This window comes from Pseudomonas sp. AL03, from assembly GCF_029960815.1.
Taxonomy (GTDB): Bacteria; Pseudomonadota; Gammaproteobacteria; order Pseudomonadales; family Pseudomonadaceae; genus Aquipseudomonas.
Map to the genome: position 1 here is coordinate 56274 of NZ_JASBRE010000018.1, position 57671 is coordinate 113944.

41 protein-coding genes and 2 pseudogenes (2 of these 43 cut by a window edge) are annotated in these 57671 nt (G+C 58.3%); 22 read left to right on the plus strand and 21 right to left on the minus strand.

Going from position 1 to position 57671, the window contains the following annotated elements; translation table 11 throughout:
* Positions 1-116, minus strand: the beginning of a protein-coding gene (locus tag QK293_RS18110) for a hypothetical protein (protein WP_282379433.1). 136 nt of this gene lie to the left of the window's left edge; the window shows 116 of its 252 coding nt (coding positions 1-116); the start codon lies at positions 114-116; the stop codon falls past the left edge of the window.
* Between the two features lie 165 nt (positions 117-281).
* Here QK293_RS18110 and QK293_RS18115 point away from each other — a divergent pair, with 165 nt between their 5' ends.
* Positions 282-599, plus strand: coding sequence for a DUF883 family protein (locus QK293_RS18115; protein WP_123364977.1), 318 nt, complete (start codon positions 282-284; stop codon positions 597-599).
* Between the two features lie 79 nt (positions 600-678).
* On the opposite strand, the gene QK293_RS18120 is transcribed toward QK293_RS18115, so the two are convergent.
* Positions 679-1719, minus strand: a complete 1041-nt coding sequence (locus QK293_RS18120) for an Ldh family oxidoreductase (protein WP_282379442.1) — start codon at positions 1717-1719, stop codon at positions 679-681.
* 231 nt (positions 1720-1950) lie between these two features.
* Between QK293_RS18120 and QK293_RS18125 the strand changes: the two genes are divergently transcribed.
* Both QK293_RS18125 and QK293_RS18130 read left to right on the plus strand, forming a co-directional pair.
* On the plus strand, positions 1951-6780 hold the full coding sequence (locus QK293_RS18125; RefSeq protein ID WP_282379444.1) for a DUF6543 domain-containing protein: 4830 nt from the start codon (positions 1951-1953) through the stop codon (positions 6778-6780).
* Between the two features lie 97 nt (positions 6781-6877).
* Positions 6878-7879: a FecR domain-containing protein gene (locus QK293_RS18130; RefSeq protein ID WP_282379446.1), complete on the plus strand. Its 1002-nt coding sequence runs from the start codon at positions 6878-6880 to the stop codon at positions 7877-7879.
* Between the two features lie 55 nt (positions 7880-7934).
* Here QK293_RS18130 and QK293_RS18135 read toward each other — a convergent pair whose 3' ends face one another.
* A complete protein-coding gene (locus tag QK293_RS18135; protein ID WP_282379448.1) occupies positions 7935-10280 on the minus strand; it encodes an acylase in 2346 nt (781 codons plus the stop codon).
* Between the two features lie 245 nt (positions 10281-10525).
* Between QK293_RS18135 and QK293_RS18140 the strand changes: the two genes are divergently transcribed.
* Positions 10526-10897, plus strand: coding sequence for a fe2+ zn2+ uptake regulation protein (locus QK293_RS18140; protein WP_282379451.1), 372 nt, complete (start codon positions 10526-10528; stop codon positions 10895-10897).
* Between the two features lie 19 nt (positions 10898-10916).
* Here the strand turns inward: QK293_RS18140 and QK293_RS18145 are convergent, their stop codons facing one another.
* A complete protein-coding gene (locus tag QK293_RS18145) occupies positions 10917-11105 on the minus strand; it encodes a hypothetical protein (RefSeq protein WP_033055104.1) in 189 nt (62 codons plus the stop codon).
* Positions 11106-11648: 543 nt separating this feature from the next.
* Here QK293_RS18145 and QK293_RS18150 point away from each other — a divergent pair.
* The 5 genes from QK293_RS18150 to QK293_RS18170 all read left to right on the plus strand — a co-directional run bounded on the left by QK293_RS18150 (position 11649) and on the right by QK293_RS18170 (position 18753).
* Positions 11649-12890 carry an MFS transporter gene (locus QK293_RS18150; RefSeq protein ID WP_282379458.1) on the plus strand — a complete coding sequence of 414 codons (1242 nt, stop codon included), beginning with the start codon at positions 11649-11651 and terminating at the stop codon, positions 12888-12890.
* A gap of 21 nt (positions 12891-12911) precedes the next feature.
* Positions 12912-14042: an acyl-protein synthase gene (locus QK293_RS18155; RefSeq protein ID WP_282379460.1), complete on the plus strand. Its 1131-nt coding sequence runs from the start codon at positions 12912-12914 to the stop codon at positions 14040-14042.
* Position 14043: 1 nt separating this feature from the next.
* Complete coding sequence (locus tag QK293_RS18160) at positions 14044-16446, plus strand: aldehyde dehydrogenase family protein (RefSeq protein WP_282379462.1); 2403 nt, start codon at positions 14044-14046, stop codon at positions 16444-16446.
* Between the two features lie 64 nt (positions 16447-16510).
* A complete protein-coding gene (locus QK293_RS18165; RefSeq protein WP_282379464.1) occupies positions 16511-17800 on the plus strand; it encodes an AMP-binding protein in 1290 nt (429 codons plus the stop codon).
* Positions 17800-18753 (plus strand): GNAT family N-acetyltransferase, encoded by a 954-nt coding sequence (locus QK293_RS18170; protein ID WP_282379466.1) that lies wholly within the window; start codon positions 17800-17802, stop codon positions 18751-18753. The genes QK293_RS18165 and QK293_RS18170 overlap by 1 nt, the downstream gene beginning before the upstream one ends.
* Here the strand turns inward: QK293_RS18170 and QK293_RS18175 are convergent.
* Entirely contained in the window at positions 18742-18918 is a 177-nt protein-coding gene (locus tag QK293_RS18175) for a hypothetical protein (RefSeq protein ID WP_282379573.1), read from the minus strand. The genes QK293_RS18170 and QK293_RS18175 overlap by 12 nt on opposite strands.
* Positions 18919-19149: 231 nt before the next feature.
* On the opposite strand from QK293_RS18175, the gene QK293_RS18180 reads away from it, so the two are divergent.
* From QK293_RS18180 to QK293_RS18200, 5 genes are all read left to right on the plus strand, one after another.
* The gene (locus QK293_RS18180; RefSeq protein WP_282379468.1) at positions 19150-21141 is read left to right on the plus strand and encodes a methyl-accepting chemotaxis protein; all 1992 of its coding nucleotides are present in this window, start codon (positions 19150-19152) and stop codon (positions 21139-21141) included.
* A 173-nt stretch (positions 21142-21314) separates the two neighbouring features.
* Complete coding sequence (locus QK293_RS18185; protein ID WP_282379470.1) at positions 21315-21761, plus strand: DUF411 domain-containing protein; 447 nt, start codon at positions 21315-21317, stop codon at positions 21759-21761.
* Entirely contained in the window at positions 21761-22195 is a 435-nt protein-coding gene (locus QK293_RS18190) for a YqaA family protein (protein ID WP_282379474.1), read from the plus strand. Before QK293_RS18185 ends, QK293_RS18190 begins: the two co-directional genes overlap by 1 nt.
* A gap of 85 nt (positions 22196-22280) precedes the next feature.
* On the plus strand, positions 22281-23306 hold the full coding sequence (locus QK293_RS18195; protein WP_282379476.1) for an alpha/beta hydrolase: 1026 nt from the start codon (positions 22281-22283) through the stop codon (positions 23304-23306).
* Between the two features lie 15 nt (positions 23307-23321).
* Positions 23322-24275 carry a D-2-hydroxyacid dehydrogenase family protein gene (locus QK293_RS18200; RefSeq protein WP_282379478.1) on the plus strand — a complete coding sequence of 318 codons (954 nt, stop codon included), beginning with the start codon at positions 23322-23324 and terminating at the stop codon, positions 24273-24275.
* Positions 24276-24340: 65 nt separating this feature from the next.
* Here the strand turns inward: QK293_RS18200 and glgB are convergent, their stop codons facing one another.
* The 3 genes from glgB to QK293_RS18215 all read right to left on the minus strand — a co-directional run bounded on the left by glgB (position 24341) and on the right by QK293_RS18215 (position 31976).
* A complete protein-coding gene (gene glgB, locus QK293_RS18205; RefSeq protein WP_282379480.1) occupies positions 24341-26572 on the minus strand; it encodes a 1,4-alpha-glucan branching protein GlgB in 2232 nt (743 codons plus the stop codon).
* A 2-nt stretch (positions 26573-26574) separates the two neighbouring features.
* The gene (gene treS, locus QK293_RS18210) at positions 26575-29916 is read right to left on the minus strand and encodes a maltose alpha-D-glucosyltransferase (protein WP_282379482.1); all 3342 of its coding nucleotides are present in this window, start codon (positions 29914-29916) and stop codon (positions 26575-26577) included.
* A 65-nt stretch (positions 29917-29981) separates the two neighbouring features.
* Complete coding sequence (locus QK293_RS18215; RefSeq protein ID WP_282379484.1) at positions 29982-31976, minus strand: alpha-1,4-glucan--maltose-1-phosphate maltosyltransferase; 1995 nt, start codon at positions 31974-31976, stop codon at positions 29982-29984.
* A 229-nt stretch (positions 31977-32205) separates the two neighbouring features.
* Between QK293_RS18215 and QK293_RS18220 the strand changes: the two genes are divergently transcribed.
* The gene (locus tag QK293_RS18220) at positions 32206-32376 is read left to right on the plus strand and encodes a hypothetical protein (protein WP_282379486.1); all 171 of its coding nucleotides are present in this window, start codon (positions 32206-32208) and stop codon (positions 32374-32376) included.
* 4 nt (positions 32377-32380) lie between these two features.
* On the opposite strand, the gene QK293_RS18225 is transcribed toward QK293_RS18220, so the two are convergent.
* Positions 32381-32881, minus strand: a complete 501-nt coding sequence (locus QK293_RS18225) for an MgtC/SapB family protein (RefSeq protein WP_282379488.1) — start codon at positions 32879-32881, stop codon at positions 32381-32383.
* Positions 32882-33018: 137 nt separating this feature from the next.
* Between QK293_RS18225 and QK293_RS18230 the strand changes: the two genes are divergently transcribed.
* From QK293_RS18230 to QK293_RS18245, 4 genes are all read left to right on the plus strand, one after another.
* A complete protein-coding gene (locus QK293_RS18230; RefSeq protein ID WP_282379490.1) occupies positions 33019-33252 on the plus strand; it encodes a DUF3203 family protein in 234 nt (77 codons plus the stop codon).
* Positions 33253-33444: 192 nt separating this feature from the next.
* Positions 33445-34875 (plus strand): cytochrome c oxidase accessory protein CcoG, encoded by a 1431-nt coding sequence (gene ccoG, locus QK293_RS18235; protein ID WP_282379492.1) that lies wholly within the window; start codon positions 33445-33447, stop codon positions 34873-34875.
* 64 nt (positions 34876-34939) lie between these two features.
* On the plus strand, positions 34940-36349 hold the full coding sequence (gene mapR, locus QK293_RS18240) for a GntR family transcriptional regulator MpaR (protein WP_282379494.1): 1410 nt from the start codon (positions 34940-34942) through the stop codon (positions 36347-36349).
* Positions 36350-36577: 228 nt separating this feature from the next.
* Positions 36578-37021 carry a hypothetical protein gene (locus QK293_RS18245; RefSeq protein WP_282379496.1) on the plus strand — a complete coding sequence of 148 codons (444 nt, stop codon included), beginning with the start codon at positions 36578-36580 and terminating at the stop codon, positions 37019-37021.
* A 102-nt stretch (positions 37022-37123) separates the two neighbouring features.
* Here the strand turns inward: QK293_RS18245 and QK293_RS18250 are convergent, their stop codons facing one another.
* From QK293_RS18250 to tpx, 7 genes are all read right to left on the minus strand, one after another.
* On the minus strand, positions 37124-37870 hold the full coding sequence (locus tag QK293_RS18250) for an SDR family oxidoreductase (protein WP_282379498.1): 747 nt from the start codon (positions 37868-37870) through the stop codon (positions 37124-37126).
* Positions 37871-37963: 93 nt separating this feature from the next.
* Positions 37964-40045 (minus strand): EAL domain-containing protein, encoded by a 2082-nt coding sequence (locus tag QK293_RS18255; protein ID WP_282379499.1) that lies wholly within the window; start codon positions 40043-40045, stop codon positions 37964-37966.
* A gap of 247 nt (positions 40046-40292) precedes the next feature.
* Entirely contained in the window at positions 40293-41774 is a 1482-nt protein-coding gene (locus QK293_RS18260) for an efflux transporter outer membrane subunit (RefSeq protein ID WP_282379500.1), read from the minus strand.
* Positions 41771-44878, minus strand: a complete 3108-nt coding sequence (locus QK293_RS18265) for an efflux RND transporter permease subunit (protein WP_282379501.1) — start codon at positions 44876-44878, stop codon at positions 41771-41773. Before QK293_RS18265 ends, QK293_RS18260 begins: the two co-directional genes overlap by 4 nt.
* On the minus strand, positions 44875-47979 hold the full coding sequence (locus tag QK293_RS18270) for an MdtB/MuxB family multidrug efflux RND transporter permease subunit (RefSeq protein ID WP_282379503.1): 3105 nt from the start codon (positions 47977-47979) through the stop codon (positions 44875-44877). Before QK293_RS18270 ends, QK293_RS18265 begins: the two co-directional genes overlap by 4 nt.
* Positions 47976-49292 (minus strand): MdtA/MuxA family multidrug efflux RND transporter periplasmic adaptor subunit, encoded by a 1317-nt coding sequence (locus tag QK293_RS18275; RefSeq protein WP_282379505.1) that lies wholly within the window; start codon positions 49290-49292, stop codon positions 47976-47978. The genes QK293_RS18270 and QK293_RS18275 overlap by 4 nt, the downstream gene beginning before the upstream one ends.
* Positions 49293-49471: 179 nt before the next feature.
* Positions 49472-49972 carry a thiol peroxidase gene (gene tpx, locus QK293_RS18280; protein WP_282379507.1) on the minus strand — a complete coding sequence of 167 codons (501 nt, stop codon included), beginning with the start codon at positions 49970-49972 and terminating at the stop codon, positions 49472-49474.
* Between the two features lie 265 nt (positions 49973-50237).
* Here tpx and QK293_RS18285 point away from each other — a divergent pair, with 265 nt between their 5' ends.
* Complete coding sequence (locus QK293_RS18285; RefSeq protein ID WP_282379509.1) at positions 50238-50663, plus strand: YciI family protein; 426 nt, start codon at positions 50238-50240, stop codon at positions 50661-50663.
* Positions 50664-50735: 72 nt separating this feature from the next.
* Here the strand turns inward: QK293_RS18285 and QK293_RS18290 are convergent, their stop codons facing one another.
* The 3 genes from QK293_RS18290 to QK293_RS18300 form a co-directional block, all read right to left on the minus strand.
* Positions 50736-52259: an S-type pyocin domain-containing protein gene (locus QK293_RS18290; protein WP_282379511.1), complete on the minus strand. Its 1524-nt coding sequence runs from the start codon at positions 52257-52259 to the stop codon at positions 50736-50738.
* Between the two features lie 97 nt (positions 52260-52356).
* Entirely contained in the window at positions 52357-52632 is a 276-nt protein-coding gene (locus QK293_RS18295; protein ID WP_282379514.1) for a bacteriocin immunity protein, read from the minus strand.
* Positions 52629-55196 (minus strand): S-type pyocin domain-containing protein, encoded by a 2568-nt coding sequence (locus QK293_RS18300; RefSeq protein WP_282379517.1) that lies wholly within the window; start codon positions 55194-55196, stop codon positions 52629-52631. Before QK293_RS18300 ends, QK293_RS18295 begins: the two co-directional genes overlap by 4 nt.
* Before the next feature lie 336 nt (positions 55197-55532).
* Here QK293_RS18300 and QK293_RS18305 point away from each other — a divergent pair, with 336 nt between their 5' ends.
* Positions 55533-55751, plus strand: coding sequence for a hypothetical protein (locus tag QK293_RS18305; protein ID WP_282379519.1), 219 nt, complete (start codon positions 55533-55535; stop codon positions 55749-55751).
* 107 nt (positions 55752-55858) lie between these two features.
* Here QK293_RS18305 and QK293_RS18310 read toward each other — a convergent pair.
* A pseudogene (locus tag QK293_RS18310) lies at positions 55859-56389 on the minus strand (DUF3313 domain-containing protein); the annotation flags it as partial.
* A 470-nt stretch (positions 56390-56859) separates the two neighbouring features.
* Between QK293_RS18310 and QK293_RS18315 the strand changes: the two are divergent.
* Positions 56860-57360 (plus strand): hypothetical protein, encoded by a 501-nt coding sequence (locus QK293_RS18315; protein WP_282379521.1) that lies wholly within the window; start codon positions 56860-56862, stop codon positions 57358-57360.
* Between the two features lie 50 nt (positions 57361-57410).
* On the opposite strand, the pseudogene QK293_RS18320 reads toward QK293_RS18315, so the two are convergent.
* Positions 57411-57671 (minus strand): annotated as a pseudogene (locus QK293_RS18320) (DUF934 domain-containing protein) (its annotated part continues 47 nt past the right edge of the window); the annotation flags it as partial.

Sequence of the window (57671 nt, forward strand, 5' to 3'; positions counted from 1 at the left end):
GCGGCCTCGCCCTTGGACTTGCCCAGGTTGCTTTGCCAGAGATCGAACAGACGGGATTTCTCATCTTCAAGCGCCGCGCGCTCGGCAAGGGGTTTGTCGGCCAGATTGAAGCTCATGGGAGTTACCTGCTGCGTAAATTAGGCGACATCTTACACTGTAGGAGGAAATGTCCGACTCAGGATTTTTCTTCAGGGTGGGGTCAACGCGAAAATTCACTGCAACTTTTTCGCTGACGACAGACTCCATTGTTCACTGTCCATTTACCTGCAAGGAGTACCCCAATGGCCCGGAAAACAGCCGCACAAGTCGCCGAAGACCAGATCAAGGATCAGGCCTTCAGTGAACTTCAGGCTCTGATCGAAGAGTCGGAGAAACTGTTGAAAAGCAGTGCCTCACTCGTCGGTGAAGAAGCGGACACACTTCGTGGGCAAATCGCCCAGAAACTTCAGCAGGCTCGGGACTCCGTCACCAGCGTTCGTGACCGGACCAAACCTGCAGTCGAAGCCACTGAAACCTACATTGGTGGTCATCCGTGGCAAACCGTGGCCATCTCTGCCGGTTTTGGCCTGGTAGTCGGTTTGTTGCTGGGCCGGCGTTAAGCGGTACCGCTTTAATGGGCACTCAGCAAAAAGGCGAGCCTTTCGCTCGCCTTTTTCATGCCCGGGGTTTAGGCAGACCTCAGAGCCCGGCCAATTCCCGCAAATTCGCCAATGTCTGAGCATCGAGCTTAATGCCTTCGGCGCTGGCCTTGGCCCGCTGTTGGTGACGTCGATCACCCGGCAGACGCTTGAGCCCCACACCGTGCATCTGCCGGACCAGCTCCTGGCTGCGCTCGGCAAAACTCTGCCCCGCCGCCTTGCTCGGGTCGATCACGATCAGCAGTTGGCCAGTCCACGGCGTCTTGGCCCCCGGATGGTTCGACCAATCGAACTCGAAGGAAAAATTCCCCCCGGTCAACGCCGCCGCCAACAGCTCGACCATCATCGACAGCGCCGAACCTTTATGTCCGCCAAACGGCAACAACGCGCCGCCCTCCAGAATCGCTTTCGGGTCCTCGGTCGGCTGGCCGAGACCGTCCACACCCATGCCTGGCGGCAAACGCTCACCTTTGCGTGCGGCGATCTGCACATCACCATGGGCAATGGCGCTGGTCGCCAGGTCGAAGACAATCGGTTCGCCATCAGCCCGAGGGGCGGCGAACGCAATCGGGTTGGTCCCGAACAACGGGCGATCGGCACCGTGCGGCACCACGCAGGTCATGCTGTTGACCATGCTCAGCGCCACCAGCCCTTCATAAGCGAAGGGCTCGACATCCGGCCACAAGGCTGCGAAATGGTGGGAATTACGAATCGCCAGCACCGCAATGCCGGCACTGCGGGCCTTTTCAACCAGCAGTGCGCGTGCTGCCGCCAAGGCCGGCTGGGCGAATCCATTGCAGGCGTCGACCCGGACAAAACCCGAAGCGACGTCCTCGACCACCGGCACGGCCTGGCCATTGACCCAGCTGCTCTTGAGCGTCGACACGTAACCGGGAATACGAAACACGCCGTGGCTATGGGCGCCATCGCGCTCGGCGCCGGCGCAGTTGAGGGCCAGTGTTTTGGCGACATCGGCGCTGGTGCCATGACGCTGGAAAATCTGCTCAAGCAAAAGAACGAGCGCGTCGAAATCGAGCGTTTGAGTGTTCGAACTGACGGTCATTTCGGGCGTTGCGGTCATCTGAAGCTCCAGTTTTATTATTGAGTACGGGCAACAGGGTGAAACGAGGTTGCACGGCAACCAAAAACAGTTGTCGATTAAGCGCTGTTTTACCAGCGTCCTGTCAAGTCTCGACAGCCTGTTCGGATCAAGCAATATGTACCGCACTCGAGCCTGCCCCTGGCCGTACTGTTTTTCCTCAATCCAAAGGCCTGCGATTACCCACCAATCGCAGCACATCGAGGAAAAATCATGATTGCTTCTCCACTGCCGTATTTTTTTGACGAAGCAGAACGTGCATCCAATGCCAAACAGCCCGGTGATCGCGAGAAAGCGCTGACCTTCACCCTTGATGACCTGAATTGGTTGCAGGGTGTTTATCTACCGACCCATGTAGCCCGTGTGGCCACTACCAAGCCCATACATATCGAACGATTGCTTCTGGGCCCGACGGACATTCCATTGGCCGGTGCTTTCGCCATGAGCCGGCCCAATAATGGAGAAGTCATGCTCTACACGCCGTGGAAAGGTCTGGTCAAATTCGCGGACAAGGTCGACCTCAAAAGCACACTCAAGGCATGGTTGGCGCAAGAGACCGGAAAACGGGAATTACTGCGTTATCTTTCCATTGAACAACGTAACGCTGTGCAGGCAGCTGCCATGCCTGAGATTTCTACAACAACCATCGAAGGTGCGGTATTCCAGGACCAGGCGCTCACACTCGAACTCAATCAGACACACAACATCCAGTCGATGATGGCCAAACTGGTCAAGATGCCGACACTGCAGTCGATGCTGGACGAAATCCTCAAGATTGCTTTGGCCAAGCGATTCCCCAGGCTGGACCAGCGCCAGACAAGGCTGGAAAGCTTCATCAGCACGGTTTCCACCTTCGACACCCGCGAGTCCCGGTACACGATGTCCTCGCAGCCACTGAGCGACGTCCTCTTGCAGTACTACCTGACCCATCAGTGGCCAACGGGTGATTCCAGGGTCTTTTCCAATCCTGCACACGGCGTGAGCAGCGACGCCGATAACCAGGCATGGGAAAGCTCAATCATAGAGATCGCGCAACGCTTTACACCTCACTTGCGAAACCTGCTGAAAACGTACTGGAACTCCCCCACACGCGCTGGCCAGTCACCCTCGGAGTTTCTTACCGAAGGTATTCGCGATACCTTTCACGTCAATCTTTTATTGAAGCGCCAGCAAGGTGTTTTAACCTCGCAGCAATACCTGCGCTTGATGAATGTGAGCCTCGCGCCTGCCTCCAACGATTCCCTGCGCATCGAAAAAGTACGTATCACCGCGCCCTTCAAGCACTACGCGGAACTGGCCTGCACCTTGATGATCGGCAGCAGCGACGCCCTCGGCTTTCTGTATACCCGGTCCAGAGGTATCGAAGCCACGAGCAACCTGCCCGCGGCCAGAACAATCGTGCTGGCGATGATCAAAAGCGAAGGGCATGAGGACACGCTGCTTAACTACATGTCGCTGGACGAGCGCCGTACGCTGCTTTCAATGGAACCGGATGAACGCATGATTATCGGAGAACCGATCGTTGGCCCGGCGTTCGAACAATTGATGGCAGACATCCTCGACAAGCAATTGCAGAACCTGACTTACGCCTTGAGCCGCTACCGCGAAAGTGAAGGTTCGCTGGACCCGCATGCATTGCTCGACAAGGCGCTTGATGTTCGGGGACTGATCGATGAGCGCCTGTTGGCCGTCGATGCCAACGGGCGCTGGAGTACACACGTGGACCAGCGCTGGAGTGCACAACCGGCCACCGTGCGCGCCGAATCGGTCAAAGAACAATGGGCACTGCTCTCCACCGCGGCGCTTGAACAAAACCTTCTAAACCACCCCGTCATTCCTGCCGCCACCCGCACGATCACCGACGCCCAACGTTTCGTCGGTTCGTCGCTGGAAGGCTTGCAATCAAGTTTCACCCACACCCTGTCCACAGCATTGCGCAGCGAGCTCAAACTGCAGACGGTTGCCCGCACGCTGGGTGTGACGGAACAGGCGATCATCAAAACGGTGCTCGATTCACCGATACGGTTGCACCGGGGCGCGTTGAACGGTTTTCTGCCGGACGTATTTTCCCTGGCGTTGAAGGCAGGCGACGCTACGGATCCGTTGAAACTGGCCAGTTGTTTTGTGCTGACTGAACGAGGAGGCCTGGACCCGGTGCATTCGGGCAGGGCCATTTTGTGGACACCCGCGTTAGGGTTTGAAGCCTTCAAAGCATTGACACCGTTGCTGACCGAACTCGGTCAACGCCTCGCAGACGTCAACCATCGCTCAACGCTTCTGGAGAACCTTGGCCGCAGCGAACGATTGCCTGGCAAGACTTACACGTTGGCGCCCCTGCAGCGGGTAGATGGGCATTTTCTTGATCATCTACAAAAACCCTCTGTGCATCTGGACCCGTCGTGCCTGACCAGCGCGCTGGCGACGAAACTCTCCACCACGCCGCTGACCCATCTCCTGAATCTCGTGGCGCTGCGTAAGCCGAGGTCGGGGCTCGACCGTGCGATGGACATTGCGCGGTCACTGACGACTCAACAAAAACTGCCGGCATGGCTGGCCAAAGCGTCCGTTAACGATCTGATGCTGCATGCCGAGCTGCTTCAGCAATACCTCAATAACGTTAAAGACGACCAGGATTACCTGACCGGCATACGATCACTGCAACGCACGGCACACCTTGAACTTGAAAAACAACTCAAGGCAGACACCTTCAACATCAACCCGGACAACGTCCAGGTCCAAATAAGTGCCCACGCGACATCTGCAGCCAACACTCAAACGCTGACCGACTTTGCGTTGACTCACCTGAAGGATCTGGATCAGGTCCATTTCAAACTGGTATCGCTTGATACCACCGTGATTCCCGAGGGGATGGACGAACGCTACATCACAGACCTGATACGAAACCTGAAACCGGGCGAACATCAGCAGAAAATACTGAGCGACGCCTTGGCAGATACCCAGGCGAATGCGGGCCGCAGGACGCGGTTTTACACACAATTGCCCTGGCAGTTGATGCATTACGCTCACGCGGAAAAACTGCAGGAACGTCTGAGCGAGACGGGGTTTGATCTGATCCGGCAAGTCATGGACATGCCAGACGCCATCGCCCGCGCTGCAGTCGCCGGTGCCCATGCGATCATCCGCCCGCTTGAGTTCTTGGGTATCAAGAGTGCACAGACGATCAAAGTGCCCGGTGTTTATCTAATCGGCTCAACGGCTGATCGCTCTGCACCACAGGTGCTTATTGCGCCTCACAGCCCTCGGCATGGGGTGAAAGAATATGAAAATGAAGCACAACTGCTAACAGAACTGAAGACCCGCGGACCGCTGCTCGACTGGCTACTCCTGAATCTGCCGCAGCCTGATCGGATACTCCTGGAAACCCGGATGGCGATCACTGATCACCGCGTCACCAGAGCCACGCCGACGAGCACCGGTCATCGCTTCACCGAGACCACACTGGCATCCAATCCGATCAAGGGGAACCTGTTCAACCATTTACTCAATGACAACGCTGCGTTGCTGACCCGATTGCTCGGTTGTCAGTCCGATGACAGAAAACAGGGCGAGTGGGCGACCATCAAACAGGTGTTGGGCGAAGATTTGCACGCGGCATTTTCGTTTTGTATAGGCAAACTCGCGTACCCCATCACGGTATGGCGCAGTTACCGCGATATCAAGCAATCCGCCGAAGACCTTCAAACACATAAATGGGGAGCCGCAATAAAAGAGTTCATCAGCGGCATTGCACAACTGGCCTCGTTGCAGCAATCGATGGAGGAGCCTTCGACGACCCGCGCGCCCGCGCCAGAAACGCCCGACACTCGACTCAAATGGCAGGACATCGACATCACTGCACCCGAGCGCACGCAATTGAAGCGTCATGAGAGCATCGACGTCGATCTGGGTTCGCTGACACACAACGCCAAGCTTGGGCTCTACTCTCATCCAACGACAAAACAACTTTACGGGCCGGTTGAAGGAAAAGTGTATCCGGTCGCAAAACCTGGCACCCGTTGGCGCATCGCCGACACCCCCGCTCGCGTCCCTTATCTGCGTCAAAACGAATCGAAACAATGGGTTCTGGACAGGGAAAAACCGGCGCCCCGCTTCAGCCTCATCAACCGGTTACAGAACGCGATAACGGTTTGGGAAAGCATGAATGTCGAAGCACATGGAATGCCTCAAGTCCGTCAAATTTTTCCGCGAAAGGCTCGTCAGATTGACGAGGCGCTGGATCTGGCAACCACCTATGCCTGGAACAGCTTCCGCAACCTGCAAATGCTCAAGACTTCTGACGGTACGGTCACGCCCGTGCACCAGCTCATCATGGATTTTATCGATGTGTCTACCGTGTCGGACGCGCATGTGCAGAAGCTCGAAAAAGTCGTGGGCGACATTTTTGCGGCCCTGTTGGACCCCACACTCAGAAAGCCGAACTCCAGGCGGTTTGTAGTCGGCAAGATCCTCAGTCACGCGGAAAATACGTTCGGCTTCACCCTTCCAAAGGACGTAAAAGGGAAAATTTACCTGACAGATAAATTTTTCTTCCCCCATTTCGACCACTACCGCGATCATCTGTCCGACGCCGCCTTCCCCATCAACGCTCATGCTCGGGCGGCAACCCTGATCCATGAGATTTCGCACATTGCCGGCAAAACCGAGGACATTTCTTATCTCGACTCCAGCAGACCGTTCGTCGACCTGATAGGAACGGCCAGTGCTTTCGCCACTGATCTCAAAACAGCCTTGAGCGAACTTCAGGACAGCGCACTGTCAATCAAGACGCCTTATACACAGCTGTTCAAAATCCAGAACCCTGATGCCGGTGAATGGGAGGACCTGGGCAGTACTACTGATGAAAATACCGATCGGATAAAGGAACATATCTTGACCTTGACCGGCGAGGACAACCTGAGCGGTGCCCGCACAACCTTCAAAAAAGATCCACTGATCAGACTGGCGGTGCAACTCGCTAACGCTGACAGCGTTACCTGGCTGATCACCCATCTGGGGCGCCAATTGCACACCAGCACCCCATGAATCAGAAAATAAACACCACTTTGATGGGTAATTGCCATGACGGTTGTTCTCGCAGACTTCCTCACAAGGTTAGAATGCAGGAAATCAGGATGAGTCAATGACCGAAAACCCTCTCTCGCAAGCCCAATATGACGCAATCACCGATGCCGCTGCGCATTGGTGCATGCGTCTGCACGCCATCGATTGCACGGCTGAAGAGCGGCTGGCGTTCGAGCAATGGCATGACGCTCATCCGCTTCACGCGTTCGAGTACGAGGCCATGCTGGAAATCTGGGATGTCGCGGGGGACCTGCCACGTCCCGAAACCGTGATACCGGTGGCTCGCGCCAAGCGTGAAACGCCTTGGCGCACCTTCGGTATCGCCGCCGCGGTTTGCGCCATGGCGCTGCCATTGGCGGCCTATAGCGGCTGGAACCTGGGCTGGTTACCCAATTCGTACCAACATTTCGAGGCGAGCGATACTGTCCGTCAGGTCACCCTGAGCGATGGCAGTCAGGTGGAACTGAACCTGGGCAGTGAGCTGACGTTCAGCAACTACAAGGACCAGCGCCGGATCACTTTGGAAAAAGGCGAAGCCTTCTTCAGCGTCCGCCACGACACTCGGCACCCCTTCATTGTCAAAGCGGCCGAAGGCAGGATTCGGGTAACCGGAACCAAATTCAATGTCTGGATGTATGAAGATCAGGTACGCGTGAACCTGATTGAAGGTTCGGTGCTGGTCAGCAGCAATGATGCCCTTGCGGGTGACGGCTTGCGTCTCGAGCCAGCGATGCAGGCAAGCTATAGACGCGGCGACTTCACTTCCCAGATCAGTCAGACCTACGACAATGACAACTCACTGGCGTGGCGCAGCGGAAAACTGGTGCTCGATGATCTGGCGCTGGCCGACGCACTGCCATTGATCAATCGCTACTTGAGCAAACCGGTGATGGTGGCCGACCACAGTACCGGCTCGATTCGCATCGGCGGCATCTACAACATCAAGGACCTCAACAACCTGGTGGCGTCCTTGCCCAAGGTATTGCCGGTCTACCTGACCCGCAACAAGGATGGCAATCCGGTCCTCAACTCCATTCCGCAACAAGCCCCAAAAAGCTGAAGGCCGCGAGCCTTGCGGGGTGCGGCCTTCATTCCTGATTCAAGCGCCATCAGCGTTACTGTGCAGCCACCTTCCCGGCTTTTTCATCCTGCTCGCGGATTGTCTGAACCTGGTACTGCGGATCGGACGCGATCTGCTGCTCGGTGAACGGCAACACACTCAACTGCTTCCTGGAAAATGCCAGGGTCTGATCTCTGGAATACTTCGAGGCCGGGTCACTGGATAGCGAGAAAGCCAGCAGCCCCTGGGCCTGCGGTCCCTTGTCATCGAAGGTTACCACCTGCAAATAGCTGGTACCGCTGACGACTTCGAGTTTACCGTCGGCTCTCGGCACACTCTGAATGGCGTTATAAATCCCCAGAGCGCCAGGTCCACCGTGAATCGGCGTCTGTTGGCCACCACCGCTGACCACCTGGATATCACCCCAGCGATTATCAGCCTTGAGCCCCCTCTTATTGATCTGCGCTACCGACGCCAGCATCGCGTCGCGAACCGCCTTTGCGACTTCCGGGTGATCGACCGCCAGGCCACGCGGGGTGTGTTGCGGGTCTTTCGGATCGAACGCCACACGCCAGGGATCAGGTGTTTCCTCTAGCGACTCCATGACATTCTGGAAATGCACAAAGCCCAGACCACTGTCCAGATTCGCACTGCGGTCCCAGGCCTTGAGACTGGCACACAGCGGCGTGAGCGTTGGCGCATCGGAACCCAGGGCCGCAGCACAAAACTGCAGCAGGTCCGGCATCACTTGAGCTGCCAGATACACCTGGTCGTCCATCACCATGTGTTGTAAATCCACCGCCGCAATAGGTCCGGTCTTGTTCAACGTATTCAGGCGATCCAGTGCAAAGCGTGTGCGCAGCCCCAATGGCTGGTCGTCCTGACTGATCAGGGGCGAAAAACCGCTGAGCGGTTGCGCCGGGTTGGCCATCCAGGCCGAATCGTTGGAGTGCTGCACAAAGTCCTTGCGCAACAGCTGCGGCAACTTGTCTGCCGCATAGATCCCTTTTTGCGCAGCCTGCGGGTCGATGTCCCAGGCACACGCGCTGTTGGAACCGTCGAGGACGATCATCTGCAACCCGGCGCGAGGATCACTGCACTTGGCCAATTTGTCGGCACCGACGTTCGGCACGACCGAGAGGTTCATGTACAGCGTCTGCCCCTGATCATCCGTCGCCAGGGTGTTGACCCACGGGATCCCCTGAATCTTGTGCACCGACGCCTGCAAGTCCTTGAGGCTGACCGCACGGTTCATTGCATACCACTGCTGCAAGACTCGGTCGTTTTCCAGATTGGCATCGCGCAGGCTGTAGGCGAACTGGTTGTCCCAGTCGAGTTTTCCGGGCCACTGCACGATCGGGCCGAACTGCGAGCTGTAGATCACATGAGAGGCCGGATGGGTCTGGCCATCAGGTTGTTTCACGTTCACGGTCAGGGTCTGTTTCTTCATGGGCAAGGACTTGCCGTCGAGCAGGTAACGGGTCGAATCCTTGGGATCGAGTTGCAGGCGATATAAGGTGAAATGCTTGGACGAGTCCACGGTGTGGGTCCATGCAAGGTGCTGGTTGAAACCGATATTGATCATCGGCAGTCCTGGCAGTGCCGCGCCCATGACGTCCAGTTTGCCGGGAATGGTCAGGTGCATTTGATAGAAACGCATCCCGCCTACCCAAGGGAAATGCGGATTGGCCAACAACATTCCGCGGCCGTTGAAAGAACGTTCACTGCCGACCGCCACGGCATTGCTGCCGCGATCCAGGGCAAAACGCTGCAGGCGTGAGGCGGCCACCTGGAACGCCTCGGGGTCGCCTGCCGTCTGAGCAACGGCTTTGGGTGGCGTCGCGCCGGCCAAGGCTTCGGCAAACTGCCCTACTCCGCCTTCGACCAGCAGACGCCGCGTCAACTTGACCAGGTCCTGGATGGTAATCTCACGCACCCAGTCGCCCTGACACTGCTGCGGCAAACCCTGCGCCCGATGCTCTGCCAGCGAACGGTTATAGCCCGCCACATAACCTTCGATGAGATCGCGTATCGGCGGGGTTTGCGCCTGCCAGAAAGCGGAGACGGCCTGCGGGGTGTTCAGCCAATTGAAGAACAGATCGCTGACCAGATTTTCGCGCTCTTCGACCGTGAACTGATCCGGGCCGAAATACCGTGAACGTTCGCCGTTCACGGTGGTGATCTCATTGGCCAGCAGGCACAGGTTGTCCTGAGCGTAGGCGTAACCAATGCCATAACCGAGCCCGCGCTCGTTGTCAGCACGGATATGCGGCACGCCGAAACTGGTCCGGCGAATCTCAGCGCTCGCCTGCTCTGGCTGACTGCGTGCGTTTGCCGCAAGACTCAAGCCCACAAACACACCCGCAAGGCTCAACCTGGTTAACTGCCTGGAAATAATCACGCTCGCTCCTGATCGAACAGACAAACACCCTGCGTCACACACGCACTGCGCCTTCCCCTACAAACGAAAGAAATGACAAAAAATTTAGGCCCTGAAAGGCGCTTTTCACAGCCATCTCACCGGCTGCTGACGTGATGGCGACAAAATTTCTACATTCAGGGCTTCATTATTTGCCCTGCTCATACGTCTTATAGATTGAGAGCACCCATCACATTTCCTGGCCGGCTCGGATAAGGAGTTTTTGCATGTACAACTCGCAACTGCCAACGGACGGTAGCAACGCGCCAAAGGGCTCTGCCATGGGCTCCGGTGTTTTCAGTCAACGGAGTGAGCGCAATGGCAACGAGCGGATCAGGTCGCTGCTCAAAAGCTTTGGTCTGCGCACCAGTCTGATCCGACTCAAAGTCATCGATGCGTTGCTGACTGCCGCCGAAAGCGACCGCAGCCTCGGCGTGCGCGGCGTGCACAGTCACTTGCTGGACCTGGATATTCCCCTGTCCTTTCTCAGTGTGCGGGAAGTGTTGAAACGCTTGTGCAGCGAAGGCGTGATCACACTCAATTCAGACAAAAGCTACAGCCTGCATCCGCACGCTGCAGCCATGCTCCAACACGAGTGATCAGCTCAAGGTGCGTCGCTCAGGGTTTGACCTTGCGACGCATCATGCCATTGATTACCACCACGATGACCGCCACACCGATGGCGATGTACTGAAACAGCTTCTCGCTGATGACGCCTGCGTTTTGCAGATACGAAAGGCCGAACATGATCCCCAACACCACGAGGGAGATCAGAATCGAGTATTTCAAACGTTGCGACTGAGTCATTGCGAGTTCCTGAACCTGAAAAATGTATCCGATTTGTATCCATATGCATGCCAAGCCCCTACCTTTCTCCGGGGATGGGACGCTACAAGCGGGGTCTCATGTTACAGCCGATGAAGCGTTTTGGCTTTATTGCCCCATGAGGGTTTTGAAATATTCCGTCGAATCACACTGCTGATTCCGCTGCTTGCCATACTTTCCCTGAGCGGCTGCATCATTTTCCCCCACGGTGGCTGGCACGGCGGTCATCATTACGACCGTGGCGGGCCGGGTTGTTACCCGCATCGATAACGTGAGTAATTGAACTTTCATTCGTAAGCTAATTACCCCACCCAATAACTTCTGAATAAATGCCCGCGTGTCGCGGGCATTTTTCGTACATGCATATTCACTTCTTATTTCGTTCCCGGCACCCATCGAAACATAGCGATAACCATTGAAGCTTTTGGTCTTAATCGTCCACTTGAGCTATTCATATTCGATGATTACTCTCGGCGCATCGCAATAAAACCCGCTATCAAACTTCGAGTAAAGAACAGGGATGCCATGCACACGCCTTTAATCAATATCAGCCCCCATTATTTATTTGGCTTTTGCCTTGCGATCACTTTTTTCGAACTTCTGACCTATATGGCCAGCGACATGATCATGCCGGCCATGCTGACCGTCACCCGTCAACTGGATGCCAGCCCCGGCCATGTCCCCTACGCTTTCAATCTTTATCTGGCCGGCGGCATTCTTCTGCAATGGCTTGTTGGTCCGTTGTCTGATCACTTCGGTCGTCGCAAGATATTGCTCATCGGTTGTGCGGTTTTTGCGCTGGCCTGTGCCGCAGCGTTCAACGTGCAAAGTATTTATGCGTTCAACAGCTTGCGACTGATTCAGGGCATGGGGTTGGGGTTTGTCATTGCGGTCAGCTATCCAGCCCTGCAAGAAGTTTTCTGCGAAGCCGACGCGGTAAAAATCATGGCGTTGCTGGGGAACGTTGCGTTGCTCTCCCCACTTCTGGGGCCGTTGCTCGGGAGCCTGCTGCTGGAATGGCTGTCATGGCGGGAGCTGTTTTTACTGCTGGGTATCGGCGGCGTGATGGTCTGGCTTGGGCTGTACCTGTTCATGCCGGAAACCGTGGGCACCCTGCGCCACGACGGTCAGCGACTGCAAGCGGTGCATTTTGAATGGCGCAGCACCGTGTGCCGCTATCTGGCGTTGCTGGCTAACCCGCGATTCCTGAGTGCAACTGTCGCGTTGGGCGTGATGAGCCTGCCGTTGATTGCGTGGATCGGGCTGGCGCCGCTCTTGCTGATCCAGAACCAGGGACTTTCACCTTTGCAGTACGGCCTGTGGCAAGTCCCGGTGTTTGCGGCGGTCATTCTCGGCAACCTGATTCTCAACCGACTGATTGCCCACACTCAATTACCACAGTTGATTCGATACGCGCTTTGGCCGTTTTGCGGCGGCCTCATCGCGCTGGTCGCCGTCAGCTTCTACGGCGCTTCGACAGCAGTGCTGATCAGCTGCCTGGCGCTTTACGCCGTTGGGCTAGGCATGAGCAATGCCGCGCTGTACCGGCTTGCGCTGTTTGCAAGCGACGACAGCAAAGGCTTGGTCTCGGCGATGATCGGCATGACGTCGATCGCCGTCATGGGCGGTGGCGGCTCGATTATTGCTGCGGCCGGGGCCGGTAATAGCCACGAATCCTTTGCTCTGATGGCGGGTATTGCGGGGCTTCTGTGCCTGGCGCCCCTACGCCTGTTTCTGCGGCGTTCCCACATCGTGCTTGCCGTCTGACACCACAACGTAGGTCTTTTGATGATCCATTTACCCCACACCGATGCGCTCTGCGCGTTAACGCAACCCTATTGCCTGGATTCCGTGCCCGAAGGCCTGTTCGACCAGGCGATGGGGGAAATCAGCCTGTTTCATTGTCACCACACGCCGGGTTACGAACGCTGGCTAAACGCCAATGGGCTCGATGCCCGAGACCTTGAAACACTGGATGACTGGTCAAGACTGCCGCCGATCTTCGCCAACTATTTCAAACGTCACGTGTTGTTCAGTCCCACCGGCGAAGGCGCGCTGGAGCTGACATCGTCGGGTACCAGCGGCCAGAAGAGTCGCATGCGCTATGACCCTCGCAGCATGGCGGCGGCCCAAGGCATGGTGAGCCACATTTTCCGCCACTACGGCTGGGATACCCCGGACAGCCCTTGCAATTACTTGCTCCTGAGCTACGAACCCGAGCCCAGCAACACCTTGGGCACCGCTTATACCGACCAGTTTCTCTGCAGCTATGCGCCCGTCAATCGAGTTGTCTACGGATTGCGCCTGACCCGTAAAGGTCACGAGTTCGACCTGTTTGGTGTTATTCGCGCCTTGCAGGCGTTTGCCGACGAAGGCTTACCCGTTCGAATTCTCGGATTTCCAGCATTCCTTTCGCATGCGCTACAGCACATGGAAGACACCACTGCGCCGAATCTCAAGTTACCTGCCCAGTCCCTGGTGCTTCTGGGCGGCGGCTGGAAAACCCAGGCAGCGCAGGAAATACCGTTGCTTGAGTTGTATGCCCGAACCAATCGGCAATTAGGTGTCGACCTGCCCCGCTGCCGGGACGGCTACGGCGCAGTAGAGCATGCCGTGCCTTACCTCCAGTGTGCCCACCATCATTTCCATGTACCGGTTTACTCGAAGGTTTTCGTGCGCAACCCATCCGATTTCACTGTCCAGCCATATGGCCAGCGCGGCTTGCTGGAATTTGTCTCCCCGTACATATCATCAAGCCCGGCGCATGCCGTGGTCATGGGCGATCTGGCGACATTGCACCCCGGAGCAAGTTGCGGATGCGGCCTGGCGACCGATTGGTTCGAGCTGCATGGTCGTGCCGGCACCACCGCGAGTCGCAGCTGTGCCATGGCTGCCTCAGAACTGCTCGAAGGAATTTGATATGTACTTGATCAATGGCCAATTGCGTGACGACATTACCCTGGAAAGCGCCCTCGACCTCCTTCAGAATCAATTGCCTCAGTTGCTTTCTGCGCCGATCGACAGTGATACCGTCATCGATTCGGCGGCTCGTTTCGCCACGCAATTACAGACTCGCAGTCTGGATCTGTCCCTCGAAGACGATCAACGTCAGGGACTTATCGATTTCTGCCAGCCCGGCAATCTGAGCACAAAGCTGGAGCGGGAACTGGGCGTGCACCCTCGTTCGCTGAGGCGAATTGACTACCAACAGCCGAGTTTCGAAAGTTGGCACCCCTTAGGGTTGGTGGTACATGTCACACCGGGCAATGCGCCAATGCTGGCATTCTGCGCAGTCATCGAAGGCCTGCTGGCCGGTAACATCAATTGGCTACGCCCTAGCTCAAGTGATGAGGGTTTCACCGCTAAGTTGCTGGCCGCCCTTGTGCGCTGCGACATCAGCGGCAGGCTTGCCGAATTCGTCGCAGTTTTGCCTGTGAGCACCTCTCGCATACCTCAGCTCTGCGCTCAGGCCGACGGCGTGTCAGCCTGGGGTGGGGAAAAGGCGCTCAAATCGATTCGACAGCAGATCCCGGCCGGATGCCGCTGGATCGACTGGGGGCACAGGATCAGCTTTGCCTATCTACTGCCCGACGCGGCGAGTCTTTCGACGATGGATGCGTTGGTGGATGAGGTCTGTCGTTTCGATCAGCAGGCGTGCTCCAGCCCGCAATGGGTGTTGGTGGACAGCAACGATCCGGTAGTCCTGCAAGATCTGGGGGAGCGCCTGGCCGAAGCCTTCAAACGTCGCGCTGCCCATTGGCCAGCGCGGGTTCCCACAGACCCGGAAGCTTGCGAGATCACTACCTGCACGACCATGGCGCGGCTGGAACACTGCTTTACGAACCAGACTGGCCAGGTCTGGAACGGCCTCGGATGGCGTGTGATCTGGGAGCACCATCAGACGCTCGCACCGTCGCCGCTGTTTCGAACGATTGTGTTGAAGCCAGTACCCCGGCACCTGATCGCCGAGACGCTGTTGCCCTGGCGCACGGTGTTGCAAAGCTGCGCGCTGATGTGCACCCCGGTAGAAACACCCGAGCTCGTTCGAACACTGGTCAACGCCGGCGTCACCCGCATTGCGCCTTGCGCGTCGATTCATGACGGCTACGCCGGTGAGCCCCACGATGGTGTCTATGCACTGTCGCGCCTGAGTCGCCGTCTCTCCGTAAGTCTGGCTCCCGATGTCTCGACGGGCCGAGCAACGCTCGACCCGGCTCCACCCGCCCCCGACACCGCCAATGATCCGATCATGGACAAAGACACCTTCACGGCCCAGTCGATTGGCCCTGCGGCACAATTGTATTTCCGCTCTGGAGGCAGCAGCGGGATCCCGGCCCTGGCCGGTTTAAGCTATCGCGTTTATCAACGAGAGATGCGTGCCGCGGCTGATGGCATGTTCGCTGCGGGGCTAGATCCGTCACAAGACCGGGTCATGAACCTGTTCTACAGCGGCAACCTGTACGGCGGGTTCTTCAGTTTTTCCACAATCCTTGAACAGATGGCCGTTACGCATTTCCCCATGGGGGCGCCCCAGGAGGATGACTTCAGCGAAATCGCCCAATTGATCGTAGACCAGGGCATCACCGTGTTGATCGGCATGCCGAGTACCTTGCACCGACTGTTTTTCACCGAGCAGGCCCGACTTCGCGCGTACGCGGGCATTGGCAAAGTGTTCCTCGGCGGAGAGCATCCGGGAGAGGCCAGTCGGCGCCTGATGGAAAGCTGTGGGGTCTCGACAATTCGCTCTTCACTCTACGGCTCCGTTGACGCAGGTCCCCTGGGGCATGCTTGCGCGGCAACAGCGGATGGCGTGTTTCACTTGATGAGCGACATCCAGCACCTGGAAATCGTGCAGCTCGAACAGGACGTACCGGTGCAGAACAACGAGAGGGGTCGCCTGCTCTTTACTTCCCTCGCTCGGCAAGATCAAACCGTACGTCGATATGAAGTAGGAGATACCGGTCGCTGGATACCCGACGCCTGTCCCTGTGGACTGGACTCACCGCGGTTCGAGCTACTGCAGCGCCACGGCAAGCTGGTGCGAATTGGCACGGAATTCATTTCGCCTTCCGCTCTGCAACAAAGTCTGGGTTTGCCCATTCAAGTTCTTCTGGACCACGCCGCCAACGGCGTCGAACGCATGCGGATCCGAGTGGATGCTGACGCCGACCGAGTTCACGACCAACTAATGACACACATAGCCGTGGCGAACGCCGTGAGCGCCGCGTTGTTAATAGTGGACATTGAAGTGTGTGCCGAACATGAGTTCAGCCGAAACAAACACAGTGGCAAGACACCCCTGGTCATCGATCAAAGAAAATAAAAACAGACTGTTTATTCCGTGACCTTGTTATTTAACCAGACGCCTGATAGCAAACGAGAATCCAGTGAAATCACCCTATTCGCTTGAGCAACTTGTGCCTTATGTACGGCAACATTCCAACTTCTATCGCACACACCTGAAACACTTGCCGTTAAACAGTACTGATTTAAAAGATTTACCACTGATCAACTTGACCGACTATTGGGCTGACAGCGATGACCTGCATCACTGGCCGGTCCTGACAGGCACCGTCGATGATGCTCTGGTGTTTAAAACTGGAGGATCGACCGGCCAGGGCAAACTCTCGGTTTACTCCCGCGACGAATGGCACGCCATGGTCAGTACGTTTGGTCAAAGCCTCACGACTCAACTGAACCATGGCGACCGGGTGGCGAATCTGTTTTTTTCCGGGGATCTTTACGCCAGCTTTCTGTTTACGCATCACTCTTTGGCACACGTCGGGAAATCCATCTGTGAATTTCCGTTCACCGGGCAAGTCGAACTGGATGGACTGGCAGAGGCCATTGCCCGACATCGAATCAATGTTCTGGCCGGGATCCCGGCACAGTTACTGCGATTCGCTGCTTACCTGGCACAGCATCGGCAAGTGCTATGCGGGGTCGAAACGCTACTTTATGCAGGAGAAAGCCTGTTTGCTGCGCAATTGGCAATCTTCGCCGAAGTGTTCCCCAACGCCCGCATCGCTTCGATTGGCTATGCCAGCGTGGACGCCGGTCTCATCGGGGCTTCCGACCGCGACTGTGCATTGGGCGAACATCGGGTGTTCGAACGCCATACCCTGTTGGAAATCGTCGATGAACTCACCGGTGAGGTCATCGAAGAATGCGATCGCACCGGGCTGTTAGTGGTGACCAATCTGGCTCGTCGGCTCATGCCCTTGCTGCGTTACCCGGTGGGTGACCTTGCCTGCTGGCGTGAACCCGGCGCGACCCCGAGGCGTAAATTTGCTCTAAAGGGGCGAAGTGCGTACAGCCAGCGGGTACGAGTTGGTGTGATGTCGCTGTTTCCCGCCGAAATAAGCGAGATCGTCGAGCGGATTGCCAACAGTAACCAATGGCAGTTGCTCATCGAAAATACCGGTTACAAGGACATTCTGAGCGTGAAATGGGTACCCGGGCCCCAGCAACAGAGTGTCGAGCCAATGCTCCGGGCATTACAGGAAGCGCTGGTCACCCAATACCCCGACATCGACGACCTGAGTCGCGATGGGCTGCTCGAATTGCGAGTCCTGCCCTGCGCAGTCACAGACCTGAGCCTGCATCCCCGCTCCGGCAAACAACCGCGGGTCCTGGACTTACGAGTGTATGACGCCCCCTCGCCGGAGCCCGCGTGATGAGCCAATTGATTTTTCGGCGCTACCAGCCTTCCGACGCACAGGCCGTGAGCCAGTTATTTCGCGAGATCTACGGCGATCATTACGCCAGGCCAGATATTTACTTGCCGGCCATGATCAGTCAGCACAATGCCGAGGGCCGCTGGCAATCCGTCGTTGCGGTGGACGACAAGCACGTCCTGGGACACGCCGCGTTGTGCCTCGATGCGCTTTCATTAACCGCTGAACTGGCGCTCATGGCGGTGCATCCCGCCGCTCAGGGGCAAAACGTCGCGACGCTTCTTGGCTCGCAACTCATCGAGCTTTCAGAATTCTTGAAACTCAAAAGCCTCTCGATCAAGCAAGTGACTCACCATCCGTACACTCAACGCATGGCAGAAAAAATCGGCTTCCATAGCACTGGCTTGCTTCCCGACTACATCGCGTCGCCACTCACTGAACCGTTGCGGGAAACCATGGTGCTGGGTTGTCACATGAATGAAGGACATGAACGCCCGCTCCCCGATACCCCATGGCCCGAGAGTTGCCGAGCGTTCATGGAGTACCTTTGTTCAGTATTCGGCACTCACCAGGGCATGGCGCCTTGCCTCCCTCTGCCTGTGCAAATCGAACAACACCATGAACGGTTCGAAATACTCATTCATCGCTTGAACAAACATCTTCTGGATCAAATCCGGCACCTGCCCAGGCGCTGGTTGATCTCGGCCAAACTCGAACTGTCCTGGCACTTTGCCGAGGATTTAAGCAATTTGTCGGCCCTCGGCTTCACCTTCACCGGGCTGATGCCCACGCAATACAGTCAAGGGTGGTTCGCGCTGTTTCACCGAGGGGCCGAGCCTCGGCACCTCGAACTGCATTGCCCGTACATGCAACGGTTGCATGACGACTTACAGCAAAACGGCAACACCCTCAGCAGCAACGCTGCACAGGACAGCGCTTGCTCAGCCGCTTGAGTCTTTTCGATGAAAGTCATTACCCGGTTCTTGCTTGGGGGTGACATTTTCCGGATCGAAGCCTTTGATGTTCCTGTGCAGTTTCTGCTCATCCATTATCTTCGTGTTCAGCACGGTGGGATTGCTTCCCACCAATGCCAGCATCTGGAAAGTGCCCTGTTTCATTGGTCTAGACATTAATTAGAAATGGGCATAGGTAACTGAACAAGTACTAAGTACACGCTGGCTGCGTTAGTTAGTATCCCCTACGACACCTTTCACGCGCGCCACCCGTCACCTCACGCCGTTCTTGCACTATCGTACCTAAAGCTCGGCTTTCCCAAGCCGATAGCCCTTGAAAGCGCCAATTTTCCATACCAATAATCACAACAAGAACGCTGCACAAGGACCGGTCCCATGCCCGCATTCCGTACCATTCAGGCTCGTTACACGCTATTTCTGGTCCTGTTCATTCTGCTGTTGTCCGTGCTGACAGTGGTCGGCATCAGCCAGTTGGTCGCACCCAAGCTGCGCCACACTGAAGAACAAGTGGCCCTCAACCGCATCGCCGAAGTCGCCGAGCAAATCCAGGGCGAATTAAACAAGGTTCAGGCGCAACAGCGCAGCATCACCCAGACCATTCCCCTGCTCGACAGTGCGGCCATCGACAGCGTTCTGCCGGGGTTAGTCGACCAGTACGGTGAATTGAAAGTCTTCGGCGGCGGCATCTGGCCACTGCCCGGTCAGCGTGAAGCCGGACGCAACAAGTTCAGCACCTTCTGGCACCGCGATGCCTCGGGAAAATTGGCCGTTAACATGTTCTGGAACAGCGACGCCGCGCCCAACTATTACGACCAGACCTGGTACAAGGGTGGCATGCAGACCCCACGCGGCCAATGCGCCTGGGCAGCTGCTTATAAAGATGACGCCAGCGCCGAGCCGCGCACCAACTGCGCCATGGCAATCCAGAAGAATGGCGCGGCCTATGGTGTCTCGACCATCGACGTGACCCTGGGCTTCTTCAATGACCTGATCGCGCGCAAGGAAAAAGACCTCGGCGCCGAAATGCTGATCGTCGAGGCCGACGGCAAGATCATCAGCAACAGCTCGCGCATCAGCGGGCCGATCGTACTGAAGAACATCAGTGAACTGGCCGGCAACTCGCCATTCGCCACTCAGGTGAAGGCCGGCCTGCAAAACCGTGACCAATCGCAGCGTGTCGAATTCGACGACAACGGCGAACCCAATACTTTCTTCATGCGTCCGATTGAAGGCACACCCTGGTTCCTTGCCACGGCCTTGCCGACCAAGCTGATCACCGCCCAGCGCGACGACGTGCTCAGCACGCTGAGCCTGCTGCAAATCCCGATGGTGATCCTGCTGGTGTTGTTGCAGATCTACGCGATTCGCCAACTGATCCAGCGGATGAAAGCCCTAAAGGCCAACATCGACGCACTGTCTGCCGGTGACGCCGACCTGACCAAACGCATCACCATTCGCGCCGAAGACGAACTGGGCGCCATCGGCCACTCGGTCAACGCCTTCATTGCCTACTTGCAGAACATGATCGGCGAAGTCACCCAGGCCACTGGCGCCATGGCATCCAGCCTGGATAACCTGCAACGCACGTCCGCCCACACCAGCCAGATTCTGGTGCGTCACGCTTCGGAAACCGATCAGACCGTCACCGCCATCACCGAGATGAGTTCCACCGCCGAGAGCGTCGCGCAGAACGCCGCCGAAACCGCTGCCTTCACCCAGCGCGCCAACGAAAACGCCGACCGTTCGCGGGTCGTGGTGGGCGAAGCGTCCAGCAGTGTGATTGCGCTGATCGACGAAGTGGCCAGCGCCACTCATAAGGTCGAAAGCATGCAGCAGGACGCGCAACGCATCACTGAGATTCTCGGAGTGATCGGCGCCATTGCCGGGCAAACCAACTTGTTGGCACTCAACGCTGCCATCGAAGCGGCCCGTGCCGGCGAACAAGGCCGCGGTTTTGCGGTGGTGGCGGATGAAGTGCGTGCCCTTGCCGCCCGCACTCAGGCCAGCACCTCGGAAATCAACGAAATGCTGACCCGCCTGACTCAGGGCGTGAGTTCGTCGGTAAGCGCCATGGAAAACACCCAGGCCAGCTGCCAATCGGCCGCCGATGCCACGGCACGGGTCAACACCGGTCTGGATGAAATGGCCGGTTCCGTCAGCCATATCAACAGCCTCAGCACCCAGATCGCCACCGCCGCCGAGCAGCAAAGTGCGGTGACCGAAGAGATCAACCGCAGCATGGTGCAGATCCGCCACATGGTCGATGAACTGGTGAAAAGCGGTCAGGCCAGCGAGCTCAACACCCAACAACTGCTGGAAGCCAACAGCCGCGTGAGCGCGATTATGGGGCGGTTCAAGGTCCGCTGATTTTCAGCTGACGCACGACCTGTAGCAGCTGCCGGACGCAGCCTTCGGCAGCTGCTACAAAGATTTGGAGCGCAGCTAATTATTCGGTATTACTTCGAAACAATCTCCTGCCTCGATGTTGGCTAAACGGGTCAGAATGCTTTTTTTGGCCGCAATTCGAGACGAGATTCCCCATGCGAACCCATCTGCGACTGGTCGCCTTGAGCGCCCTGTTGATTTCCTCCCTGGCCCAGGCCGCTGACCTGATCCCGATCGAGGTTCACCGTGATGCCAATTGCGGTTGCTGCAAAAAATGGATCAGCCATCTGGAGGCCAACGGCTTCAAAGTCGACGATCACGTCGAAACCAACATGAGCGAATTCAAGCAACAGCACGGCGTGCCTCCGCGCCTGGCGTCGTGCCACACCGGCTTGATCAACGGGAAATTCGTTGAAGGCCATGTTCCGGCCGATCAGGTGTTGGCCTTGAGCAAGCGCGACGATCTATTGGGCGTTGCCGCCCCCGGCATGCCCATGGGTTCGCCCGGCATGGAAATGGACGGCATGAGCGACGCATACCAGGTGATCGGCCTGAAAAAGGACGGCACTGATGTGGTGGTGGCGGACTACCCCGCCCATTGATGTTCGGTGCGTACTTCGGGCTGTTTTTCGCGGCATTCGGTGCGGCAACCCTGCTGCCCTTGCAGTCCGAAGCGGTGTTGGTGGGCCTGTTGCTCAGCGGCAAGTATGGGCTCTGGTCGCTGCTCGCCGTGGCGACGTTGGGCAATGTTCTGGGGTCGCTGGTGAACTGGTGGCTGGGCCGCAGTATCGAGCGGTTTCGCGATCGGCGCTGGTTTCCGGTCAGCCCGCGTCATCTGGAAAAAGCCCGAGTCCATTATCAGCGCTATGGTCATTGGTCGTTGCTGCTGAGTTGGGTGCCCGTCATCGGTGATCCGCTAACCCTGGTGGCCGGCGTGATGCGCGAACCGCTCGGGCGCTTCCTTCTGATCGTGACCCTCGCCAAAGGCGCCCGTTATGGCGTGTTGGCCTTCGCGACATTGGGCTGGATGGGGTGAACAATCATGCACCGTGATTGCCTGTGTTTAATGTCGCCCTAATCGTGCCGATCCAGCATCGGCCGATTTCCAACGGAGTTCACCCATGTCCCTCACCCTTTCCCGATGGCTGCCCGGCCTGCTACTGACCGCTGCACTGCCCGTCATTGCTCACGCCGAAGGCCCGGAATATGGTCAGGAACTGCAGGGTTTCGAGTATCCCTACACGGTCAAGCATTTCGCCTTTGAGTCCCAGGGCAAATCACTGCAAATGGGTTACATGGATGTTGCCGCGTCTGGCAAGGCCAACGGGCGCAGTATCGTACTGATGCACGGCAAGAATTTCTGCGGTGCAACCTGGGAAACCTCGATCAAGGCCCTGAGCGAAGCCGGTTACCGGGTCATCGCCCCGGACCAGATCGGTTTCTGCACCTCCAGCAAACCGGACAACTATCAGTACAGCTTCCAGCAACTGGCCGCCAACACCCAACAACTGCTCAAAGCTCTCGGCATCCAGAAGGCCAGTCTGCTCGGGCATTCCACTGGCGGCATGCTTGCCACCCGCTATGCGTTGCAATACCCCGAACAGGTCGAACAACTGGCCCTGGTCAACCCTATCGGTCTTGAGGACTGGAAAGCCCTCGGCGTGCCGTATCTCACAGTGGATCAATGGTATGAACGCGAGCTGAAGGTGACCGCGCAACGCATCCACGACTACCAGCGCAGCACTTATTACGACGGTCGCTGGAAACCCGAGTTTGACCGCTGGGTGGACATGTACGCGGGCATGGCCAAAGGCCCGGGTAAAACCCAAGTGGCGTGGAACTCGGCGCTGATCTACGACATGATCTTCACCCAACCGGTGTACTACGAATTCAAAGACCTGAAAGTGCCGACGCTGCTGCTGATCGGCACCTCTGACACCACGGCCATCAACAAGGACATCGCACCGCCCGAGGTCAAGGCGAAAATCGGTCATTACGACGTCCTCGGCAAACAAGTGGCGAAACTGATTCCCCGGTCGACGCTGGTTGAATTCCCCGGCATGGGCCACGCGCCGCAAATGGAAGAACCGGCGCAATTCCACCAGTCCCTGCTCGCCTGGCTGAACAAAACCAACCCCGCTCATTGATGAGGTAAGGCTCTGATGGCTGTGCAGATTGCGGTGATTGATGACTGGCAGGATGTGGCCCGTGGCGTGGTGGACTGGTCGGTGCTGGACGCCATCGGTCAGGTGAACTTCATCCATGACTACCCGGCCGACAACGACACCCTGGCGGCACGGCTGGGTGAGTTTGAGGTGATCTGCGTGATGCGCGAACGCAGCCGGTTCGATGAAGACCTGCTGCGCCGCTTACCGAAACTCAAGCTGCTGGTCACCGGCGGCATGCGCAACGCCGCCCTGGACCTGAAAGCCGCCACCGCGCTGGGTATCCAGGTCTGTGGCACCGACAGTTACAAGCACGCCGCCCCGGAACTGACCTGGGCACTGATCATGGCCGCGACCCGCAACCTGATGGCCGAAGCCAATGCCCTGCGCGCAGGCAAATGGCAGCAAGCGCTGGGCGGCGACCTGCATGGCAAGACCTTGGCGATTCTCGGTTTAGGCAGCATCGGCACTCGCGTTGCCCAGTTCGGCCAGGTGTTCGGTATGCGGGTGATCGCCTGGAGCGAAAACCTGACCGCCGAACGTGCAGCCGAAGCCGGAGTGACCTATGTCAGCAAGCAGGAGCTGTTTGAACAGGCTGACGTGCTGTCGGTCCATCTGGTGCTCAGTGATCGGAGCCGAGGTTTGGTCGACGCCCAAGCGCTGGACTGGATGAAACCCACGGCGCTGCTGGTCAACACCGCCCGCGGGCCGATTATCGATGAGGTGGCGTTGATCAAGGCGCTGCAGAAACAGCGACTGGCAGGCGCGGCGCTGGACGTCTTCGAGCAGGAACCCTTGCCTGCTCATCATCCGTTCAGAACCCTGGACAATGTGCTGGCCACGCCCCACGTCGGGTATGTCAGCCAGCACCACTACCAGCAGTTCTTCTCGCAGATGATCGAGGACATTCAAGCCTGGTCGGTCGGAGAACCGATTCGCCTGTTGAGCTGACTCCGCGTCATTGCACATCGCGAGCAGGAGCCTGCTCGCGTGATGCCGGCGACTCGGTCGTTAGATCAACCCTCCGGACGCAGCATCAACACCGCCAGCGGCGGCAAGTTCAACACCAACGACAGTTCCTGCCCATGGCTCGGCTCTTCCTCGGTAAACGCCCCGCCGCTGTTGCCATAGTTCGAACCGGCGTAGGTGGCAGCATCGCTGTTGATCACCTCGGTCCAACGCCCGGCAAACGGCACGCCGACGCGATACCCCCCGCGCGGCACCGGAGTGAAGTTAGCCACCACTAACACCGGACGCCCGTCCTTGCTCCAGCGCATGAAGGCGTAGACGCTGTTGATCGCATCATCACCAATCAACCACTGGAAGCCTTGCGGCGCGTCGTCCTGATCATGCAGCGCCGGCTCTTCGCGATACAGCCGATTAAGATCGCCGACGAGTTTCTGCACCCCTTTGTGTTCCGAGTACTGCAGCAAGTACCAGTCCAGTTGCTGATCGTGGTTCCACTCACGCCATTGACCAAACTCGCAGCCCATGAACAACAGCTTCTTGCCCGGGTGCGCCCACATGAAACTCAGGTAGGCGCGCAGGTTGGCGAATTTCTGCCAGCGATCGCCCGGCATCTTGTCGATCAGCGAGTGCTTGCCGTGCACTACTTCGTCATGGGAGATCGGCAGGATAAAGCGCTCGGACCAGGCATACACCAGGCCGAAGCTCAGTTCGTTGTGGTGATGGGCGCGGTACACCGGGTCCTGCTGGATGTAGTGCAGCGAATCGTGCATCCAGCCCATGTTCCACTTGTAGTCAAAACCCAGTCCGCCCTGTTGCGTGCCCTGGCTGACACCCGGCCACGCCGTGGATTCTTCAGCAATCACCAGCGCGCCGGGGGCTTCGAGATCTACCACATCATTGAGATGGCGCAGAAAGTCGATGGCTTCGAGGTTTTCCCGACCACCGTGACGGTTCGGCACCCACTCGCCAGCCTTGCGTGAGTAGTCTCGATACAGCATCGATGCCACGGCATCGACCCGCAGGCCGTCGACGTGGAAATGTTTGAGCCAGTGCAGCGCCGAGGCCAGCATGTAGCCGTGCACTTCGGTGCGACCCAGGTTGTAGATCAGCGTGTCCCAGTCTTGATGGAAGCCTTCCTGCGGGTTGCCGTATTCGTACAGCGCAGTGCCGTCGAATTGCGCCAGGCCGTGGGTATCGGTCGGAAAATGCGCCGGCACCCAGTCGAGGATCACGCCGATGCCGGCCTGGTGGCAGGCATTGACGAACGCGGCGAAATCATCCGGCGAACCGTAGCGGGCGCTCGGGGCGAATTGCGACAGCAGCTGATAACCCCATGAACCACCGAACGGGTGTTCCATGATGGGCATCAGTTCGATGTGGGTGAAGCCCAGTTCCTTCACATACGGAATCAGTCGTTCGCCCAACTCGTGCCAGGTGTACTGGCGCGCCACTTCGCCCAGATCATCCAGCTCGCATTGCCAGGACCCGGCATGCAATTCGTAGATCGACAGGGGTGCGCTCCGCTGATGACGGTCCCCACGCGATTGCATCCACTCGTGGTCCTGCCAATCGATGTTCAGCGGTGAAGCGACTTTTGACGCGGTATCCGGCGGCAGCGAGGTGGCCAGCGCCATCGGGTCAGCCTTCAGCGGCAGAATGCCTTGGGCACCGAGGATTTCGTATTTGTACGTTTCCCCCGCCTGCAGTCGCGGGATAAACACCTCCCAGACTCCGGTGGGATGGCGCAGGCGCATCGGGTGCCGGCGACCGTCCCAGTTGTTGAAGTCACCCACCACCGACACCCTTTTGGCATTCGGTGCCCACACGGCGAACCGCACGCCATCGACACCCTCTACCGTCTTCAGCTGCGCACCGAGGCAAGCGCTGAGATCGCGGTGATTGCCTTCGGCGAACAGGTACAAGTCCATCTCGCCGAGTAACGGGCCGAAGCTGTAAGGATCCTCGGAAACTTGTTCGCCGCCGGCCCACCGGGTTCGCAGCAGATAGGGCTGCTCCCGATCGAAATGCCCGACGAACAGGCCCGGTGTCTGGGTGGCCTCAAGGTTGCCGAGTTCTTCCCCGGAGTTCTTGGCCAGTACCTGTACGCTCAAGGCGTCCGGCAAATAGGCCCGAATGAATTGCCCGCCGGCACCATCGCCGTGGGGGCCGAGAATTGCAAAGGGGTCGTGATGTTCGGCGCGTACCAATGCGTCGATGTCCCGCGATCTGGGCAGCAACGCTTCTTTAGCGTGACCCTGTTCCTTGTTCGAGAAACTCATGACTACTCTCCACCAAGATCGGAAAAGGGTTTAAGCCCACTCAATAACCCATACAAACCGTGCAACGGCACGGGCAACCAGGTGGGGCGATTTTCTGCCTCATAGGCCACTTCATACGCTGCCTTCTCCAGGCCGAACAACGCCAGCGCGGCGTCCTCGCCTTCCGGATCTTGCCATGCATGAGCAAGACTAGCTGCCGCCAGCCGATAAGCGTCGACAAATGCTTGTCTTGCTTCATTTAAATAGCGATCGGCGACACGTTGACGAGCAGCTTGGGCATCGGCCGTGTTGTCGACGTTGTGCACGTTGATCGCCATTGCCGCAGCGTAGTCAAAGGAACGCAATACGCCACTGACGTCTTTGTACGGGCTGTGTTTGCCCCGACGTTCGTGCAGCGGTCGCGCCGGCTCGCCTTCGAAGTCGATCAGGTAAGCGTCGCCCTTGATGACCAGCACCTGGCCCAAGTGCAAGTCGCCGTGGACGCGAATCCGCAGACCACCGGTGGCTTTTTTACCCAGTTCCTGAACATGGCTGAGGATGGTTTTTTTGTTGTCCAGTAAACGACTGACCAAGGCGTTGTCTGCCGGATTCAATTCGCTTTGATGCTGCTTGAGTAACTTCAGCGCGTACTCCAGTTGCGCCGCCACGTCCTTGGCCGATGCCAGGGCATCTTTCTGGGAGGTGACCTGCGGGGCGAAGTCCGGGTTGTCGCTGGGCGCCGCCAGCAGCTGGTGCATTTCGCCCAGACGCTGACCGAGCATGCCGGCGAAGTCTCTCAATTCACCCAAGGCGTTGTAGTGTTGATCCTGCTCGGACATGGCGTCGGCCAGTTCGTCGCGCAGTGCCCGTTCGAGGTTGTTCTGGGTCCATTCCCAGGCGTCGCCCTGATTGCTCAAGTAGCCTTGGGCAATCATCAGCAGATTGTCCTCGCCCACTGGATCACGGCGCACCACCGAACCCAGCAGTGGCGAAATATTGCGGAAACCGGCGTTGGTCAGGTACGCGCTCATTTCCAGTTCCGGGTGCACGCCAGACGCGACCTTGCGGATCAGTTTCAGCACCAGGCTGTTGCCGATCACCACCGAACTGTTGGACTGTTCGGCGGACAGGTAACGCACTTCCGATTCCCCGGTCAGACCGAGTTTCGCCAGCTCCGCCGTCGGCTCGAAGTGGATCTCGCCCGCGCTGGATGGCAATACGGAATTGCTTTGTATGCTGTGCAAGACCGTATGCACAAAGGTGTCGAGGCTGAAGGCGTCGGTGATCAAACCGACCTGACGCACGCGCCGGACCCGAGACAAGGCCAGTTGCTGAGGCAACGCGGCACCGACCTGATCTTCGGAGATAAAGCCGAACGGCAACTGATAGCGACTGGTCTGGCCGCCGCTGGTGACGTTGATTTCACTCAACAGCATCGGATGTTGCGGATCGCCGAAACGCACACCGTAAGCAATGTTGACCTGCTCGATGGCCGCGTCCTTGCCGGCGAACCAGCGGCGATTCTGCAGCCAGCTCGGCAAGATGCCCTGCTCCAGCGTGCCGCGGGACGGCGCCTCAAGCAGCTCCTCCATGCGTTTCTTCAGCACCAGCGTGGTGAAGTCCGGCAGGCTTTGCGCCGGTTCCACGTGCCAACTCGGCATCTGGTTTTCCGCCGCGAGCACGAACCAGTAGAAACCGTAAGGCGCCAGGGTCAGCAGGAAATTCAACTGGCCGATCGGCGGGAAGGCGTTACCGCCGAGCATCTCCACCGGCACCATGCCGACGTAGGCTGACAGGTCCAGCTCCGCCGCTTGTGCGCTACGCGACACGTTGGCCACGCACAAAATGATCTCGTGCTTGCCGTCGGCCCCGGTGAATTCCCGGGTGTAGGCCAGAATCCGCCGGTTACTCGGCGACAGCATTTTCAGCGTGCCGCGACCGAAGGCCTTGGACTGCTTGCGCACGGCGAGCATGCGCCGGGTCCAGTTCAACAGCGAATGCGGGTCGCCGGCCTGGGTTTCGACGTTGACCGACAGGTAGCCGTATTGCGGGTCCATGATCGGTGGCAGCACCAGGCTCGCCGGATCGGCGCGGGAGAAGCCGCCGTTACGGTCAATCGACCATTGCATCGGCGTACGCACACCGTCACGGTCGCCGAGGTAGATGTTGTCACCCATGCCGATTTCGTCGCCGTAATACAGGGTCGGCGTGCCGGGCATCGACAGCAGCAAGCTGTTGAGCAATTCCACGCGGCGACGATCGCGCTCCATCAACGGCGCCAGACGCCGACGAATCCCCAGGTTGATCCGCGCCCGACGGTCGGCCGCGTAGTAATTCCACAGGTAATCGCGCTCCTTGTCGGTGACCATTTCCAGGGTCAACTCATCGTGGTTGCGCAGGAAAATTGCCCACTGACAGTTGGCCGGGATTTCCGGGGTCTGGCGCAGGATGTCGGTGATCGGAAAGCGATCCTCCTGAGCCAACGCCATGTACATGCGCGGCATCAGCGGAAAGTGGAACGCCATATGGCATTCGTCGCCGTTCAGGCATTTGGCATCGGTATCGCCGAAGTACAGTTGCGTGTCTTCCGGCCATTGGTTGGCCTCGGCCAGCAGCATGCGGTCGGGGTAATTGGCGTCGATTTCGGCGCGGATCTGCTTGAGGACGTCGTGGGTCTCGGGCAGATTTTCGTTGTTGGTGCCGTCGCGTTCGATCAGGTACGGAATGGCGTCCAGCCGGAGACCGTCGATGCCCATGTCGAGCCAGTAGCGCATCACCGACAGCACCGCTTTCATGACTTGCGGGTTATCGAAATTCAGGTCGGGTTGGTGGGAATAGAAGCGGTGCCAGAAGTACTGGCCCGCCACGGGATCCCAGGTCCAGTTGGACTTTTCGGTGTCGAGAAAGATGATGCGAGTGCCGTCGTATTTTTGATCGTCATCGGACCAGACATAGAAGTCGCGCGCCGCCGAGCCCGGTTTGGCTTTGCGCGCACGCTGAAACCACGCGTGCTGGTCCGAGGTGTGGTTGATGACCAGTTCGGTAATCACCCGCAGGCCACGTTTGTGGGCTTCAGAGATGAAACGCTTGGCGTCGGCCATGGTGCCGTAGTCGGAATGCACGCCACGGTATTCGGCAATGTCGTAGCCGTCGTCGCGCCGTGGCGAGGGATAGAACGGCAACAGCCAAATGGTGTTGACGCCCAGATCGGCAATGTAATCGAGTTTGGCAATAAGGCCGGGGAAGTCGCCGATTCCGTCATTGTTGGAGTCGAAAAAAGACTTAACGTGTACCTGGTAGATCACCGCATCCTTGTACCAGAGCGGGTCTTTGATAAAGGTGGCTGCCTTGGGTTTCTTCGCCATTTGAAGCTCCTGTTGAAAACTGGAAAGCGCCTCGGCCCAGATCGTTCCCACGCTCTGCGTCAGTGCTAAACGGTGATTCGCCAGATCCCGAACGGTTGATTCGCCGGGTCGATCCGCATGAATTGATACTTGCCGTGCCAGGTCCAGCGATGACCGTTCATCAAGTCTTCGCCCTGGGTGCTGGCGTCGTCGGACAAGCCCATTTCCCACAGCGGCAATTCGAAATTCGCTTCCTGGACGTTATGCGGATCAAGGCTGACGGCCACCAGAATGAAATTGCTGCCATCCGTGCTGCGTTTACCGAAATACAGAATGTTGTCGTTCCAGGCGTTGTAGACCTTCAAGCCCAGATGCGTCTGCAGCGCTGGGTTCTGCCGACGGATGCGATTGAGCTGGGCGATCTCGGCAATGATGTTGCCCGGCGCGTTGAAGCCTCGTGGGCGGATTTCATACTTCTCGGAATTGAGGTACTCCTCCTTGCCCGGCACCGGTGCCGCTTCGCACAGTTCGAAGCCGGAATACATGCCCCACAGACCAGAGCCCATGGTTGCCAACGCCGCGCGGATCAGAAAACCGGCGCGCCCCGACTCATGCAAAAACGCCGGGTTGATGTCCGGGGTGTTAACGAAGAAATTCGGCCGGAAGCATTCACGCCACGGCGACTCGTTGAGTTCGGTGAAGTAGGTCGCCAGTTCGGACTTGTTGTTGCGCCAGGTGAAGTAGGTGTAGCTCTGGGAGTAACCGACCTTGCCCAACCGCGCCATCATCGCCGGGGTGGTGAAGGCTTCGGCCAGGAAGATCACCTCCGGGTACAGCGCCCGCACATCAGCGATCAGCCACTGCCAGAACGGCAGCGGTTTGGTGTGAGGGTTGTCGACGCGAAACAGCTTCACGCCCTCCTCGACCCACCCCACCACGATGTCGCGCAACTCAACCCACAGACTCGGAATCGCATCGGCGGCATAGAAGTCGACGTTGACGATGTCCTGGTATTTCTTCGGCGGGTTCTCGGCATATTTGATCGTGCCGTCCGGCCGCCAGTTGAACCAGCCCGGATGCTGCTCCAGCCACGGGTGATCCTGGGAACACTGAATCGCGAAGTCGAGGGCGATTTCCAGCCCATGGTCAGCGGCTGCCGCGACAAGACGCCGAAAGTCTTCGCGAGTGCCCAGCTCGGAATGAATCGCCTCATGCCCCCCCTCTTCGCTGCCGATGGCATACGGACTGCCCGGATCGTCCGGCCCGGCGGTGAGGGAGTTGTTCGGGCCTTTGCGGTAACTGCGGCCGATCGGGTGGATCGGCGGAAAGTACAGCACATCGAAGCCCATGTCCTGGATCATCGGCAGCCGCGAATGCACATCGTTGAAAGTGCCATGACGGGCCGGATCGTCAGTGATCGAACGCGGGAACAGTTCATACCAACTGGCGAACTGCGCCAGCTCCCGTTCGACGTCGAGCGGGTACTCAGGGCTGATGCTCAAATAGGCCCGATGATCGGCCTGCGACATCAGCTCGGCGCTACGCTGGTGCAGAAACAGCTCGACCTGCTCGGTTTCGAGCAGACCCGACAATTCATGGTGCAGTGCCGCCAGTTGTTCACTCAGCAGCCCTCCCATGCGTTCGGCGGCTTGCTGGACCAGCGTTCGCCCTTCCTGCAATTCCAGGCTGACCGGCACCCTGGCCGCGTGTTTTTTCTCCAGCTCATAACAGAAGCTGGCGAACTGATCGATCCAGGCTTCGATGCAAAACATATAACGGCCCTGGCGCGCGACCCGGAATTGGCCCTGCCACCCGTTATTGCCCAAGTCAGTCATGACTTCGCTCTGCCAGGTTTCGTCGCCCTCGGCACGCGAGCGCACTCGCACGGCCAACGTGTCGTGACCGTCGGCAAACACTTTGCTGGTCACCACCACGTCCTGACCCACCACGGCTTTGACGGCGAACTGCCCGCCATCGAGTGTCGGCATGGTGTTTTCGATTGCGATGCGCGGTAGCAGTAAAGCCTGCGACAGCGGCATATGAGGGTTGTAGTTCAGCTCTGTCGGTTTTTCAGCAGTCATCGAGCATCTCTCCTTTACGCCCCAGGGACGCTCTTGTGTCTGTGGCTTGTCACTGGATAGCCATCCCGCAGGACCGTCCGCCCCGGAATGAACTCACTTAGGTTCCGAGCGACAGGCACCGGTAAAGTTCACGAGCATTGGCCTGAGCCTTTGGGGGAATCAATCCCTTTGCACGGTGGTCAACACACTTAAGCACGACTTACGCCATGTGCAACTGGAGGCTAAATTTATGAGCATTCCAATCCCTGCCGAGACGCCTGATCCAAACATCGACAGCCCGACCATTGCGCCGACCGAGCCTGAACCTGTGCCTGAGCAAGAGCCGCCCGGCACCACCCCGCCACCTCGGGAAGAGCCACCGAGCACCACGCCGCCGGTTATTGTGAAGCCGACGTCATGACAATTTACGGGGCGTGATCCTTATCGAGCATGCGTACGATCCTTGGCATCACACTGAAGATCGCCAGCGCCAGGAACGTACTGAACACCGCCGTCGCCTCTCGCCCCAACCCGGCCGAAACGCCAATGGCCGCGGTCATCCACAACCCGGCAGCGGTGGTCAGGCCTTTGACATGCCCCTCATCGCCCTCGTTGTTTTTCAGAATAGTCCCTGCACCAAGAAAGCCGATCCCCGCGATCACACCCTGCACCACACGGCTCATGGCATCGGCCTGAGAGCCGGACATTTGCGGCACCAGCACAAACAGCGCGGCGCCGAGGGCCACCAGCATGTGGGTGCGCACGCCAGCGGCCTTGCCTTTGTGTTCGCGCTCGAAGCCGAGAATCCCGCCCAACACCGCCGCCATCAGCAGTCGCACGGTAATTCGCGTCAGTTGTGAAGCGTCGCCGATGTCAGCGAACTCCGCTTGCAGGGTTACCCAAACCTCATGCCACCAAGCGTTCATGGTGTTGTCCTTGTGATGACTGGATAGAAAGTTGCTCGATTCAGGATGGACCGCATCGACCATTAATCGGTTGCACAGAACGATGATCCTCGGCTGTGTCCTAACACGTTAGACCCCGCAGAAAAAAGGACACTTCCATGACTGTGCGCATCGAAAACCAGACCTGCTTCTTCATAACCGAAAACGGCGAAGAAATTCGTCTGTGCCCCGACGTCACCATCATCACCGACTCGGAAAAAGCCATGTCGGCGGTGGAACTCAACGGCCAGCGCGTTTACATCACCGAAGCAGAAGCCGACGCATTGACCGTTGCAGGCGCAGTCGACGGTCGTAGGCATTTGAAGGCTACCGACAGTGATTCGGTGATTTGACTGACCCGGATCAACACTCGCAGACGCTTGATGTAGGCCTTTGCATCCTGCTGCAGCGGGTGCAACAAGTTGTCGCAGGCAGCGGATCAACGCCCATCTGATCCGCTTTTTATTGCAATAGGTGAGTCTGTTATGCAAACAGATCGCCGCTCATAGTGCTCAGGCCTGATGGAGGCTGATGAGCGAAAGACCATGAGCGATAGAATCCCCGTCCGAATTGTTGAAAGTGCTCCACTAGTACGAAGCTACGAGCCTTCGCGTCCAAAGATGAAGGCCAAGTCCAGCGACAACCTGATTCACACCCGCAGCTTCACCGGTTTATTCCGCACCCTGCGCATGAGCGGCGCGGGGTTTCTGTTTCTGCTGTTCTTTGGCACGGTGTGGTTGAACTGGGGCGGCCGCCAGGCGGTGCTCTGGGACCTGTCCGAAAGCAAATTCCACATTTTCGGCGCGACCTTCTGGCCGCAGGATTTCATCCTGCTGTCGGCGTTGCTGATCATCGCTGCCTTCGGTCTGTTTGCAATCACCGTGTTCGCCGGACGGGTCTGGTGCGGTTACACCTGCCCACAGAGCTCCTGGACCTGGATTTTCATGTGGTGCGAGAAGCTCACCGAAGGTGAACGCAACCAGCGGATCAAGCTGCAAGCCGCGCCCTGGGGCCTGAACAAACTGATCCGCCGCTCGGCCAAGCACACCTTGTGGCTGGCCATCAGCCTGTTGACCGGCCTGACCTTTGTCGGCTACTTCACCCCGATCCGGCCGCTGGCCGAAGAACTGCTGACCTTGCAGATGGGTGGCGTCAGTCTGTTCTGGGTGCTGTTTTTCACCGGTGCGACTTACGTCAACGCCGGGTGGCTGCGTGAAGCAGTGTGCATGCACATGTGCCCGTATGCGCGGTTCCAAAGCGTGATGTTCGACAAGGACACCCTGACCATCTCCTATGACGTCGCCCGTGGCGAAAACCGTGGCCCGCGCAAACGTGACGTGGCGCCGGTTGACGTCGGCCTCGGTGATTGCATCGACTGTCAGTTGTGCGTGCAGGTCTGCCCGACCGGCATCGACATCCGCGACGGTTTGCAGATGGAATGCATCGGCTGCGCCGCGTGTATCGACGCCTGTGATTCGATCATGGACAAAATGGGCTATGCCCGTGGGCTGATCAGCTATACCTCGGAGCATGAGTTGCAAGGTGGCAAGACTCACCTGCTGCAGCCGCGATTGATCGGTTACACCGCGGTGCTGCTGGTGATGATCGGTGCGCTTGCCCTGGCGCTGGTTGAGCGGCCGATGGTCTCGCTGGACGTGAGCAAGGACCGTGGCTTGTTCCGAGAGAACAGTCAGGGGCAGATCGAAAACATCTACAGCCTGAAAGTCATCAACAAGACCCAGCAACGTCAGGACTATCGTCTGACCCTGGTCGATGGCGACGGCTTCCAATTGCAAGGCAAGACCGAACTGAGCCTCGCGCCCGGAGAGATTGTTGATGTGCCAGTGTCGGTGGCGATGACCACGGAACGGCCGAGCAGCCGTTCGCAGAGCATCAGTTTCAAGGTTGTCGACAGTGATGAACCGGAGATTTATAGCGTGGCGAAGAGCCGGTTTGTTGCGCCGATGAATCGTTGAGCTATTAAGATGCAAATCCTCCTGTGGAATACGGTCCTCTGAATTACTCCAAACCGGGCTTTAGATGAAACGCTACGAAAAATTCGCCGACGACATCGCTGAACTGATCCGCTCCGGCGTCCTCGGCCCCGGTCAGCGCGTGCCGTCGGTGCGCTACGCGAGCCAGACCTATGGGGTCAGCCCGTCCACAGTGTTCCAGGCCTATTACCTGCTCGAACGCCGAGGCCTGATCCGCGCTCGCCCGCGTTCCGGCTATTTCGTCAACGCGCACGCGCCGAGCCCGTTCTCGGAGCCGGTGATCAGCAGCCAGGTCAACGAGTCCACCGAAGTCGACGTCAGTGAACTGGTGTTCTCGGTCCTCGACTCGATCAAAGACCCGAACACCGTGCCCTTCGGCTCGGCCTTCCCCAGCCCGACCCTTTTTCCGTTGCAGCGTCTGTCCCGCTCCCTGGCCAGCGCCGCCCGAGAGATGGACCCGCGCATGGTCGTCACCGACATGTCGCCGGGCAACCCGCAGCTGCGTCGACAAATCGCCCTGCGCTACATGGTCGGCGGGCTGATGCTGCCCATGGAAGAACTGCTGATCACTAACGGCGCGCTGGAAGCGCTGAACCTGTGCCTGCAAGCGGTCACCGAGCCCGGCGATCTGGTGGCCATCGAAGCCCCGGCGTTCTACGCCTGTCTGCAAATACTCGAACGGCTGAAGCTCAAAGCCGTCGAAATTCCTGTGCATCCGCGCGACGGCATCGACCTTGGCGTACTCGCGCAAACCCTGGAACGGCACCCGATCAAGGCTTGCTGGTGCATGACCAGTTTCCAGAACCCGATGGGCGCGACGATGCCCGAGGCGAAGAAACAGGCACTGGTTGAGCTATTGCGCAGCCATCAAGTGCCACTGATCGAAGACGACGTCTACGCCGAACTCTATTACGGCCAACAGGCGCCGAAACCGGCGAAGGCTTTTGATACCGAAGGGCTGGTGATGCACTGCGGTTCGTTCGCCAAAAGCCTGGCCCCCGGCTATCGCATCGGCTGGGTCGCTGCCGGGCGCTATGCGCAGAAGATCGAACGCCTGAAACTCATGACGTCTCTGTGCGCGTCGATGCCGGCCCAGGCAGCCATCGCCGATTACCTGCAACACGGCGGCTACGACCGGCACCTGCGAAAACTGCGGTACGCGCTCGAAGAACAGCAACGCGCCATGCTCGCCGCCATCGCACGCTACTTCCCGGCGCAGACGCGCGTCAGTCAACCCGCCGGCGGTTACTTCCTGTGGCTGGAATTGCCACCGCAGATGGATTCGCTGAAGTTGTTTCAGATGGCGTTGGCGCAAGGGATCAGCATCGCACCGGGGCCGATTTTTTCACCGACCCAGCGGTTCAGGAATTGTATTCGGCTGAATTACGGCAGCCCTTGGGATGAGACTGCCGAGAAAGCGATGGAGACGTTGGGACGGATTGTGCGGTCGTTCTAAGACTCGAGTCGCCCCGGCCCTAAAAAAAGCCTTTCCGACAAAGCTTCATATGGAAAAATCGACGAATGGTCACTTTTTTTCAGAAAACCTGTTACTTCTGACAGTAGCCGGCACTACGACTTAACTATTTAATTAAGCGAGAGGCGAATTGAGAAACAACTTTGCTAACTCAAGTTTTTCGCTTCTTTTCATCTTCTACTAACACCAAATTCCTACGAGGCGAAAAAAATGAACATTAAGGACATTTCAAAATTTCAAGATAACGGCGACGCGCAAGGTTGGTTTTCTACATTGGGTCCTCCAACAGTTGAAAATGACTACTACAAAACAGTGTTTGCTGACAGCACCATCGCTGACCGCCCTCAAAAACTCAACCTAGCTATGGCGGACCTGAGAAAGAAATTTAATATCGAAAAAAAACCTCTGTCGGTCAAACTCCGCTTTCGCACTTCAAAAGAAGTTAATCTCCAGGGTATTTCCCTTACCGGCGAGGGTGCAGGCGAAGAAGTACCTGTAGAATTTGATACAAATACGGAGGATTGGCAGGATATCCAATGGACGTGGACGCCAAAGATTGGCGGAATACCCCAACTATGGATTTATTTCGATGCGACAAATGGCGTAAATGGAAAAAATCTAGAGATTGACTTCATAGAAGTTTTGCAAGACTAGGTTCTGATAAAGGAGCGAGCAGGGATTGGTAGCATTCCTTAATGGCATATCACCCTGTATCGCTCACTTGCTTCCTTAATTAACTTTCAGTTCAAAAATGCACTACCGCCCGCCCCCGAGATCGACGAAAGTCCCCGTCGCATAGGACGCCTTGTCCGACAGCAACCACACAATTGCCTCAGCCACTTCATCCGGCCGGCCGCCCCGCGCCATCGGAATCGCCGACTCCAGCTTGCTGACCCGATCGGGATCACCGCTCAACGCATGAAAGTCGGTGTAAATGTAACCAGGCCGCACCGCGTTGACGCGAATGCCTTCGCCGGCCACTTCTTTGGACAGACCGATGGTGAACGTATCCAGCGCACCTTTCGACGCCGCGTAGTCGACGTACTCGCCGGGGGCGCCCAAGCGTGAGGCCACCGAGGACACGTTAACGATGCTGCCACCCTGCCCGCCATGTTTGGGCGACATGCGCAGGATCGCGTGCTTGGCGCAGAGGATCGGCGCCAGGACGTTGGTTCTGAGGATTTTGAGGATGCGGAATTCGGACATTTCATCGACCCGGGACTTGTGCCCGACGGTGCCCGCGTTATTCACCAGTGCCGTGACCCGGCCCAGTTCAATGTCCACACGGTGGAACAGCGCGATCACTTCGTCTTCGATGCTGACGTCAGCGCGTACTGCGATGGCTTGGGCGCCGAGGGCGCGGACTTGCTCCAACACCTTTTGCGCAGCCGATTCGTCGGCCAGGTAATTGATACAGATCCGATAGCCTTGTTCAGCGGCCAACAGCGCTGTGGCGGCGCCGATACCGCGGCTGCCGCCGGTGATGACGATGACTTTGTCCATGCGAGCGTTCCCCCTTTCCAAGCGTTAGCAGTCGGGGGCAAGAATAACCGTCATCGCAGGCTTTTGCATGGGCTCACATCGATCAGCTTGTTCTCAGCACACCGCCAATTGCTCTGCGCGGTGAATATCCACCATGAAGCGTTCGGCCGGCAGCGGGTGCCCTAGCAGGTATCCCTGCAACGAGTCGCAACCGAGTTGCGTCAGGAAGTCTTGCTGCGAGTTGGTCTCCACCCCTTCGGCGACGATCCGCAACCCCAGCGCCCGGCCGAGGGCGACGATGGCGGAAACGATGGCGGCGTCATCGCTGTCGCGTTCCAGATCGCGGACAAACCCCCGGTCGATTTTCAGTTCATTGGCTGGCAAGCGCTTGAGGTACATCAAACTCGAATAGCCGGTGCCAAAGTCATCGATCGACAGGTCGACACCCATTGTCGAAAGCACCTGAAGTACGGTCATGCTCGCATCGGCATCGCTCATGGCGGTGGTTTCAGTGATCTCAAGGGTCAGGCTGTTGGCCGGCAAATGGTGAGTGGCCAGGGCGTTGGCGACACTCTGGACCAGACCCGCGTGGCAGAACTGCAAGGCTGAAAGGTTCACGGCAATGCGCCAGTCGGTGTACCCGAGCACATACCATTCGCGCATCTGACGGCAGGCTTCGTTGAGCACCCACTCGCCAATCGGAATGATCAGCCCGGTCTTTTCCGCCAGTTCAATGAACCTGTCCGGCATCAGCATGCCCTGGGTCGGATGCACCCAGCGCAACAACGCCTCGGCGCCGACCGGCCGGCCATTGCTGGCATCGAACTTGGGTTGGTAATAGAGACTGAATTGCTGTTGATCGAGGGCAATACGCAAGTCCTGCAGCAATTGCAGCTGTTTGCGCGCGTTGCAGTTCATCGAGGCATCGAAGAAGCTATAGCCGTTTTTCCCGGCGCCCTTGGCGTGATACATCGCCGCGTCGGCATTCATCAGCAATTCCTCGGCGGTTTCACCGTTACCCGGATAAATCGCGATGCCAACGCTGGCGGATATCTGCAAGTCATGTTCGGCGACCCGGAACGCGCGCGCGATCAGCCCGACCTGACGGGCAGCCAGATTCAATGCGTCGCTCTGCTCGCCGAGCTGCACCAGCAATACGAACTCATCACCGCCGATCCGCGCGAGGGTGTCCTGGCTGCGCAAATCCTCGCGCAGGCGCAGGCCGACCTCACGCAACAACTGATCGCCCATATGGTGACCGAAGGCATCGTTAACCGGTTTGAAACCGTCCAGATCGATGAACATCAACGCGAAGCAACCGCCCTGCTCACGCACCCTCGACATCGCCTGATCGATGCGGTCAGCCAGCAACACGCGATTCGGCAGGCCGGTCAGGGTGTCATGCAGGGCCAGTTGGGTCAGTTCGCGGTTGGCCTGGGTCAATGAGTTGGCGAGTTCTGCGGTGCGGGCCTCAAGGCGCGCATCGAGGATCGAAGTCAGTAAGGCAAGACTCAACACCGCCAGGGTGGTGATCAGCACCAGATTGTCCAGGCCCTTGCCGTTCAAGCCGCTGACGGCAGCCCCACAGAAGCTGCCGTCCGGAAAACGCGCCGCCGCCATGCCGGTGTAGTGCATGCCGACAATCGCGAGGCCCATGATCACCGCCGCACCGCCACGGATCAGGCCGACATAAGGTGTGTGCTGGCGCAGGCGGAAAGCGATCCATAACGCGGCGCCTGAGGCGACTACGGCGATCAGCAGCGAGGCGCCGAATAGCGTCGGATCGTAATCGATACCCGGCTGCATGTGCATGGCGGCCATGCCGGTGTAGTGCATGGCGCTGATCCCGGCGCCCATGACCAGCGCGCCGAATGCCAATTTCCAGGCCGGTAATTGTGGCTGGCTGACCAGCCACAGGGCAAAGCCGCAGGACAGGATGCCAATCAGCAGCGACAGCACCGTGATGCTGATGTCGTAACCCAGGTCGATGGGCAATTCAAACGCGAGCATGCCGATGAAATGCATCGACCACACGCCAACCCCCATGGCAAAGGCGCCGCCCGCCGTCCATAGATGCACGGCTCGGCCCTTGGCCGTGGAGATGCGTTCGGTCAGGTCGAGCGCGGTATAGGAGGCGAGAATCGCCACAAAAAGCGAGATGATAACCAGCGTGGGGGAAAAGCTACCGATAAGCATGAGACTACTCGCGACAGCCCCTCCGTACTGCTTCCATTCTCGGGGGGCAAATCGGGCGATTGTACTGATTCCGCAAACGAACGCACTGACAAAATTAGCAAAGGGCCATCAAACCGATATGATCGTTCCCTCGCTCTGCGTGGGAATGCCTCTAGGGACGCTCCGCGTTCCAGCTCTCGAAAGGGACGCGGAGCGTCCCGGGCTGCATTCCCACGCAGAGCATGGGAACGATCAGTTGCGCTGGCGCCTATTCTTTTTCGCTCACCTGTAGCTGACCATCCCAGCCGCCCCCCAACGCCGCAATCAACTGCACGCTCGCTATCAGCCGGCTCTGCAACAGGCTCAGTACGCTGCGTTCATTGCTCAACGCCGTGGCCTGAACCGCCACCACATCCAGATAAGCAATCAAACCTGCCTTGTACTGGTTCTGGGTCAGACGCAGGGACTCCCGCGCCGCGTCCAGTGCTTCCTGGCGCACGCCCGCTTCGTTTTCGAGGACCTTGAGCTGGACCAGGTAGTTTTCCACTTCACGGAAGCCGTCGAGCACGGTCTGGCGGTACTTGGCCACCGTTTCGTCGTAGGCCGCTTCGCTGCGGTCAACTTCCGCGGAGCGCTGGCCGCCGTCAAACAAGGTCATGGCCAATTGTGGCCCGACCGACCAAAAGCGGTTCGGCACGCTGATCCAGTTGGCATAGGTGCTGCTGCTATAACCGCCGTTCAGGCTCAGGGTCAAATCTGGATAATACGCAGCCTTGGCCACGCCGATGTTGGCGTTGGCCGCCATCACCGAACGTTCGGCGGAAGCGATGTCCGGGCGGCGTTCGAGCAACTGCGAAGGCAGGCTCAGAGGGACCTCGGGCAAGTCTGGGATGTTCTTGGCTTCGGCCAGACTGAATTCGGCCGGCGGCAAACCGATCAGCACGGCAATGGCGTTCTCGAACTGGGCTCGCTGCCAGATCAGATCGACCAGATCAGCCTCGGTGCTCTTGAGCTGAGTCTGCGCCTGCGCCACCGCGTCCTTGCCGGAGACACCGGCGCGGTACTGGTTTTCGGTCATTTTCAACGATCGCTGATAGGCCTCGACCGTCGCTTCCAACAGGCGTTTCTGCTCGTCGATCACCCGCAGTTGCAGATAGTTCTGCACCAGTTCCGACTGCTGACTCAAGCGCATCGCCGCCAGATCGGCAAAACTGGCCTGGGCGTTGGCGGTGTCGGCCTCAAGTCCACGGCGCAGTTTGCCCCAGATATCCGCTTCCCAACTGACCCCGGCCTGAGCGGTGTAGGTGTCGCGAATACCGCTGGAAGAACTGGTCAGGCTCGAACTGCTGCTGCCGGTGCCCTGGCTGGAACGGTTTTTCCCGACGGTCAGGTCCACGGTCGGGAAAAACGCACCTCGGGCACTGCGCACCAAAGCCTGAGCCTGACGGTACTGGGCTTCGGACTGCGCGACGGTCTGGTTGGCGCTGTTGAGTTTTTCGATCAGGCCATTGAGCTGTTGATCGCCATACAACTCCCACCAGGCGCCACGTGCCAGGGAATCACTTGGGTTGGCCTGACGCCAGCCGGCAGCTTCCTTGTATTGCACCGGCGAGGCGGCTTGCGGGCGCTGATAGTCCGGGCCGATGGCGCAGGCGCTGAGCATCGCCACGCACAGCGCCAGGCTCAACAAACGCGAGCCTCGGGCCGTAACCAGCGGTGCAGCCAGATTGATAAGCGAACGGTCAGTCATAGCGGAGTTTCCAGAGCAGCATCGGTACGCACCCCACGCCAGTGGTTGAAGCGATGGCGCAGTTTGTCGAGATAGAGGTAAACCACCGGGGTGGTGTAAAGGGTCAGCACCTGGCTGAAGATCAGCCCGCCGATGATGGTCAAGCCCAGCGGCTGACGCATTTCCGCACCTTCGGCGCGGCTCAGCAGCAACGGTAACGCGCCGAGAATCGCCGCCAGGGTGGTCATCAGAATCGGCCGCAGACGTTGCAAACAGGCACTGCGAATCGACTCCAGCGGCGCCAGGCCTTGATGCCGTTCCAGCTGCAGCGCCAAGTCGATCATCAGAATGGCGTTTTTCTTCACCACGCCGATCAGCAGGAACAGCCCGAGCAACGAAATCAGGCTGAACTCACCGCCCAGCGCATAGATCGACAGCAACGCGCCGACCCCCGCCGACGGTAAGGTCGAGAGAATAGTCAGCGGATGGATGTAGCTTTCATACAGCACACCGAGCACCAGATACACCGCCACCAGCGCCCCGAGAATCATCCACGGCTGGCTCTTCTGGGTCGCGGCGAAGGCGTCGGCGGTGCCGGCCATTTTCACGATCACGTCTTCCGGCATGCCGAGACGGGCAATGGCCCGCTCGATGGCCGCCGTGCCCTGCTCCACCGTCACGCCTTCGGCCATGTCGAAGGAAATGCTCTCGGAGGCGAACTGGCCTTCGTGGCTGACGCGGTCGTCTTCCAGGCTATTTTCGTAATGAGCGATGGTCGACAGCGGAATCCGCGCGCCGTCAGCGGTGATCACCTGCACCTGTTTGAGGGTGATCGGGTCCTGGGCATATTTCGGATTGACCTCCATGACCACTTGATACTGGTTAAGGCTGTCGTAAATCGTCGAAATCTGCCGCTGGCTGTAAGCGTTGTTCAGCACCGCAGTGACCATGTCCATGTCTACACCCAGGCGCTTGGCCTGATCCCGATCGACAATCAGCGTCACCTGTTGGGCGCCGCGCCCTTCACGGGCGTCAATCGCGGTCAATTCCGGCAAAGCCTTGAGTGCGATAACGACTTTCGGGTACCACTCGCGCAACTCGCCAAGATCGGCGCTTTGCAGGATGTAGGAATACTGCGACGTGGTTTGTTCACGACCGCCGCCAAACTGCAGGTCCTGATCGGCCATCAGCATCAACTGCGCACCGGCGACCTTGGGCATTTCCTTGCGCAGACGTTCGATGACTTTTTGCGCAGAAATGTTGCGTTCCTTGATTGGTTTCAGCCGCACCAGCATGAAGGCGTTGTTGGTGCCGTTGGTACCGCCGATGAAGCCGGCGACGCTTTGCACCGCGTCATCCTTGAGCACGGCCCGGCGGAAGGTTTCCATTTTTGGCTGCATCACGCTGAACGACAACCCGTCATCGCCACGCACGAACCCGATCAGCTGACCGGTGTCCTGCTGAGGCATAAAAGTCTTAGGAACAACGACATACAGCGCAATGTTCACGCCAACTGTCACGATCAGGCTAAGCAAGGTCAACCGGCGGTGACGCAGCACCCAGTCAAGACTTGTTGCGTATTTGCCGACCATCCACTCGTTAGCCCGCTGACTCCAACGCTGCAATCGGTTTTCCTCACCCGGCGTATGCGGCTTGAGCCAACGGGCGCAGAGCATCGGCGTCAGCGTCAGCGAGACCACCAGCGACACCACGATAGACGCCGCCAATGTGATGGAAAACTCGCGAAACAGGCTTTGGACAATCCCGCCCATGAACAGGATCGACAGGAACACCGCCACCAGCGAGACGTTCATCGACAGCAAGGTGAAGCCGACTTCCTGCGCCCCCAGGTACGCGGCCTTCATCGGCGGCACGCCTTTGTCGATGTGCCGGGAAATGTTCTCCAGCACCACAATGGCATCGTCCACCACCAGCCCGGTGGCCAGAATCAGCGCCATCAGCGACAGGTTGTTCAGGGAGAATCCGTAGAGGTACATCACCGCAAAGGTGCCGACCAGCGACACAGGCACCGCAAGGGTAGGAATCAACGAGGCGCGGAAGTTACCGAGGAACAGGAACACCACCAGAATCACCAGCGCCACGGCAATCAGCAGGGTCATTTCCGCTTCGTGCAAGGTCGCCTTGATCACCGGCGACCGGTCCATCGCCACGTTCAGCTTCACGCTGGCCGGCAACACGGCCTGCAACGCCGGCAGTTGAGCCTTGATTTCGTTGACCGTCTCGATGATGTTGGCGCCGGCCTGGCGGTTGATCACCAGCAGTACCGCCGCGTCGTTGTTGAAGAAGCCGCTGTTGTAGCGGTCTTCGACGCCGTCGCTGACCTTGGCCACGTCCTTCAGGCGCAGGGCCGCGCCGTCCGCGTAGTGAATGATCAGCGACTCGTAATCCTTGGCTTTCTCCAGTTGATCGTTGGCCTGAACCTGCCACAGTCGCTGGCCGTCTTCGACCGACCCTTTTGGCCTGCGCACGTTGGCGTTGGCGATGGTGTTGCGCACATCGTCCAGCGCTACGCCGTACTGGTTGAGCGCCTGCGGTTCGAGCTCTATGCGCACCGCCGGCAAGGAACTGCCGCCGATCTGCACTTCGCCGACACCCTGCACCTGAGACACGCTCTGGGACAGAATCGTCGAGGCCAAATCGTAGAGCTGGCCTTTTTCCAGTACGTCGGAGGTCAGCGACAGCACCATGACCGGCGCCTGGGACGGGTTGACCTTCTTGTAGGTCGGCATGCTGCGCATCCCGCTCGGCAGCAAATTGCGCGAGGCGTTGATTGCCGCCTGCACTTCCCGCGCCGCGCCGTTGATGTCGCGGTTCAGGTCGAACTGCAAAATCACCCGGGTCGAGCCTTGGCTGGAGCGGCTGCTCATGGTGTTGACCCCCGCGATGGCGCCGAAGGAGCGCTCCAGCGGCGTGGCCACGGTCGAGGCCATGACCTCAGGGCTTGCACCGGGCAGACTCGCCTGGACCACGATCACCGGGAAGTCCATCTGCGGCAGCGGCGCCACCGGCAACAGGCCGAAGCTCACGCCGCCCAGCAGCAGGATCGCCAGGCTCAGCAACATCGTCGCGACCGGGCGCTTGATGAAAGGTCTGGACAGGTTCATGGCTGTTCTACCGCTTCCACGGATTCAGTCTTGCGCCCCCAGCGCCGGCCGAGGCGGTCGAAGTACAGATAGATGACCGGAGTGGTAAACAGCGTCAGCACCTGACTCACCAACAAGCCACCCACCATCACCAGACCCAACGGTTGACGCAGTTCTGCACCGGAACCGGTCGCCAGCATCAGCGGCACAGCGCCAAACAACGCGGCCAGTGTGGTCATCAGAATCGGCCGGAAACGCAGCAACGCCGCTTGATAGATCGCCGTTTCCGGGTCCATGCCCTGATTGCGCTCAGCGTCGAGGGCGAAGTCGATCATCATGATCGCGTTCTTTTTCACGATACCGATCAACAAAATGATGCCGATGATCGCAATCATGCCCAGGTCATTGCCGCTCAACAGCAGCGCCAACAAGGCGCCGACCGCCGCCGAGGGCAAGGTCGAAAGAATGGTGATCGGGTGGATATAACTCTCGTAAAGCACGCCAAGCACGATGTACATGGTGACCACCGCCGCCAGAATCAGCAGCAAGGTGCTCGACAGCGACGCCTGGAACGCTTCGGCCGCGCCCTGGAACTGGGTCTGCACGCCAATCGGCATGCCGATGTCTTTCTGCACCTGGTCGATGATCTCCACCGCGTGCCCCAGCGCCACGCTGGGTGCGAGGTTGAAAGACATCATCACCGCCGGGAACTGACCGATGTGAGTGATCGCCAGTTGGGCCTGACGCTCCTCGATGTGCGCCAGACTGGTCAGGCGCACTTGCCCGCCGTCGGTGGTTTTCACGTGAATCTGGTTTAGCGCATCCGGGCCGATCTTCTCGCCGGACTGCGATTGCAGCACCACGCGGTATTGGCTGGCCTGGGTGTAGATGGTGGAAATCTGCCGCTGACCGAAGGCGTCGTACAGCGCATCGGTGATGTTCGACACCGACACACCGATCCGCGACGCCGCATCGCGGTCAATCACCAGATAGACCTGCAAGCCCTTGTCCTGCAAATCGCTGGCGACATCGGTCAGCTCAGGCCGTTGGGCCAGTGCGTCCACCAGACGACCGCTCCACAAACTCAGCAACGCCGAGTCCGGCGATGACATGCTGAACTGGTATTGAGTACGGCTGACGCGGTCTTCAATGGTCAGGTCCTGCACCGGCTGCATGAACAGGCGAATGCCGGTGAGCTTGTCCAGTTCCGGTTGCAGACGTGCGATCACCTCGGTTGCGCTCAAGTCGCGATTGCTGTGCGATTTGAGGTTGATCAGCAGACGACCGCTATTGAGCGTCGAGTTGTCACCGTCCACACCGATATAGGACGACAGGCTTTCCACCGCCGGATCCGTCAGGATCACTTTGGCCAATGCCTGCTGACGCTCGCTCATGGCGGCGAAGGAAATCGACTGCGGCGCCTCGGATATGCCCTGGATCACCCCGGTATCCTGCACCGGGAAAAACCCCTTGGGCACCACCATGTAAAGGAACACGGTCAACGCCAGCGTCCCGATGGCCACCATCAGGGTCAACGGTTGATGCTTGAGAACCCACTTTAACTTGCGCCCGTAAGCCGCAATCATCCAATCAATTGTGGCGCCGCTGGCCCGGTAGAAACGGCCCTGTTCTTCTTCCTTGGGTTCACGCTTGAGCAGCCGCGCGCACATCATTGGCGTCAGTGTCAGGGAGACGACAAGGGAAATCAGGATTGCCACCGCCAGGGTGATGGCAAATTCGCGGAACAGCCGCCCCACCACGTCGGCCATGAACAGCAGTGGAATCAACACGGCGATTAGCGACAGGGTCAGGGAAATAAGAGTGAAACCGATCTGTTTGGCGCCCTTGAGCGCCGCATTAAGGGGGCTGTCGCCCTCTTCAATAAATCGGGAGATGTTCTCCAGCATGACGATCGCATCGTCCACCACGAAACCGGTGGCGATGGTCAGTGCCATCAGGGTCAGGTTATTGACCGAGAAACCCGCGAGGTACATCACGCCGAAGGTGCCGATCAGCGACAGCGGTACCGCGACCGACGGAATAATTGTGGCGCTGGCTCGACGCAGGAACAGGAAGGTCACCATCACGACCAGCGCAATGGCGATCAACAATTCGTGTTGCACGTCGGTGACCGAGGCGCGGATGGTCTGGGTGCGGTCGGTCAGCACGGTGACTTCGAGACCCGCCGGCAGGTTGTCGGTGATGCTTGGCAGCAGGGCTTTGATCCGGTCGACCACTTCGATGACGTTGGCACCGGGCTGACGCTGGATGTTCAACAGCACCGCCTGGTTTTCATTGGCCCACGCCGCCAGACGTTCGTTTTCCGCGCCATCGACGATTTCCGCCACATCCTTGAGCCGCAACGGCGCGCCGTTGGCGTAGGCGAGAATCAGGTTGGCGTAGTCCTTGGGCGAGGTCAGTTGATCGTTTGCATCGAGCATCGACACCCGGGTCGGGCCGTCGAAGTTGCCCTTGGGCTGGTTGACGTTGGATGCGCCGATCAGGGTTCGCACGTCGGAGAGGTTCAAGCCATTGGCCGCCAGGGCTTCAGGGTTAACCTTGATCCGCACCGCCTGACGCTGGCCACCGGCAATGCTGACCATGCCGACACCGCTGATCTGGGCGATTTTCTGCGCCATCCGCGTGTCGACCAAGTCATTGAGCTTGGGCAGCAGCATGGTCTTGGAGGTGATGGCCAGGGTCAGCACCGGGGTGTCCGCCGGGTTCACCTTGTTGTACACCGGCGGCGCCGGCAGGTCCTTGGGCAGCAAATTGGTCGCGGCATTGATCGCGGCCTGCACCTGCTGCTCGGCGACGTCCATGTTGATGTCGAGGCTGAAACGCAGGGTCAGCACCGAGGCACCGCCGGAACTGGTCGACGCCATCTGCGTCAGGCCAGGCATCTGCCCGAATTGACGTTCAAGGGGCGCGGTCACGGCGCTGGTCATGACATCCGGGCTGGCGCCGGGATACAGCGTCATGACGCGGATGGTCGGGTAATCGACCTGAGGCAATGCCGACACCGGCAGCAGCCGATAGGCGATCACGCCAGCGAGGATAATGGCCAGCATGCTCAGGGTGGTGGCTACCGGGCGAAGGATGAACAGCCGCGAGATGTTCATGCGCCGCCCTTTTTCGCCTTGTCGGTGGTCGCCGGCTCTGTCGCGTTGGCCGCCGACTTGCCTTGCAGATGGCCGGTCGGGGTCGTCGGCACGTCCTTGGTGTCGTTGACCACTTCCACTTCGCTGCCTTCCTTCAAGCGGTCGGTGCCTTCAAGGACAACGCGATCCCCAGGGACCAGGCCTTCGGTAATCACAGTGTTTTCACCGTCACTGGCGCCGACTTTCAACTGACGAATCGTGACTTTCTTGTCGCCGTCCAGGGCGTAGACAAACGTGCCGTTGGTGCCGAACTGAATCGCTGCTGAAGGTGCGAGCACCACGTCTTTGAGGGTGTCGGCCAGCAGATGAACGTTGACGAACTGATTCGGGAACAGCGCCTGATCACGGTTCTCATAACGAGCCTTGAATTTCAGGGTGCCGGTGGTGACATCGATCTGGTTGTCCAGGCTCTGCAAGACGCCAGTGGCCTGCAACTTGGTGTCGCCACGATCCCAGGCTTCGGCGGGCAATTTGGCGCCAGTGCGATAACGGGCCAGCACGGTTTCCAGGCTGTTTTCCGGCAAGGTGAAGGCAACGCTGATCGGTTGGGTCTGGGTGATGATCACCAGCGCCGTGGTGTCGTTGGCTGCCACCAGGTTGCCGACATCCAGCTGACGCAAGCCCACACGCCCGGCAATCGGGGCGCGGATCTTGGTGAATTCCAGATTGAGCTTGGCGTCGTTGACCGCCGCCTGATTGGTTTTGACCGTGCCCTGATACTGGCCCACCAGCGCTTCGGCGGTGTCCAGGGTCTGCTTGGCGATACTGTCTTCGCGGTACAAGCCGCGATAGCGCTCCACATCGACCTGGGCGTTTTTCAGTTGTGCCTGGTTCTGCAACAACGTGCCTTCGGCCTGAAGCAAGGCGTTCTGGTAAGGACGCGGGTCGATTTCAGCCAGCAGATCGCCAGCCTTGACCATCTGCCCTTCCTCGAAGGAGATCTTCATCAGCTCACCACCGACGCGGCTGCGCACATTAATGGTGTTCAGCGCCGTCACGGTGCCCAGCGCCTTGTAGTACAGCGGGAAGTCGCCCTTGACCGCTGGCGCGACACGCACTGGAACGGGCCCGGTCGCCCCGCCAAAACCCGGACGCATCCCTCCCGACCTGCCGGTCTGTCCGGCAACGGCTTTTTGCCCTGCGCCCTTTTTTTGGGCAGTGCCGGTGGGCCAGAATTTCCAGCACAGGCCAGCGATGACCAACAGGACAAGCAGGCCAAACAGCCAGCGACGGGGACTACGGGAAACGGAGGATTGCATGGAATGATCAACCATTGGACGCGTGAGCTTCTTTCTACAGGAGGCTGAACGATAAGCACTGGTGGGTATTAAGCAAAGCGCCTTTACCGGCAATTTACCTTCGGCTTACGTAACAGGATGTTTGGCCAAGACACTGAATCGCAAATGAAAACGGCCTGGACAAGGCCAGGCCGTTAACAATTGTAAAAGTACGCTTATTTCAGAACGGCAAGTGCCGCTTCGTAGTTCGGCTCTTCAGCGATTTCACCGACCAGTTCGCTGTGCAGAACGTTGTCGTTTTCGTCCAGCACCACGACGGCACGGGCAGTCAGGCCTTTCAGCGGGCCGTCAGCGATGGCAACACCGTAGTTCTCGATGAACTCGGCACCGCGCAGGGTCGACAGGTTCTGTACGTTTTCCAGGCCTTCGGCGCCGCAGAAGCGCGCTTGAGCGAACGGCAGGTCAGCGGAGATGCACAGCACGACAGTGTTGGCGAAATCACTGGCCTGGGCGTTGAACTTGCGAACCGACGTCGCGCAGGTCGGGGTATCAACGCTTGGGAAGATGTTCAGCACTTTGCGCTTGCCGGCGAAGCTCGCTAGGGTCACGTCGGACAGATTGCCGGCAACCAGGGAAAAGGCTGGCGCCTTGGAACCGGCTTGTGGCAGTTGGCCGTTGACTTGAACCGGGGAGCCTTTAAGGGTGACTTGAGCCATGAACGGAGTCCTTCTGACGTTGTTGTAGAGAATTTTGAAGAGGCCGAAGTTAACCACGAAATGGTCCGACGACCTATGCCCAGATACAAATTGTGATGTCTCGTCGCACACATTGGATACAACCCGTCTCAACAACCGTATAGCGAGCTTACTGTCGAGAAACAAATCTGCTTTTTCGGCGATTTTCCGTAAGAAACGTTGTCGATTCAGATGACGGCCATTCGACTAGGAAGTGAGTCACTCAAATCCAGCGGAGATAAGGACCATGCGATTCATGATCATTGTGAAAGCCAGCCAGGATTCCGAGGCCGGTGTGATGCCCAGCGAGGAACTGATGACCGCGATGGGCAACTACAACGAGGAACTGGCCAAGGCCGGCATCCTCATCGAGTGCGATGGCCTGCAACCGAGCAGCAAAGGCGCCCGCGTGCGTTTCTCGGGTGAGCAGCGCACGGTGATCGACGGCCCGTTCGCCGAATCCAAGGAGCTGATCGCCGGCTACTGGCTCTGGCAGGTGAAGTCGAAACAAGAGGCGATCGAGTGGGTCAAGCGATGCCCCAACCCGATGCCAGGCACCGATGCCGAGATCGAAATTCGCCAGGTGTTCGAGGCTGAAGATTTTGGGGCTGAGTTCACGCCGGAACTGCGGGAGCAGGAAGAACGGCTGCGCGAGCAGGTGAAGAAACGCTGAGCGCGCAACAGAATGCGGTGCCGCGACTGGAATATTCGGCGCAGCCGGTTGTGTCCGACGTCGGGGTTAAGGTTATGCTTCAGCAATTGTCATATCAGGATATTCGCGCCGATCTCTGAACGTGACGTACACCGGGTCCAGTCCTGCCGCGATGGGGAAGACAACGATGTAGTCGTCAAACCGGGCATCTTCCTCTCCCGTCGAGGTTTCGAGTATTGGCACCGGTAAGGATCGAACAAAACCCAAACGATGCGAAGGGGCCGGGGCCACGGGCGGGCTAGCTTCAAGAGTGACCGGGGCAGACCAGTAAACGGTGATCGGTGCGGCGCCATCAGCCGTAAAACTGAAAGTATTCAGTCGTTCATTGAGTTGCGCTGCTCTGACCCGAACCCCAGATGCCGGATGACTGCCTTTGGACGGTGTGATGTGAACCTGTGACAGCGTTTTGATTTCGCGTAATCCCTGAAACATCGTTCCAGGTTCGGCAGGTACTAGGGCGGTAGTCATCCTGAAAGGAACATCGACCTCAGCCCTGTTCGCCGCCAGACTTTGCCAATCCTGACCTTCGATTGGTAGAAGCTCAGCCAAGGGAACACTGAGACCGTATACCTGCGTATCGGCGCGACTGGAAAACTCAAAGTGCAACACCGCAGCGCACTGGACATCATCGGGCGGTTCGCCTGACGTGTTCTGCCAAGCGAATTGCGCAACGGCCGAACGAATGGCTTTTTGTAAATATGTCCGTTGCGACACCAACAATGCCGATGGCCCACCCTCCAGCAATACATCGGGACGTTTATCGGCCAAATCCAATGATGCGGTCATCGCGCAGGCAGCTTGAGCCGGACCGGTCCCTGCCAGATTACGTGACCGAATCAACTGTTCCTGCGCCGCTATCAACAGCGCTTCAGCCTCGTCATGTAGAACGCGATGGCGCTGAGTAATGCCGGCCAATCGCGCAATGTACCGGTCGTGTGTTGAGTTGATCTGTTGCACGAGGCTCTGCCACCGTGCTTGCTCCGACCGGGCATAGGTCATGTCGCGCTGAGCACCGCGCTTGGCGAACTCCACGCGCATTTTGCAGAATTCGAACTTACTGATTGCCATGAGTGTTTCATGCTGAGTACGTTCCAGAGCCCGGATATTCGTGTCTTGCTCAGGGATATCCAGGCGAAGGCTCTGTTGACTTCGCAAGCGCTTGATACCTTGCTCGAAAAAGCTGAAGGCCGTTTCGACAGCCCGCTCCGATACGGCCACATCAGCGGCGATTTCTTGTACTTCTGCCAGACTCCGGGCGACATCGCTTAGCTGTACCGGTGGAGCCGATACGGAAACATTCTCGTCCTTAAACGCCGCCATACCCCGTTTGCGATGCCAATTCTTGACGAAAAAGACAATCGATCCAGCACCATTCGTATTGACTTGGTCGTCAGGGTAAAAAAACAGGTCCGCACCTTTGGGGTGGCCGACGATCCGGTCGAAATGGTTGATCAACCGATCATGGTCCCGTTTCGGCAGATCGACGACCCAGATTCTATTTACCAACGCCTGGAATTCCGGCTCGGTGTAATCCTTGAGAGTTGCTTTAAGTTCCATCTTTGGTTCTTCCTTGTGTCTCTTGGGCAAACTGCTGAAGACAATGGCACCTGCTCATTTCGTTATGAACAGATGCCAGTTAGTCATTGGTGGCAAGTCATTCGGGTTTGAAGCCAGGTTTGTTGTTGAATGCGCGCCATTCTTTGACTTCTTTCAGGATGCCTTCCGGGCTGTCCTCCTGGCCTTCCTTGGGGTAGAAGATGACGTCTGAGCGGTCTGGGTGTTCGGTGACAGTTTCGAAATGTTTAACTCGATCAATCATGTACTTATCAAACTCATCTGCTGTCAAATCCTCCCCTCCATCAAAAAGCTCTTTAAGGAAGTCCAGAAACTCAGACTCTGTATAGTCTTCGAGACGTGAAGTATTTTTCATAGTTGCTTACCTCCTTTATGCACAAGAACATGTCGTTTCGGTGTCATCACGACAATGTTTTCCATGTCATACACCGCACCTCCCTGCGCAATCTCTAGTCGGTGATGGAGTTCGAACTTAACTCGACCTCCGTGCTGATCTTTTGCGATAGGGAAAGGCGCACTGCCCTTACGCATAAACCTTAAGTTTGTGGCATTGAATTGATCGCTTAAACTTTTGTCACCCGCAACCGCCTTCCAAAATGCCTCTCTGAATCTATGAAAGTTAGCAAACTCCTTCCCTGTTAACTGGTCCGCGATCTGCGAAGGAATAGGCGCCCCCTCCTCTCGCGCGGCTGCGCCCAGCCAAATCCCTGAAACCGACTGTCCAAACCCGGTCGCCACGCCTGGATCATCGCGCCGATCCAGAAACAGAACATCCGGCGAAGGCAACTCTATATCCCCCGGATACCCAGGAATACTGGCACCGATCTGCCCTTCGTCAACAGCCGGAAACGTCTCGTTTTGCGGTAGGACCGGGAGGGTCGGTGCGCCGGGATAAACCGCTGGAATCGGCGGTGTGATCGGCGAGGTCGTTGGCCCGAGATGTTCGATGCCTGGAGGAACCAACGGGGTCCAGGTACCGCCACCCACGGGACGAATCGGCCAGGGTAGAACTGCCGGCGTGATCCCCATCCGGCCTTGGGTACTTTGCGGTGTGGTGATGCTTATTTTGTCGAGCTTGAAGGGGTTCGCGCCGAGTTCTGCCCGCTCCTGATAACGCAGTTCGAATTCACGCCGTTCACCGACCCAGGTGCTCTTCGGGGCGTAGGGTGCGAAGCCTTGTTCGACGCGTTTTTTGTTCACCTCATCGAATTCGGCAACAAGCGCAGGGTGTTCGCCGACCGTTTGCCACAGTGCTCTATCGAAGGCACCGAACGAGCTGATTTCCCGACCCCGGAACTGGTCGCCAATCTGCACCGGAATGGCCGCACCCTGTGCCTGGCTTGCGGCTTTCCACCAGTCATTCGCAGCAGGTTGACCAGTCCCGGTGACGATGCCCGAACCCATGGGCGGTAGATTGAAGGACAGGTACATCGGCGGCAGACCCGGCACGCAAACGATGCAATCCTGAATGCGCAAGTCGACACCTGCCGGGATGTCCTGGATCTGCGGCGTCATCACCGCCAGTCCGGCCTGACCGGAAGTGGTCACCTGAGGTGTGGACGCGGGTGTGAACTGCAGGAGTCGTGGCGGTGAACCCGGGACCTCGGCGCTGTAGACCCCGGTCAGCGGGTCAAGTACGGCATTGATGACCGGTACGCGAGCGCCTACCTCGCCACCGGTGCCGGTGACGATAATCGCGGTACCTTCCGGTACGGCTTCGGGTTTGAGCCGGTACGCCACTTCCACCGAACCGCCCGCGTTGGCGATTGATTGCAGCGCCTGACGGTCAGTAAGTCCCAACGCCTGCGCCGGAACGCCGACCGACTGGAGCAATCGCTGACGTTGCTCGGGGGTCAGCTCGCCATTGCCAAGGGTTGGCGAATAAACCATTGCAGTGACAAATACTGGCCCCGTCCTGGCTACGATGCGCCCGGCATCGATAAGGGTGTCGATGGCAGCCTGGACAGCCTTTTCAAGTGCAGCGGCGACGTCATGCGCAACCAACACACTTTCTCGAGTCAAAAACATTCCGCCAGCGGCCACCGAAGTTACCGGAGCCGTCAGCGTATTGGCATGCCTGACCCGTTTGACACGAACATCTTCATCAGACTGCTGCTTGAACCGAACTCGCGCTTCACGCTGCTCGTCCAACTGACGCTGGGCCTCCCAGACGGCCTCCCGCTCACGCCAGACAATGGTCTGCTCGGCGTGGTGCCTGGCCAGTGCATTGGATCTATCGCTGAGTGCGCTTATCTGTGCCGATAGCAGTCGAGCTTCATGGGCCGCGTTGTAGGCGTTTTCCCAAATATGGTGGCCGTCATTGAGCGCCTCACCGAATTGCCCCAGTCGGACCTGGTAGTCGTTCACCGTGCGGGTGAGTGGATCGTGCCCATCGAACGATCGGGCAACCGTGTTCTTTGCGTTCAGTTCTGCGGTTCTACGGGCGACCAGCCCGTCGACTTCGTTTTTGTCTGTAGTGATGGTGTAAAGGTGATATCGCTCGCTTGAGTCACTATTGGGCGGCCGTCGTGCCGCCACGACTTCCTGTTCGAGGGCGGGCGCGAGTTGTGCGGCCCGGGCTGCAAAACGTTGGTCTACCTCAACTCTTACGGCGGCATGACGCTGCGCCAGCCCCGCGAGTCGTTGATGCAGGGCCTGCACACGGGCCTGCTCCTGCATGTGTGCAGCGGCGGCTTGCGCCTGAGCCGCTGCTTGCGCGCTCGCTTGCTCCCTTGCCTTACGATCAGCTTCTATGGCCCGCTTTCGGGCTTTTGGCTTTTTCTTGTTGGTTTTACCGAATCCGCCTGAAACCCCACCGCCGCCACCGAAATCTCCACCAGAACCACCACCCGAAGAGGGCGGTCCGGACCTGATGACAACGCTCCCTGAAGATCCATCGTTAAATGTGTGTTGTGCCATACAGTCACTCCTTGTCTGTAGGGCACAGCATGTCGATGAGGCGGTGGTCAGGTGCGGTACATAGTTATAGGAGTGGATTTATATCGAGGGTCGGCGCGCTGACAAATCGCATCCAACGGGTTTGAAGTATTCCCCACTTCGACTGGCGAACCCGGCGTTAGCTGCTAGCTTCAACAGACGTGTTCTACAGGTTTTGAAAGGAAAGAGATTGCGCAGTAACGAGGGAATCAGCACACGCCCCTATCCAAACGGCAGCTACAACACCGGTGAAACAGCAGGCCACAGTTCACGCTGTTCGCCGGGATCAACGTCACCTTCGGCGAATGAGGCCTTAATATGCACGTTGCAATTCGCGCAGCCGGTTTCAGCCTGATGACGATGTTCGTCAGTTGCGGCGTTGGTGCTCAGGAGATTGATCCGCGGATCGTCAAGATCGCAATGGAAGGCGAACGGTCGGCCCATGAATCGATCACCAGGCTCTACGCCGAGCCGGATTTCCAACAGGCGGCCCAACGTTATCTGTGGGTCTTGCCGCTGGTTTCCAACGCGCAGTGACAGGAAGAATTCCGTGACAAGCTCGGCGTTCAGACGGCGACCAGTCAGCGAGTGATGCGGCGCTTCCACGATCATTCCCACGCAGCGTGGGAATGATCATTTGAAACCTACTTGGACTTGAGCTTCAAAAACGACTGATGCAGATCAGAAGCCCAGCCATCGATCACACCTTTCACATCATCGGCCTTCATCACCTGAGACTCGTTTTCCAATGGTTTACCAGTGCCTTTGCGCACAACCTGGGCCAAGACTTTGTTGTTGCCGCCATCAAGGAACACCGCTTCAGTGGCCAGGTCGGTATCCTGATCGCGAATGCCACTGGCTGAGCTCACCGCCGCTGCCACCAGGGCGATCGGGATCACTTCATAAGGCTTGCTGCTCACGGCAGTGATGGCAGCGCGCACTGCCATCACACCCGGGCCAGGGCCCGCGGCTAACGGCAGGGCTTTACCCACTTCACGCTTTAGCGCTTGATCGTAGTAATTGGTGATTCCGTTCAGGGTAGCCTGCGGGATTTTCACGCTCGGTTGAGGTTTGGGATAGAGCTGGGTTGGTTCGATGTAGACACAGGTGAACTGGTTGATGTCGAGTTGGGGATCCACCCAGCGCATCACCGTGGCACCCGATGGCGATTTGGCCGAGGGGGTCAGTTTTTTTGTGTGCGGGCCGGTAACGGCCTGCCGTCAGGCAGACCTTCATTTCAACAGCTCGGCCTGGTGAATCGATCTCCGTACAAGATCACAACCGTCATTTGATAGACGCCGGCCAGCCGGCAACGCTGCATCGAGCTTGAACGCGCGCCTGACGGCAAACGTACCCGGGCTATGAAAGTCGCAATGCCGAAACATAAAAATACAGCGGTACACCCAAACCCTGATTCGCCACCCACCTTGAAAAAGTTACCGCCCCACACCCAGTACAAATGCCTTCCACCACCACACAACATTTCCCGGGCGTGCGACTCAATCGAATTAACTCGAAATCCCAATAGTGGCGCACCGCCATTAGTGCTAGAGTCCGCGCCGTGCAATCTGTCCCAATAATCACATCGAGGCCACATGAAGCGTGCCTCGGCCAATGACGGCAAACTCGGTCTCAAGGATCAACAATGAAAGCTCTCCGCACGCTGTTCACCGTTACAGCCCTGGCCGCCACTCTCCTGACTTCGGGCTGCGCAAGCATCGCCGGAGACAGCAAGTACCCGGTGAACGTATCGAGCACCCCAAGCGGTGCCAACTTCACCATCACGAACAAGGCCGGTGTCATCGTACATAACGGTTCCACGCCCAATACCGTGACGCTGCCTTCAGGTCGTGGCTACTTCAAGGGCGAGGCCTACACCATTACCTTCAAGAAAGAAGGTTATGCCGATGCCAACGCCACACTGGAAACCAGCATGAGCGGCTGGTACTGGGGCAACATCGTGTTCGGTAACTTGATTGGCATGCTGGTCGTCGACCCGCTGACTGGCGCGATGTACAAACTGCCCGAGGGCGCCGCGGGCAATCTTGGCAACCCATTGGCCGGTGAAGCGCCAAAAAACCTGACACTGCTCGAAATCGATCAGCTTTCACCAAGCAACCGAGCAGCCCTGGTACGCATCAACTGACAGCGCCCGGCGCATCCTCCTATACAGGATGCGCCATCCTCACCGACGTTCTACTCACGTCGTCTGAACAACGGCCGAGGCTCAATCACCGAACGCCCATACAGCACACTCATCCCGGCCAGCCCCTTGAGTGCATCTTCTACGGACTTGTCCTCACGCACCGCGAAGCTGTCGAACCCGCATTGGCGCATGTGGCTGAGTTGATCGCGCAGCCGACGGCGCGCAACTCGCCCGTCCAGCCCAATCAAGTGCGCAGCAAGTACGCCTGGCTGTAACCGCGGCCATCACGGAAACTCGGAAAATCCAGGGCA

Excerpts from the sequence above, each read along its gene's own strand:
- QK293_RS18250 (WP_282379498.1), bottom strand. The coding sequence starts at position 37,870 with ATGGACAAAGTCATCGTCATCACCGGCGGCAGCCGCGGTATCGGCGCC.
- QK293_RS18270 (WP_282379503.1), bottom strand. The coding sequence starts at position 47,979 with ATGAACATCTCGCGGCTGTTCATCCTTCGCCCGGTAGCCACCACCCTG.
- QK293_RS18150 (WP_282379458.1), top strand. The coding sequence starts at position 11,649 with ATGCACACGCCTTTAATCAATATCAGCCCCCATTATTTATTTGGCTTT.
- QK293_RS18225 (WP_282379488.1), bottom strand. The coding sequence starts at position 32,881 with ATGAACGCTTGGTGGCATGAGGTTTGGGTAACCCTGCAAGCGGAGTTC.
- QK293_RS18245 (WP_282379496.1), top strand. The coding sequence starts at position 36,578 with ATGAACATTAAGGACATTTCAAAATTTCAAGATAACGGCGACGCGCAA.
- QK293_RS18160 (WP_282379462.1), top strand. The coding sequence starts at position 14,044 with ATGTACTTGATCAATGGCCAATTGCGTGACGACATTACCCTGGAAAGC.
- QK293_RS18115 (WP_123364977.1), top strand. The coding sequence starts at position 282 with ATGGCCCGGAAAACAGCCGCACAAGTCGCCGAAGACCAGATCAAGGAT.
- QK293_RS18155 (WP_282379460.1), top strand. The coding sequence starts at position 12,912 with ATGATCCATTTACCCCACACCGATGCGCTCTGCGCGTTAACGCAACCC.
- QK293_RS18180 (WP_282379468.1), top strand. The coding sequence starts at position 19,150 with ATGCCCGCATTCCGTACCATTCAGGCTCGTTACACGCTATTTCTGGTC.
- QK293_RS18295 (WP_282379514.1), bottom strand. The coding sequence starts at position 52,632 with ATGAAAAATACTTCACGTCTCGAAGACTATACAGAGTCTGAGTTTCTG.
- QK293_RS18255 (WP_282379499.1), bottom strand. The coding sequence starts at position 40,045 with ATGCTTATCGGTAGCTTTTCCCCCACGCTGGTTATCATCTCGCTTTTT.
- QK293_RS18195 (WP_282379476.1), top strand. The coding sequence starts at position 22,281 with ATGTCCCTCACCCTTTCCCGATGGCTGCCCGGCCTGCTACTGACCGCT.
- QK293_RS18315 (WP_282379521.1), top strand. The coding sequence starts at position 56,860 with ATGAAAGCTCTCCGCACGCTGTTCACCGTTACAGCCCTGGCCGCCACT.
- QK293_RS18275 (WP_282379505.1), bottom strand. The coding sequence starts at position 49,292 with ATGGTTGATCATTCCATGCAATCCTCCGTTTCCCGTAGTCCCCGTCGC.
- QK293_RS18285 (WP_282379509.1), top strand. The coding sequence starts at position 50,238 with ATGCGATTCATGATCATTGTGAAAGCCAGCCAGGATTCCGAGGCCGGT.
- QK293_RS18125 (WP_282379444.1), top strand. The coding sequence starts at position 1,951 with ATGATTGCTTCTCCACTGCCGTATTTTTTTGACGAAGCAGAACGTGCA.
- QK293_RS18140 (WP_282379451.1), top strand. The coding sequence starts at position 10,526 with ATGTACAACTCGCAACTGCCAACGGACGGTAGCAACGCGCCAAAGGGC.
- QK293_RS18260 (WP_282379500.1), bottom strand. The coding sequence starts at position 41,774 with ATGACTGACCGTTCGCTTATCAATCTGGCTGCACCGCTGGTTACGGCC.
- QK293_RS18120 (WP_282379442.1), bottom strand. The coding sequence starts at position 1,719 with ATGACCGCAACGCCCGAAATGACCGTCAGTTCGAACACTCAAACGCTC.
- QK293_RS18290 (WP_282379511.1), bottom strand. The coding sequence starts at position 52,259 with ATGGAACTTAAAGCAACTCTCAAGGATTACACCGAGCCGGAATTCCAG.
- QK293_RS18175 (WP_282379573.1), bottom strand. The coding sequence starts at position 18,918 with ATGAAACAGGGCACTTTCCAGATGCTGGCATTGGTGGGAAGCAATCCC.
- ccoG (WP_282379492.1), top strand. The coding sequence starts at position 33,445 with ATGAGCGATAGAATCCCCGTCCGAATTGTTGAAAGTGCTCCACTAGTA.
- treS (WP_282379482.1), bottom strand. The coding sequence starts at position 29,916 with ATGGCGAAGAAACCCAAGGCAGCCACCTTTATCAAAGACCCGCTCTGG.
- QK293_RS18230 (WP_282379490.1), top strand. The coding sequence starts at position 33,019 with ATGACTGTGCGCATCGAAAACCAGACCTGCTTCTTCATAACCGAAAAC.
- QK293_RS18145 (WP_033055104.1), bottom strand. The coding sequence starts at position 11,105 with ATGACTCAGTCGCAACGTTTGAAATACTCGATTCTGATCTCCCTCGTG.
- QK293_RS18215 (WP_282379484.1), bottom strand. The coding sequence starts at position 31,976 with ATGACTGCTGAAAAACCGACAGAGCTGAACTACAACCCTCATATGCCG.
- QK293_RS18265 (WP_282379501.1), bottom strand. The coding sequence starts at position 44,878 with ATGAACCTGTCCAGACCTTTCATCAAGCGCCCGGTCGCGACGATGTTG.
- QK293_RS18305 (WP_282379519.1), top strand. The coding sequence starts at position 55,533 with ATGCACGTTGCAATTCGCGCAGCCGGTTTCAGCCTGATGACGATGTTC.
- tpx (WP_282379507.1), bottom strand. The coding sequence starts at position 49,972 with ATGGCTCAAGTCACCCTTAAAGGCTCCCCGGTTCAAGTCAACGGCCAA.
- QK293_RS18170 (WP_282379466.1), top strand. The coding sequence starts at position 17,800 with ATGAGCCAATTGATTTTTCGGCGCTACCAGCCTTCCGACGCACAGGCC.
- QK293_RS18200 (WP_282379478.1), top strand. The coding sequence starts at position 23,322 with ATGGCTGTGCAGATTGCGGTGATTGATGACTGGCAGGATGTGGCCCGT.
- QK293_RS18220 (WP_282379486.1), top strand. The coding sequence starts at position 32,206 with ATGAGCATTCCAATCCCTGCCGAGACGCCTGATCCAAACATCGACAGC.
- mapR (WP_282379494.1), top strand. The coding sequence starts at position 34,940 with ATGAAACGCTACGAAAAATTCGCCGACGACATCGCTGAACTGATCCGC.
- QK293_RS18300 (WP_282379517.1), bottom strand. The coding sequence starts at position 55,196 with ATGGCACAACACACATTTAACGATGGATCTTCAGGGAGCGTTGTCATC.
- QK293_RS18130 (WP_282379446.1), top strand. The coding sequence starts at position 6,878 with ATGACCGAAAACCCTCTCTCGCAAGCCCAATATGACGCAATCACCGAT.
- QK293_RS18190 (WP_282379474.1), top strand. The coding sequence starts at position 21,761 with ATGTTCGGTGCGTACTTCGGGCTGTTTTTCGCGGCATTCGGTGCGGCA.
- QK293_RS18185 (WP_282379470.1), top strand. The coding sequence starts at position 21,315 with ATGCGAACCCATCTGCGACTGGTCGCCTTGAGCGCCCTGTTGATTTCC.
- glgB (WP_282379480.1), bottom strand. The coding sequence starts at position 26,572 with ATGAGTTTCTCGAACAAGGAACAGGGTCACGCTAAAGAAGCGTTGCTG.